The sequence below is a fragment of the Kordia sp. genome (assembly GCF_050633145.1).
Classification (GTDB): domain Bacteria; phylum Bacteroidota; class Bacteroidia; order Flavobacteriales; family Flavobacteriaceae; genus Kordia.
In genome coordinates this window covers 1-40,795 of the sequence record NZ_JBOEFY010000069.1, presented here as the reverse complement: position 1 = coordinate 40,795, position 40,795 = coordinate 1, and the positions used below count along the sequence as shown (strand labels likewise).

General features: G+C 33.1%; 20 protein-coding genes. 16 read left to right on the top strand and 4 right to left on the bottom strand.

Annotated features, from left to right (window positions below):
* From ACRBBL_RS24185 to ACRBBL_RS24125, 13 genes are all read left to right on the top strand, one after another.
* The coding region (locus tag ACRBBL_RS24185) for a helix-turn-helix transcriptional regulator (RefSeq protein WP_431371671.1) at positions 1-442 on the top strand (442 nt) is incomplete at its 5' end.
* 96 nt (positions 443-538) lie between these two features.
* The gene (locus ACRBBL_RS24180; RefSeq protein WP_431371670.1) at positions 539-4,936 is read left to right on the top strand and encodes a matrixin family metalloprotease; all 4,398 of its coding nucleotides are present in this window, start codon (positions 539-541) and stop codon (positions 4,934-4,936) included.
* Positions 4,937-5,122: 186 nt separating this feature from the next.
* Complete coding sequence (locus ACRBBL_RS24175; protein ID WP_431371673.1) at positions 5,123-11,683, top strand: hypothetical protein; 6,561 nt, start codon at positions 5,123-5,125, stop codon at positions 11,681-11,683.
* Positions 11,684-11,869: 186 nt separating this feature from the next.
* Positions 11,870-19,609 (top strand): hypothetical protein, encoded by a 7,740-nt coding sequence (locus tag ACRBBL_RS24170; RefSeq protein WP_431371672.1) that lies wholly within the window; start codon positions 11,870-11,872, stop codon positions 19,607-19,609.
* Positions 19,610-19,620: 11 nt separating this feature from the next.
* Entirely contained in the window at positions 19,621-20,433 is an 813-nt protein-coding gene (locus ACRBBL_RS24165; RefSeq protein WP_431371669.1) for a T9SS type A sorting domain-containing protein, read from the top strand.
* Positions 20,434-20,683: 250 nt separating this feature from the next.
* Complete coding sequence (locus ACRBBL_RS24160) at positions 20,684-21,526, top strand: YybH family protein (protein WP_431371668.1); 843 nt, start codon at positions 20,684-20,686, stop codon at positions 21,524-21,526.
* Between the two features lie 156 nt (positions 21,527-21,682).
* Complete coding sequence (locus tag ACRBBL_RS24155; protein ID WP_431371667.1) at positions 21,683-23,005, top strand: hypothetical protein; 1,323 nt, start codon at positions 21,683-21,685, stop codon at positions 23,003-23,005.
* Positions 22,975-24,426: a hypothetical protein gene (locus ACRBBL_RS24150; protein ID WP_431371666.1), complete on the top strand. Its 1,452-nt coding sequence runs from the start codon at positions 22,975-22,977 to the stop codon at positions 24,424-24,426. The genes ACRBBL_RS24155 and ACRBBL_RS24150 overlap by 31 nt, the downstream gene beginning before the upstream one ends.
* A gap of 167 nt (positions 24,427-24,593) precedes the next feature.
* Positions 24,594-26,234: a tetratricopeptide repeat protein gene (locus ACRBBL_RS24145; protein WP_431371665.1), complete on the top strand. Its 1,641-nt coding sequence runs from the start codon at positions 24,594-24,596 to the stop codon at positions 26,232-26,234.
* Positions 26,235-26,337: 103 nt separating this feature from the next.
* Positions 26,338-30,897 carry a LamG-like jellyroll fold domain-containing protein gene (locus ACRBBL_RS24140; RefSeq protein WP_431371664.1) on the top strand — a complete coding sequence of 1,520 codons (4,560 nt, stop codon included), beginning with the start codon at positions 26,338-26,340 and terminating at the stop codon, positions 30,895-30,897.
* 326 nt (positions 30,898-31,223) lie between these two features.
* Positions 31,224-31,637, top strand: a complete 414-nt coding sequence (locus ACRBBL_RS24135) for an HYC_CC_PP family protein (protein WP_431371663.1) — start codon at positions 31,224-31,226, stop codon at positions 31,635-31,637.
* 86 nt (positions 31,638-31,723) lie between these two features.
* Complete coding sequence (locus ACRBBL_RS24130) at positions 31,724-33,976, top strand: TonB-dependent receptor (RefSeq protein WP_431371662.1); 2,253 nt, start codon at positions 31,724-31,726, stop codon at positions 33,974-33,976.
* A gap of 19 nt (positions 33,977-33,995) precedes the next feature.
* Positions 33,996-34,361, top strand: a complete 366-nt coding sequence (locus ACRBBL_RS24125; protein ID WP_431371661.1) for a heavy-metal-associated domain-containing protein — start codon at positions 33,996-33,998, stop codon at positions 34,359-34,361.
* Positions 34,362-34,573: 212 nt separating this feature from the next.
* On the opposite strand, the gene ACRBBL_RS24120 is transcribed toward ACRBBL_RS24125, so the two are convergent.
* On the bottom strand, positions 34,574-35,194 hold the full coding sequence (locus ACRBBL_RS24120; protein WP_431371660.1) for a hypothetical protein: 621 nt from the start codon (positions 35,192-35,194) through the stop codon (positions 34,574-34,576).
* A 296-nt stretch (positions 35,195-35,490) separates the two neighbouring features.
* On the opposite strand from ACRBBL_RS24120, the gene mnmE reads away from it, so the two are divergent.
* Positions 35,491-36,885, top strand: coding sequence for a tRNA uridine-5-carboxymethylaminomethyl(34) synthesis GTPase MnmE (gene mnmE, locus ACRBBL_RS24115; protein WP_431371659.1), 1,395 nt, complete (start codon positions 35,491-35,493; stop codon positions 36,883-36,885).
* A gap of 59 nt (positions 36,886-36,944) precedes the next feature.
* Here the strand turns inward: mnmE and ACRBBL_RS24110 are convergent, their stop codons facing one another.
* Both ACRBBL_RS24110 and ACRBBL_RS24105 read right to left on the bottom strand, forming a co-directional pair.
* Positions 36,945-38,090, bottom strand: coding sequence for a sensor histidine kinase (locus ACRBBL_RS24110; protein ID WP_431371658.1), 1,146 nt, complete (start codon positions 38,088-38,090; stop codon positions 36,945-36,947).
* 1 nt (position 38,091) lies between these two features.
* Entirely contained in the window at positions 38,092-38,868 is a 777-nt protein-coding gene (locus tag ACRBBL_RS24105) for a LytR/AlgR family response regulator transcription factor (RefSeq protein WP_431371657.1), read from the bottom strand.
* A 380-nt stretch (positions 38,869-39,248) separates the two neighbouring features.
* Between ACRBBL_RS24105 and ACRBBL_RS24100 the strand changes: the two genes are divergently transcribed.
* Complete coding sequence (locus ACRBBL_RS24100) at positions 39,249-39,422, top strand: hypothetical protein (protein WP_431371656.1); 174 nt, start codon at positions 39,249-39,251, stop codon at positions 39,420-39,422.
* A gap of 94 nt (positions 39,423-39,516) precedes the next feature.
* A complete protein-coding gene (locus tag ACRBBL_RS24095; protein ID WP_431371655.1) occupies positions 39,517-39,699 on the top strand; it encodes a hypothetical protein in 183 nt (60 codons plus the stop codon).
* A 268-nt stretch (positions 39,700-39,967) separates the two neighbouring features.
* Here ACRBBL_RS24095 and ACRBBL_RS24090 read toward each other — a convergent pair.
* Positions 39,968-40,795: T9SS type B sorting domain-containing protein (locus ACRBBL_RS24090; RefSeq protein ID WP_431371654.1), on the bottom strand; the 828-nt coding region annotated here is incomplete at its 5' end.

The window sequence follows — 40,795 nt, the reverse complement described above, 5'->3', positions numbered from 1 at the left end:
TTTGGTGAAAAGAGATTTTAAATACAAAAAACGTGTCCTAGAATTAGAGAATAAAGCATTAGTGCGAGAAAAAGAACAAATTACAAATGCTTTTAATAAACTTAAAAATAGTACCAATGCTGAAGAACGTATCAAAGCAAAGCAAGAGATCTTAAAACTAAAAATTCTGACCGATGATGATTGGGTACATTTTAGGGACAAGTTTGAATTACTTTTTCCTGATTTTCTAACGAGTTTAAAAGATGCTAATTTTCAATTCACAAAATCTGAAATTCGTTTTCTAATTCTAAAAAAACTAAGTTTAGAAACCAAAGAAATTGCAAATATGACAGGAGTTTCCAATGATAGTGTATTAAAAACACAATACAGACTTCGAAAAAAATTATCACTCGATAAAAATGTTGACGTAATTCACTTCTTAGAGCAATCCGCTGAAAACTAAATATTTATTAAAAACTGTCCAGTTTTTGTCTAGCAACACGTAACTGTAATCACTTGTTTTACCCGTAGGTTTATACTGTTTTAATCTAAACTTACTATGAAACAAAAATACCTACTACTATTTACCTTATTCATCTCGTTGCATTTTCAAGCCCAAGAATGTAATTCATTAATGAAACCTGTTTCGATGCAGGAAAGAACAAACGAAGCTACGTTGATTGTGGAAGGAAAAGTGATCAGCAGTGAAAGCTATTGGGATACGCCGCATCAAAATATATATACCATTCATGAAATTTCGGTATATAAAAATGCAAAAGGAACCACCGCAAGGACAATTTTTATTGAAACACAAGGCGGACAGGTTGACAATCAACTTCAAGAAGTTTCTAGTACAGCAAACTTAAAGAATGGATATGAAGGTGTATTTTTTCTTAAAAACTCCAATCATACATTTAATATTCAGCAGACTACCTATACAATGGTTGCTGCTGCACAAGGATATATTAAATATGATCGTGCAACCAACAAAGCATTTGGTGTATTTGATAGGTATCAATCTATTGCAGACGATTTATATCCTACACTAGAACAAGCTACCAACAAACGAATGGCAATCATTCAAGAAAGACCAACAACTCCAATCATGAATGTATTGATGGTAGCGCCTACAATATCAAGTTTTGCGCCTACAACGATAACGGCAGGAACAAAATCTACGCTTACCATAAGCGGAACAGATTTCGGAACCACTACAGGACAGGTATTATTTTCGAGAGCCAATGACGGAGGTGCTACACATGTTGCCGCGCTGGATTCTCAGATAATTATGTGGAGTAATGAATCAATCGTAGTGGAAGTTCCACATACTGCAGGAACAGGGACGATTCAGGTCATGAATGCTGATGGAACAACAACAAGTACGGACACACTTACCATACCGTACAGTCATACCAATGCGATTTCAACTTCAAACGTAGCATATCCAACTACGATAGAAACGACTAACGGAAGCTTTGCTTTTACGTATCATGATGACTTTAATACAAGTGACGCAAAACCATACTTTGAAGAAGCTTTTGATTTATGGAATTGTGAAAGTGGAATCAATTTTGAATTTGGAGACACGACAGCAGTGGACGTTGTAGCTGATGACGGAATTAATATTGTACGTTTTGACAATGGAAGTGAATTGCCAACAGGCGTCCTTGGACAAGTCGTAACAAGATCCACAAATATATGTTCGGGCACCGGAAATGCGTTTGCCAGAGAAATGGACATTACTTGGAATGACGATATTTATTTTTACTACGGAGATGGAATCCCAAATCCGTCGCAATACGATTTTAAATCGGTGGCTTTACACGAATTAGGACATACACATCAACTAGCTCACGTGATCAATACTGATAATATTATGCATTATAATTTAGGACCTGGCGTATCTAAATTTGTACTATTTGCAGATGATATAGATGCTGCTAACTATACAATGAGTGTCTTTTCGGCGCCACAACAATGCAGTCGTATGACAGATAATAACAAATGTATTTATGTGCCAGATGATAATTTTGAAGCCTATTTAGAAAGCAATGGCATGGGAAATGGAGTTGCCAATGATGATATTGTAACCAAAACGAACATTTCCGGAGTCACAACTTTAGACGTGTCCAACTTAAATATTTCAGACTTAACAGGTATTCAAAGTTTTACAAGTCTACAATCTTTAAACTGTAGTAACAATCTATTTATGAGTGTTGATCTCAGTAAAAACAGTCTCTTAGAAACACTACACATTGAAGATGGCGCGCTTACTGACTTAGATATTTCTCAGAATAATGCTTTGATCAATCTGTATTGTCAGAATAACAATTTGACAGCTATAGATCTTATTCATAACGGAGTGCTCGTAAATTTAGATTGTTTTGGAAATAATTTAACGCTGCTAAATGTTACTCAAAATGTAAATCTACTTGCATTAAATTGTAGTAATAACGGCATAAGTTCTATAAATCTTACCCAAAATACAGTCTTAGAAAATCTAAACTTCTCTCAAAACAATTTGCCAAATTTAGATGTAACCCAATGTCCAAATTTAGCATATTTAATTGCCGACAATAACAATCTCACCAGTGTAAATATCACTATAAACACTGCTTTAAAAGAACTTTCTATTCCAGATAATCAAATAACAACATTAGATTTAGTTCCGAATACAATATTAGAAAAAGTAAATGCTAACAATAATAATTTAGACTTTCTAAATATTGCAAATGGGAATAATGCGATTATTGAGTTTACGGCTACTGGAAATCCAGCTTTGACCTGTATCAATGTAGACAATGAAACAGAAGATTATATGGCTACTTGGCTAAAAGACACGGAGGCAACTTTTAGCGCACATTGCTATGAAACCTATGTTCCCGATGCTAATTTTGAAAACTATCTAGAAAACAATGGCATGGGAAATGGCATTGCAAATGATATGTACGTGACCACTGCGAACATAGACATAATCATAGATTTAGATGTGAAAAACTTAAGCATTTCCGATTTAACAGGTATTGAAGGATTTAAAGCATTAAGAATTTTAAATGCAAAAACAAATACACTGTCCGCTATCAATCTTTCAAGCAATCTCAACTTAACATCTGTAGACGTTTCTAGTAATAACTTGGTAAGTTTAGATCTGACAGCAAATACAAACCTCACAAATATTGATGCTGAGTTTAATGACTTAACCAGCATAGACATCACTGGTTTGACAGCATTGTTGACCTTAGATTATGAAGGAAATAACATTACAAATATTGATGTGACAACAAATATCGCATTGACAGAAATACGAGGAGATGACAACACAATTGGCACCATTGATCTTTCCAATAATCCAGCATTAAAAACACTGCGGTTAGAAAATGCAGGTTTAAACAGTATCGATCTCAGCAATAATCTTGTAATTAGAACGATTAGAATTGGAAATAATAACCTTACTAGTATTGATGTCTCTGGAAACCCAGAAATCTATTCATTTCATGTGAGCAACAATCAACTAACGTTTTTAGATATCAAAAACGGAAACAACACCAACATTCCTCCAATCTTTTTTAATGCAACTGGAAATCCAAATTTGGAATGTATCAATGTAGATAATGTTGCTTTTTCACAAGGAAATTGGCCTTTTAAAGACAATGCATCTTCTTATGGAGAAAACTGTTATGAGACTACATACGTGCCAGATGATAATTTTGAAGACTATTTAGAAAGTAATAATATGGGGAATGGAATTTCGAATGATGATTTAGTGCTCACTTCAAAAATAGAAACAGTAACAACACTAAACATTCCGTATCAAAACATTGCCGATCTCACAGGAATAGAAGACTTTACAGCACTGCAATCATTATATTGCTACAACAACAATCTTACAAGTTTAGATGTATCACAAAATCTTTTATTAGAAGAATTAGACTGTGTAGAAAATCAAATAACGAGTTTAGATTTAAGTCAAAATACAGCCTTAGAATATGTGTTTTGTCAAACGAATGCCTTGACAAGTTTAAATGCTGCAAACGGCACGAATATGAATATTGTAAATTTTGAGATTTATGAAAATCCAAATCTAACCTGTGTCGTCGTCGATGATGCTACCTATTCCACAAGTTTTTGGACGAATAAAGATGATCAAACCGTTTACAATGATGTCAGTTGTGATGTTCAAATTTCATCAAAAGTATTTTTGCAAGGCGCTGCTTTAAATCCAAATACAGGAGAAGAAACGTTGATGCGCGATGATTTAAGAGTTGCAGGAATGTTGCCTACCACAAGTCCGTATAGTGATAACGCAACCTGTGATGCTATTGTTTTCAATAGTACAGGAGCTGATGCAATTGTCGATTGGGTTTTTGTAGAACTCAGAGATGCAACCATCAATACAGCAATCAAAGCACGTCAATCTGCATTACTACAACGTGATGGTGATGTCGTAGCTGTAGACGGAATTTCGAATCTGAATTTCAACGTTCCATCTGGAAATTACTATATCACCATAAAACATCGCAATCACTTGGGAATCATGACGGCGAATACGATTACGTTAACTTCTGTGACCACTTCCGTAGATTTTACAAACACTAGCAATCCAATTACATTCGGAAGTAATTCACAAACGACCTTTGGAATGCCAAGCGGAATCGTTGCCATGTGGACAGGAAACACAAATGAAGATATTGCAATTCAATACGTAGGAGGAATTGCTGATGCGCCAACTATTTTGGCAACAGTATTGAATGATGCTGGAAACTTTCTAAACTTACCAACCTATAGTGTTGTTGGATATAAAATAGACGATGCCAATATGGACGGAAATAGTCAATACTCAGGAACAAATCCTGATACGCCTTTCATCCTTCAAAATGTATTGGCACATCCAGGAAACTTCCTAAACTTTAGTACCTATCAAATCATAGAACAATTGCCAGAAAACTTTAATAACTAAATAATCCCAATTATAAATTCCGAAAAAACGGAATCTATCTATGATTATTGACAAGACGAGCTTTATTATGTTAATTCACTGAAAATTAAATAGATGCTAAAAACTGTCCAGTTTTTGTCCAGTATTATTTATGTATTATTTATGGTTTTACCTGTAGGTTTGTCTTGTTCAAAAAACAAATCTGCAATGAAACAAAAATTCCTTCTTATTCTCTTAGTTACTTTTATTAGTCATACTGCTATTGCACAAACAACCACGATTCCCGATGCTAATTTTGAAGCTTTTTTGGAAGCCAACGGTATGGGGAATGGAATTGCAAACGATCAGTTAGTAACGACTGCCAATATCGAAAACGTAACCGTTCTAAGTTTTAATGTACAGAATAGACCTGCTGGTGAAAACACTTCAAACACTTCTAACATCAGCGATTTAACAGGAATTGAAGATTTTACCGCATTAGAAGAACTCAATTGCAATGCATTACAATTGGTACATTTAGATTTAACGAGCAATCTAAATTTAAGAACACTATATGCCAACGACAATGTATTACAAACCATTGATGTTACCGGACTTGCCGCACTAGAAATACTAGAATGCGAACGCAATGTGCTTGAAATCCTTTCGTTAAATACAAATCCGGCATTAACTACTGTGTTGGCAAATAACAATTCATTTCGAGGAATACATATAAAAAACGGAAACAATAGTGGAATCAATATTTTTAGAGCACAAAACAATCATAATCCAGTATGTATCAATGTAGATGATACAGCAGCAAGTTTTCTTGCAGATTGGGATGTAGATACATTGTCTGGCTTTGGAAATCATTGTGGGGAAACAAATATTCCTGATCCTGATTTCGAAACTGCGCTAGAATCTAATGGTATGGGAAATGGGATTGCCAATGATAACTATGTAATTACAGCAAATATTGAAAACGTAACTACATTAGATCTTATTGGAGATATTCTAGATCTCACAGGAATTGAAGATTTTACTTCATTAATAAATTTGAATTGTGCAGGTACAGACATTACTACCGTAAATCTAAGTGCGCTTACACAGTTAGAAACATTGAATTGTGAAAATACCAATTTAGTGAGCTTAGATCTCACAGCAAATACCAACCTAACAACGTTAAATGCTTCTGGTACCAATATTTCCGAACTAGACCTTTCTCAAAATTCAGCATTAACCATACTAAGAGTAAGTTCAAATCCTAACTTAACAGCGCTAAATATAAAAAACGGAAACAACACCAATATTACCAACATTTTTATTGGCACTTCAGAGTCCAACTTATCTTGTATTTTAGTAGACGATACTGCATATTCACGAGCAAACTGGAGTTCTTTAAATACTATTTTGTTTAGCGATGTAGATTGCGCAACAACAGAAGTTCCTAGTGAAGGTTTACGAGATAGATTATCTATAATTCCAGAACTAAACGGAGCAATCGCTGGTTCATACATATTAAATCATAAAGCAGCGATACTAACTACTCTAAGTATTACTGGTAGTAGTGTTAATGATTTTACAGGTATTGAAGCTTTTACAGGATTACAAGAATTAAGTTGTATTAACACAAATATCACAAGTTTAGATTTAAGTCAAAATACGGCCTTAACCAAATTATATTGTAATGACAATGCATTGACTAGCTTAAATGTAAGTCAAAATGTGTTGCTAACAGAGTTACATTGTTTCAATAATAATATCGCAAGCTTAGATGTAAGTCAAAATGTATTATTAACGGAGTTATACTGTTCAAACACCAATTTAACTAGCTTAGATCTTACAGCAAATACCAACCTAACAACGTTATATGCTTCTGGAATCAATGTTGCCGCACTAGACCTTTCTCAAAATTCAGCATTAACCATCCTAAGAGTAGATACGAACCCTAATTTAGTGTCTCTCAATATAAAAAACGGAAACAACGTCAATATTACCGACATTATTATCGGTGATGCATCATCCAATTTGGATTGTATATTAGTGGATGATCCTGTATACTCACAGGAGAACTGGAGTTTTGTAAACCCAATGTTGCTTAGCGATGTAGATTGTGCACTAACAGAAATTCTCGACATTAATTTTGTAGAAAGATTACAACTAATTCCAGAATTAGACGGAGCAATTGCTGGTTCAAACATATTAAATCATAGAGCAGCAACTATTACGGTTATAGATGTAAGTAATACTAATAGTGTTGATGATTTAACAGGTATTGAAGCCTTCACTGGATTGCAAGAATTAGATTGCGCTAACACAAGTATCACAAGTTTAGATCTAAGTCAAAATACAGCTTTAACTAAACTATATTGCCATGACAATGCACTAACAAGTTTGGATGTAAGTCAGAATGTATTACTAACGGAATTATATTGTTTCGACAGTGACATCGAAAACTTAGATCTAAGTCAAAATGCAGTATTAACAAAGTTACATTGTTACAATAATGACATCGTCAACTTAAATGTAAGTCAAAATCCAGTATTAACAGAGTTGCATTGTTACAGCAATGACATTGCTACCTTAGATCTAAGTCAAAGTGTATTGCTAACGGAATTGCATTGTAGCATTAATAATATGGTAAATTTAGATGTGAGCCAAAACGTATTACTAACGGAGTTATATTGCAATGACAATGTATTAACAGAGTTAGATGTGCGCTCAAATACGCAATTGATAGAATTTGATTGTTCGTCCAATCAATTAACACGTTTAAACATAAAAAACGGAAACAATGGAGCGTTGACCACTAGTAAATTAGATGTAAATCCAAACTTAACTTGCATCAAAGTAGATGCCCCTACAGCGTCTTATTTAGCTGATATTTGGGTAAAAGATGCGCAAAGTAGTTATGATCTTACTTGTGGCGAAACGTACATTCCTGATGACAATTTTGAAAACTATTTGGAAACCCATGATGCTTCCGGAAATGAAGTTCTTGCAGGCGATCCTACAAGTATGGGAAATGGTGTTGAAAATGATAATTATGTAACGACAACAGCGATCAATACGGTAACTCAATTATATGTTGGCGGAAGAGGAATTGCAGATTTTACTGGAATTCAAGATTTTGTGGGATTAACGCAATTACGTATTGAAAGTAATACAAATACTACGATTGATATTTCAAACCTTATTAATTTAGAACGTTTTACAGCACATAGTAATGGAAACCTTAGTTCTGTGAATCTAACAGGATTGACGAATTTAGATTATATCAGAATTAATAATACAAGTTTGACCAGTCTGGATGTAAGTACCAATACCGCTTTAGAAGTATTATGGGCATTCACAATACCAACGCTAACAGATGTTATTGATCTTTCTAACAATACATTGCTTCGTCAAGTATTGGTGCATAATTCAGGAACTACTGGAGAACTCGATCTAAGTAATCTTACGAACCTAACGTATTTAGATTGTAGAAATAATGATTTCTCAACAGTAAATGTGAAAAATGGAAATAATGCGAATGTCACCTTTTTTAATGCGACCAATAACCCAAACTTAAGTTGTATTCAAGTAGATGATAGAGTCTATTCCACAAATCAATGGAGTGATATTGATGCACAATCATTTTTTACTACAGATTGTCGCCAGACAAATATCCCTGACGCAAATTTTGAAAACTATTTAGAAACTCATGATGCAGCTGGAAATACAGTTCTTGTAGGTGATCCAACAAGTATGGGAAATGGCATTGCAAATGATAATTCTGTAGCTACTATTCATATAGAAAACGTAACGAATCTAAATGTTCCTAATGAAGGAATTGTAAGTCTCGTTGGAATTGAAGATTTTGTAGCGCTTACAAACTTAAATTGTTCTCGCAATCAAATTCAGAATTTAGATGTTACCGCAAATACTGCCTTATTTGATCTCAATTGTTTTGATAATCAACTTACAAGTCTAGATGTGACTCAAAATGTACTATTAAATACCTTAGCTGTTAATGATAATCAATTAACAAGTCTCGATCTTACAAATAATACCGCGATAGCTTATTTATACCTTGAAGACAATCAAATTTCAACGATTGATCTATCTCAAAATACGCAATTGAGCTATTTTGTGATAGGAAACAATCAATTGACGAGTCTCGATTTTTCTCAAAATACCTTAATTACAACGATTGGCTGTCAAGACAATATGTTGACGAACATAAACTTGAGTCAGAATACACTATTAACAGATTTAGATTGTAGTAACAATCAATTGGCAAGTTTGGATATAACAACAAATACAGCATTACAGTCATTGAATACAGCTAATAATCAATTGACTTTACTAGATCTTACTCAAAATACCAATTTAGAATATTTTACAGGCAACAACAATCAATTAGAAACACTAGACCTTTCCTTAAATACATTGCTTGAAACTGTAGAAGTTACAGACAATGCTTTAACAACGATCAATCTAAAAAATGGAAATACGACAAGCATAACTAATTTTAAGTCAACAAACAATCCGAATTTAAGTTGTGTTTCAGTAGATGATGTCACGCATGCCAATACCTATTGGGTAGCTAAAGATGTACATACATTTTTTAATGAAGACTGTAGGCAAACCTATGTACCCGACGATAATTTTGAAAACTATTTGGAAACTCATGATGCTAGCGGAAATATAGTAAGCATTGGAGATGAAACGAGTATGGGAAATGGAATTGACAACGACGACTATGTAAATACGGATGATATAGAAAATGTAACGAGCTTACAAATCTACAATCAAAACATAGCAGACCTTACGGGAATTGAAGATTTCATGACTTTAAACAATCTTAATTTTAGTGATAATCAAGTCACAACTGTCGATTTAACGCATAATACAGGATTGATATTTTTAATTTTTAGTAACAATCAGATTACCACAATAGACTTAAGTCAACATACGGCTTTGACAGCAATTATAGCGCAAGGCAATTTACTAGAACATATCGACTTTTCTACGAATACTGCATTGGGAGCAATTGAAGTGCAAAACAATCAATTAACAAGTTTGAATGTTCAAAATGGAAATACTATAAATATCAGCTATTTTGATGCGACCAACAATCCAAATCTAACTTGTATCAATGTCGATGATGAAAACGCTTCATATCTAAGTACTCCAGATTGGCTAAAAGACACAACAGCTTCCTATGGCGAACATTGTGATGAAACATATGTACCCGATGCTAATTTTGAAGCCTATTTAGAAAATCTTAATTATGGTAACGGAATAGACAATGACAATTATGTAACCACAGCCAATATAGTAGACGTAACTTCATTGAACATATTTTTGGGGCCATTTCCTTCCAACGATGATTTGATTGCGGATATGACAGGAATTGAAGATTTTACAGCACTCAAAACACTCATTGTTCGTAAAGGTTTATTTGAAAGTATTGATGTGAGTCAAAATCTACTCTTAGAAACCTTGGTGTTTTTAGATGGAGCATTGACGAGTTTGGATGTCACTCAAAATACTGCGCTGATGACTTTATCATGTAGCAACAATAACTTATCAACATTAGATGTAACTCAAAACATACATCTTATCGAATTAGATTTAGATAGAAACAATTTAACAGCGTTAGATGTAACTCAAAATCCAGACCTTTACTATATAGATTGTTCAAGAAATCAGTTAACGAGTCTGGATATTACTCAAAATCCAATTCTACAAGGCTTAGAATGTTTTGAAAATCAAATCACAAGCTTAGATTTTAGTCAACATCCAGTATTTAACTATTTATTCGCTCATGACAATCAACTTACAAGTTTAAATATTGCAAATGGATACAATACGAGTATGACGCAATTTGAAGTGTATGGGAATCCAAATCTAACTTGTATTAAAGTTGATGATGCCGCAGCTGCTACAGCAGGAATGGGTAATTACAGCAGTTGGCAAAAAGATGCACAAGCTAGTTATAATGATGTAAGTTGTGATATTATTCTAATAGCTCCAAAAGTATATTTGCAAGGTGCCGCTTTAAATCCAATTACAGGAGAAGAAACATTGATGCGTGATGATTTACGAACATTGTCACTCATACCAACAACAAGTCCGTACAGTGATAACGCAACCTGTGATGCTGCTGTTTTCAATACTACAGGAACGGATGCTATTGTCGATTGGATTTGGGTAGAATTGCGCGATGCTACCGATAATACCTTGGTAATAGATGCGCAATCAGCATTGCTACAACGTGACGGTGATGTGGTAACCGTAGATGGAATTTCTGAATTAGGTTTTAATCAAAATGTGGGTGACTATCATATCGTCATTAAACATAGAAATCATTTAGGAGTCATGACCTTCAATACAGTGGCGCTAACGACTGCTATCACTTCCGTAGATTTTACAAACGAGAGCAGCCAAATTACCTATGGAATCAATGCACAAACGACCTTTGGAATGCCAACGAATTTTGTTGGGATGTGGACAGGAAATGCAAATGAAGATACATTTGTTCAATATTCAGGAACAGATCCAGATGTGACTAAAATTTTAGCTTCCGTATTAAATGATGCTGGAAACTTCTTAAACTTTCCAACCTATGCCGTTAGTGGTTACGATACCAACGATGCCAATATGGATGGAAGTACACAATATTCAGGAACCAATCCAGATACACCTTTCATTCTACAAAATGTATTGGCGCATCCTGGAAACTTTCTAAATTTTAGTACCTATCAAATCATAGAACAATTACCAGAAAGCTCTAATAACTAAATATTACCAAGTATAAATTCCTGAAAAACACAACCTACCTACAATTATTGAGAAGACGAACCTTATTGTGTTAATTGCCTGATAATTAAATATTTACTAAAAACTGTCCAGTTTTTGTCCAGTACTATTTACTAATTATTCGTGGTTTTACCTGTAGGTTTGTCTTGTTCAAAAAACAAATCTGCAATGAAACAAAAATTACTTCTTATTCTCTTATTGATCTGTATCAGTCATACCGCTTTTGCGCAAACAACTTCAGTTCCCGATCCTATTTTTGAAAACTTTTTGGAAAGCAATGGCATGGGAAATGGAATTGCAAATGATCAGTTAGTAACGACTGCCAATATTGTAAACAGAACCAACTTAAACGTTGAAGACTTAAATATTAGTGATCTTACAGGAATTGAAGATTTTACAAGTTTAACCGAACTGTTAGCGTCTGGAAATGCGTTGCAAAGCCTAGATTTAAGTAATTTAACCAACTTAAATTTTGTTACGTTACACGATAATCAATTAGCAAGCTTAGATATTTCTAATAATGCTAATCTAGGTTCATTAACCGCTTGGAATAATGGACTTACCACGATAAATATTACAGGTTGTGTTGGACTTGCTGAATTATATCTACAAGATAATATGTTAACAAGCATAGATCTTTCATTATTTCCAAACCTTAACGCTATAAACGTTACCAATAATCAGTTAACAACGCTGAATATTAAAAATGGTACAAATAATAGCAGACTGAACTATTCTTCAGCTGTAAGCACAACAGGGAACCCTAATTTAGAATGTATTACGGTAGATGATCCAGCGTATTCAGCATCCATTTGGATGAATATAGACCCAACAACCTCTTTTAGTACAGATTGCGATGCAACAACCTACGTGCCGAATGATACTTTTGAAGATTATTTAGAAACGCATGACGCCAATGGAAATATAGTTCCGCTAAATGATCCAACGAGTATGGGAAATGGTATTGCAAATGACGATTATGTCAAAACACCAAGAATTGAAAACGTAACAACATTAAATATTTTTTCACTCAATATCAATGATCTTACTGGAATTGATGGTTTTGCGGCATTACAAACCTTAAATTGTTACTTAAATCAACTAACCACATTAGATCTTACTAATAATTTGAATTTAATAGAATTACAGGCAAGTAATAATTCGTTAGCACAATTAAATATAAGTAACAATACCGCCTTACAAACCTTAAATGTAGATAACAACACGATTGATGAATTAGATCTGTCAAACAATACATCGTTAATATCAGTAACTGTTTCTAGTAATGATATGATAGTATTAGATCTGAATAATGGTAATAATGGAGCCATTACTACATTGCTTGCTACAGAAAATCCCAATTTATCATGTATTAATGTAGACAATCCAGCTATTGCAAATACGTATACAGGTTGGAGCAAAGATGCCACCACTAGTTATGAAGAAGACTGTAATAAAACCTACGTTCCTGATGCTAACTTTGAAAACTACTTAGAAACACACGATGCAGCCGGAAACACAGTTGCTGTAGGAGCTTCTACAAGCATGGGAAATGGTACTGCCAATGATGGAATTGTATATACTACAAGAATCGAAAATGTAACCGAATTATCTATGGCTTTTAAAGGGATTAATGATCTCACAGGAATTGAAGATTTTACAGCATTACAAATTTTAGATTGTCCATTAAATAACATCACAAGCCTTGATCTTTCAAACAATCTATTATTACTTTCATTAAATGCAGTAAGCAATAATCTTCAATCTTTAGATGTATCTAACAATACATTACTAGGAAGTCTAGTGGTAAGTAATAATAATATTCAATCTTTAGACCTATCTAACAATAGTGGACTGGTGTCTATAGTAGTATCAAATAATGCGCTTACGTTTTTGAATATTCAAAATGGAAGCAACATAAACTTCACTGAGTTTATCGCAACTCAAAATCCAGATTTAACCTGTATCAATGTAGATGATGAAAACGCTTTTTATTTAACTGATTTTCACTGGACTAAAGATAGTACAGCAAGTTATAGTATTCATTGTGATGAAACCTATATTCCTGATGCTATTTTTGAAAACTACCTAGAAACGCATGATGCCAATGGAAATATAGTTGCACTCAATGACCCAACAAGTATGGGAAATGGTATTGCCAATGATAACTATGTGTTGACGAACCGTATTTCAGAGGTAACTAGTTTAACTGTAAAAGAAATAAGTATTGCTGATCTCACAGGAATAGAAGACTTCACTGCGTTAGAATTTTTAGACTGTAGCACTAATAATTTAACTGCGCTAGATATTAGTCAAAATATAGCCTTGACGAATTTAAAATGTGAGAATAATACTTTAACCACTATAGATCTTAGTGCGAATGTAAATTTAAAATATTTGAGAATTTACTTCAATGACTTAACCGCTTTAGAGGTACAATCGAATACAGATCTAATAGAAATTTATGCCAATGCGAATGATTTAACAGCACTAAATGTGGATACTTGTGTGCTCCTAGAAGTGTTAGATATAAACAATAACGATTTAGAAGAACTAAGCATCGTAAATGGCAATAATATAGCGATTACCCAATTTGATGCTAGAACCAATCCAAACTTAACCTGTATCAATGTAGATGATGAAACGGCTTCCTATTTATCAAACACTAGCATTTGGAACAAAGATACTACTGCTATTTATGGTATTCATTGTGATGAAACTTTCATTGCTGATGCCAATTTTGAAAACTACCTAGAAACGCATGATGCCAATGGAAATATGGTTCCACTCGATGATCCAACAAGTATGGGGAACGGAATTGCCAATGATAACTATGTAACCACAGCAAACATAAATACGGTAACGTCTTTAGATATAAATAGCCAGAATATTTCAGATGCAACAGGAATTGAAGGCTTTTCTGCCTTGGAAACGTTTGCCTGCTACTCTAACAACCTAAGTGCATTAGATGTGAGTGCAAATACAGCTTTAAAAGATTTAGTATGTCACTCGAATAACTTAACCGCACTAGATGTTAGTATAAATGTGAATTTAGAAACCTTAATTGCTTATGGCAATGCGATTACTTCACTACACCTAGAAACCTGTGTCGTATTACAACAATGCACAGTATCAAATAACAACTTAGATACACTAAATGTAGCCAACGGAAACAATGATCACATGGCTTTTGACGCTACAGGAAATCCAAACCTTAGCTGTATCAATGTTGATAATGCTGCTGCAGATTACTTAATGTATTGGTTGAAAGATGCAATAGCTTCCTTTGACGAACATTGCTATGAAACCTACATTCCCGATGCTAATTTTGAAAACTATTTGGAAACAAACAACCTAGGAAATGGTATTGCAAATGATAATTACGTATTCACCAGCAACATTTCTGGAATACAAGTATTAAGTATAGGTAATTTAAACATTGCTGATCTTACAGGGATTGAAGCATTTGTAGCTTTACAAAGCTTGTCTTGTTATCGAAATGACTTAACTGCATTAGACCTTAGTGCAAATACCGCATTGACAAGTTTACGATGTTACAACAATCAACTCACTACGTTAGATTTAAGTAATAATACAGCTTTAGAAATCTTAGATTCGAATACGAATAACATTTCAAGTATAAATATCGAATTAAATACTGCTTTAAAAAATGTAAACTTAGATGGCAATGATTTAACGACACTAAATTTAAACAATAGTGTCGTATTAGAACAATTAACCGTAGATCGTAACCATTTAGAAGAGTTGAATGTCCAAAATGGAAATAATGGCAATATCATGTCCTTTTCGGCTTCTGGAAATCCAAATTTAACCTGTATCAATGTAGACAATCCAGCAGAACCGTATTTATCTTCTTGGGATATTAACGTAGATGGTTCCACGTCTTTTGGGCAATATTGTTATGACACGTATGTGCCTGATAATAATTTTGAAAACTACTTAGAAACGCATGATGCTGATGGAAACACAGTAGCACTTGGCGATCCTTCAAGTATGGGAAATGGTATTGCAAATGATGATCATGTAACTACGGCAAAAATAAACACCGTAACTTCTTTAAATGTTGCTAGTAAAAGTATCTCCAATCTAACAGGAATAGAAGATTTTATTGCTTTAGAAGAATTGTATTGTAACAGTAACAACATAATGGCATTAGACCTAAGTGCAAATACAGCCTTAAAAAGATTGGAATGTAAAATCAATAGTTTAACTGCATTAGATTTGAGCGCAAATACGAATTTAGAACATATAAACACTGATACAAACCCAATTTCAACTTTAGATATCAGTACGAATGTAGCACTCACATTTTTAACATGTCAAAACAATCAACTAACGAGTTTAGACCTTAGTAACAATCCATTATTAACGAGTGTTTTTGCGGGAAATAACACGCTTTCAACAGCCACTTTTGGTTCGAATACTGTTTTAGAAACGCTAAGTTTAAATGATAACAATTTAACAACAATAAGCGTATCTCAACTCACAGGGTTAGAAAGTTTATTTCTGGCAAATAATGGTATCACTAGCGTAAACCTAATCAGCAATCCAAATCTATTAAGTGTTTCGGTAGAAAGTAATGCACTAACGGAATTAGATATAAGAAATGGCGCAAATGGGCAAATAACAATCGTAACAGCGCAAAACAATCCAAATCTAACCTGTATCAATGTCGATGACATTTCTGAACCAAGATTAAATGACTGGATTATAGATACAAGCGTTGCTTCGTTTACCGAACATTGTAACGAAACATACATTCCGGGTATTAATTTTGAAGTCTATTTAGAAACACATGACGCTGACGGAAATATAGTACCAGTAAACGATCCTTCAAGTATGGGGAATGGAATCCAATTGGATGGTTATGTAAAAACCGATCGTATTATAAATGTGACAAGCCTAGATGTAAGCCTTTTTAATATTGTTGATGTTACAGGTATCGAATATTTCACAGCTTTAGAATCATTTAGCTGTAACCTTAATTCGATCACTACATTAAATTTGAGTGCAAATACCGCATTGACAAATTTAAATTGTAGCAGCAATCAATTAACTGCATTAGATTTGAGCGCAAATGTAAATTTAGAAGTATTACAAGCATCTCAAAACAATATAGGATCTATAGATTTACAAAATAATACAGCGCTAAAAGAAATCTATCTACAAGGTGCAAGTCTAACATCGCTAAACTTAGATTCGTGTGTGGCATTAGAAATTGTAGACGTAACCTTTAATGGCTTAACGGAGTTGAGCATACAAAATGGAAACAATGGAAACATTACAGACTTCAATGCAAATGCAAATCCACCATTGAGTTGTATTAGTGTAGATGATGAAACTGCTGACTATTTAACCTTACTTCCTTGGAGAAAAGACAATACCGTAATTTTTAGCGAACATTGTGGAGAAACCTACATTCCTGATGCTAATTTTGAAAACTACCTAGAAACGCATGATGCTTCTGGAAATGTGGTTTCTCTAGGTGATCCGATGAGTCTTGGGAACGGAATTGCCAATGATCAATATGTAGTAACGGATCGTATTTCGGAAGTGACCACATTAAATATAAGTCAACAAAATATAGCTGATGTCACAGGAATCGAACGTTTTGCACAATTGGAATCCCTTATGTGTTACAATAATGATATCATAACACTAGATGTAAGTGCAAACACTGCTTTGGAAACATTAATATGTTTTAGAAATAACATAACGACCTTAAATGTAAGTGGAAACACGGCATTAATCACATTAGTCTGTTACTTTAATGAACTAACAACAATAGATATAAGCGCCAATATAAACTTAGAAATTATTGAAGCTGGAAACAATCAACTAACGACCGTAGATGTAAGCGCAAATACCGCTTTAAAACAAATTGCAATATATGATAACAACCTAACAACATTAAATGTTGATAGCTGTATCGTACTAGAAAGATTAGATCTAGAAAATAATGACTTAACCGAAGTAAGAGTTGTAAATGGTAATAATGTAGCTATTACTGATTTTGATACTAGAGGAAATCCAAATTTAACCTGTATCACTGTAGATGATGTAACAGATCCAGCTTTAAATGATTGGTTGACAAACCTAGATGGTTCCACGTCTTTTGGCGAACATTGTAATGAAACACAAATACCGGATGCCATTTTTGAAAACTATCTAGAAACGCACGATGCAGATGGAAATACCGTGGCTATTGGCGATCCAACAAGTATGGGGAACGGAATTGTAAATGATGGATATGTACGTACAGCAAGCATTCAATCGGTGACGAATTTAAGAGTTTCCAATCTCGATATAGTAGACTTAACAGGAATTGAAGATTTCACAGGATTAGTAGATCTAAACTGTAGTAGAAACCTATTAACAAGCATAGATGTAAGTCAAAACGTATTACTAACGGATCTAATTTGTAGCAGAAACCAGTTAACAAGCTTAGATGTTTCTCAAAACATATTACTAACAGACCTATTTATTGCAGACAATCAAATTACAAGCATAGATTTATCTCAAAATACACTACTAGACTTTTTATCTGCATCAGAGAATCAACTAACGAGTTTAGATCTTTCTAACAATACACTGATGGAGGAACTAGAGTGTTCAGAAAATCTATTAACGACCCTAAATATAAATCAATGTACTGTTTTAGGAGACTTGATCTGTAATGATAACAATCTGCAAACAATAGATTTAACAACGAATACAGGATTGGTATATTTTGAAGCAAATAATAATGATTTGACAAGTTTAGATTTTTCTCAAAATACAAACTTGGATTATTTCTCCGTGAATGATAATCTACTCACAAGTCTAAATCTATCCGAAAACACAAATTTGCAGGCGTTCTCAGTAGAAGATAATCAAATAACAAGCTTGGATTTATCTTTAAATGTCAACTTAGAAGAAGTCATCTGTCGTAGCAACGCGCTTACCAGTTTAAATCTTAAAAATGGAAACAATACAAACATCGATTTGGTTTTTATCAATAACAATCCAAACTTAACCTGTGTACTCGTAGATGATGCTTCGTACACATTCCCTTTTCAAATTAAAGATTTCCAAACGATGTATAATGAAGTAACCTGTGGAATTCAGGTATCACCAAAAGTAATCTTGCAAGGTGCTGCTTTAAATCCAATTACAGGAGAAGAAACCTTGATGCGCGACGATTTACGAACAACTTCAATGCTACCAACTACAAGTCCTTATGGAGATAACAGAACCTGTAATAGTGCTGTTTTTAATGTGACAGGAGCTGATGCCATTGTCGATTGGATTTGGGTAGAATTACGCGATGCAACTAACAATATACTTGTACTAGAAGCAAAATCGGCTTTGCTACAACGCGATGGAGATGTTGTGAGTGTAGACGGCGTTTCTGCGGTAGATTTTAATAACGCTTCCGATGGAAATTACTATGTAGCACTAAAACATCGCAATCACTTAGGAATCATGACATCAACTACGATTGCATTGGCAAAAACGGAAACTATAGTAGACTTTACTGATGCTAATGACCAAATTACCTATGGAAGCAACGCACAAACGACCTTTGGAATGCCAATAGACACAGTTGCCATGTGGACAGGAAATGCAAATGAAGATACTGTCGTTCAATATTCTGGAACAAACCCTGATACACCAAATATTCTATCAGAAGTATTAAATGATGCTGGAAACTTCCTGAATTTTCCAACGTATGCCGTTAGTGGTTACAATACAAACGATATCAACATGGACGGAAATACACAATACTCAGGAACAAATCCTGATACGCCTTTCATTCTTCAGAATGTATTAGCCCATCCCGGAAATTTCCTTAACTTTAGTACCTATCAAATTGAAGAGCAATTACCAGAAAACATTCAATTATAAATTTCATTTCTATGAACAAAATTACTTTACATATAGTACTTATCTTAACCCTTTGCTTTTTCTCAGGACACGTAAAGGCACAAGATGGTTATACCTATACGCTTGTCAATAACGGAAGTTATAACTTTACCATTTCGGCAGTACCAAATACCAGTGCTTCAAATTTTGCAACTTCAGTACAGAGTTACGGATTTTCGATTCTTATACCTGATGGCATTACAGCTACAATTACTTCTTCACTTGGAAGTAGTGCAGCAGCGACTTTCTTTAATGGAACTGATGTTGGACAACCAACTATTGATGGATACCTTATCACAGAAACATTAGGAAGCCCTATGGCACTGCCTGCACCATCAAGTGGAACAACAACGCCAATGGTAACCATTCAGTTAACTGGATCGCCAACAACTGGAGTTATTACCATCTTAGCAAATAATACTGCTCTAACAAATTCAGTTCCACCTTTACAGAGTTTTATGCAGGCAGATATGATTGATGATGCAATGGCATCGTTTACGAATGTTGTAGCTACTACTTCTTCAGGATTATCAGGAGTTACTTCTTTTGATTTTGCAACACTAAGTACATCCAGTGAAGAATTAATAGGTGTTTCAGTATATCCAAATCCAACAACAGATAAAATACACATTACAGGAGTTACAGATATTACAGCTGTTGAAGTAAGCAATATCAATGGGCAATTGGTAGCAAAACCAATATTAAATCTAGAAACTATAGATATGAGCAATTTACAAACAGGTGTATATTTTGTAAAAGTTCAAACTAAAGATGCTCAGAAAACAATAAAAGTGTTAAAAAAATAAAGTTGTTAGTTGAACTTTATATGGTCGTAATTAGATAACCTTGGCAACTAATTGCACAAACGCCATCTGTTTCCAGATGGCGTTTTTTGTTTTAAACGAAAGCTTCCATGAGCATTCTGTTTACTCTCTAAATCTACAAACACATTAAATGTATAATTAATTGTTGGGTTTGTAAGTACTCGGAAAACACTACGGATTTCCCTTTGGTTCATTTTCTTTTACTAACTTAGTTCTATACAACCAACCATATATGAGCACATTAGTCTTCATTAAGAAAAATGAAAAAATGAAATTAAAAACGCTACTACTAACTTGTATCATCTTACTTAGTATAGGGTGTAAGCAACAGGCTAATAAAGAAAAAAATGTAACTAATTCTAAAACAAAAAAAGTTCAATCTGAAAAGATTTCTGATTATAGTATTAATTGGGTTGAAGCCATAAATAATAATAACATTCCTGCTATAGAAAAGATGTATGCTTCCAATGCCGTAAAAGTAATTTCTGCAGACAACATACTTGAAACTTCATCACAAATAGCTAACTATTATGGAATTAAAAAAAATACAATCACGGAAATTGAATCATTATTTAAAATAGAAGCTAGCAAAAACAAGCATATCAATTATGAATTAATCAAATATAAAACCGAAGATCAAAAAGAATATATTCAAATTGTAATTTGGAAATTAGAAAATAGACAGGTAATCAGAGAATTTGAATTTACAGAAAAAAGGAGTCTAGAAGCAAAAAAGGTTGACATTAATGAGATCGCAGATAGAAGAAAATTATGGATTAAACTTTGCAATGCTAATAATGCTGAAAACCTAGTCAAACAACTCTATAGCGACAGTACTATCTATTTCAATCACAAGCCAATAGTAAAAGGAATAAAGGATTTAATTAAGGAATATAATTACATGAACAATGATAAGTACAGCCTACACCTGCAACCAATTAAGTTGGAAGTAGTAAATGCAAATTTCGCCTATGAAATTGGACAATGTAGTGGTAGTTATAAAGGAAAATATATTCTTGTCTGGAAAAAACAATCTGACGGAAATTGGAAAATCTATATTGATTCTAATATTTGAAATACGAAACGAGATTCTCAACTTTTTTTAAACCAAAAATAAGAACGCCAAATATATACGATGATAAGTAGCTACCTTATAGATATAATCTAAATATTATATCTATATTGCACATGCAGAATATTGCAACTAATTAATTGTAAATCATATTATTACATGAAAAAAAATACGATTTCACGCACTGTATTTTTAGTATTAATACTATTTTGTTATGCATGCATTTGTTCTGCCCAATGCGGAACAGGTCAAACATCAAATACCTATTGTCTGTCTCAATCTGATAGCAATGTTGTTGGTTTTGAATTCTGCCCAAATTCTGGTGAAATAGCACAATCGACCATCACTTCTGGAACCATAGGTTCAGTATTTGCAGGAATTCCAACAAATCTCATCAATCTAACAGTATATGAAGGTGCTTCGGGTTCAGGAACTAGTGGTAATATAGTCTTTGGACCTATCAATGGAGACATTAGTGGTAATGTGATTACAGCAACTAATCCAGATTTATGTCTAATCTTTGTTTTTACAAGTACGCCAGGTATTTTTAGTTGTGTCGAAGGTTTTGATACAGAAACACAAGTATGCAGTGAAAGCATTCCAGGAACAACAGTTTCGTTTACAGCACCTAATGATTTGTGTGTCACTTCTAGTATACAAACTGGATTAAGTGGCGGTTCACCTTCTGGCGGAGTATACTCTGGTGCAGGTATAACAGATGATGGAAACGGAACTACCTATTCTTTTGATCCTTCCATAGCTGGAGCAGGAACAATTACGATTACGTACACTAATGGCGGTAGTGCATCTGATACTGTAGATGTAATTGCCATTCCTACTATTAATTTTACAGCTCCATCCGATCTTTGTATTGATGCCGGAACTGTGGCGCTTAATTCAGCCACGCCATCTGGAGGCACATATTCTGGTACAGGAGTAACCAATACTGGACCCAACTACTTTTTCAATCCTGCATTTGCCGGAGTAGGAACACATACAATTACCTATACAGAACCCGGAGTTTGTGGAGCAACTGCAACAGATACCGTACAAGTTTTGGAAGCATGCGGATGTAGTGTGGGAGAATCATCCTATTTTTTCTGTGGCGGCGAAAATATAGAAACCGATTTGGTTGTTTTTGAAGTATGTCCGTCTCCTAATATGGCAGCTCAAGCTACTATAAATACAGGAACTTTTAGTAGTGGATTTGGAAATACCTTAACGGTATACGAAGGAGATGCTGGTTCAGGAACATCAGGAACAATCCTTTTTGGACCTGCGTCTGGAGATTTGACAAATACAGTAATCTCAGGAATAGGAGCCAACAAATGCCTCATATTTGTAAGCAATTCACTAAGTGGTTTTGGATGCCAAGATGGTTTTGAAACTTCTTTATCTGTATGTAGTATAGATATAGCACCTACAATTAGTTTTTCTGCTTTAAATGATATTTGCATAGACCAAGAGTCCAAAATAATTTAAATGGCGGATTTCCTATTGGAGGAGTATATTCAGGTACAGGAGTTACTGATAATGCAGATGGAATGACTTATAATTTCGATCCAAGTATTGCTAGCGCAGGAATTACAACAATTACATATACACAAAATGGAAACTCAACAACAGATAATGTAGAAGTCTTTGCACTACCAATAGTAACGCTTACCCTTCCTTCTAACCTTTGTGCAGAAGGAAATGGAGGCTTGCCAATTGGAGGTGTCTATAGCGGTCCAGGTGTAACAGACGATGGAAACGGAACTACATTTAGTTTTGATGCTAATACTGCAGGATCGGGAATGCATACCATTACCTATTCTTTTACTGATACCAATGGTTGTACCTCAGAAGCAACTGATGTGTATGAAGATACTGAAAAACCTGTAGTAACCTGTGTTGCTCCATTTACAATACAACTAGATGCTATGAGTAACGCCTCCATAACGGTTAACGATGTTCTTGTTAGTGCAACAGACAATTGTGGTGTGGAAACTATGAGTATTGATATAGATACTTTCGATTGTTCTCATATTGGCGATAATACAATTACCTTAACAGTTACGGATATCTCCGGAAATCAAGAAACGTGTACAACAATATTAACAGTAGAAGATCCGTTACAAAACTGCTCCATACGTATCAACCCTAAAATATATTTGCAAGGCGCAGCTTTAAACCCAAACACAGGAGAAGAAATGCTAATGCGTGATGATTTAAGAGTTGCAGGAATACTACCAACTACAAGTCCATATAGTGATAATGCAACCTGCAATGCCACAGTTTTCAATACTACTGGAACTGATGCTATTGTTGATTGGATTTGGGTAGAATTGCGCGATGCAACGGATAACACAATGATAATAGACTCAAAATCTGCGTTATTACAACGAGATGGAGATATTGTTGCCACAGATGGTATTTCTTCTATTGAATTCAATCAAACACCAGACAATTACCATATCGCTATCAAACACCGAAATCACATGGGAATCATGACTGTAAATACTGTCTCTTTGTCTGCTGTTACTACTTCCGTAGATTTTACCGATGCCAATAACCAAATTACCTATGGAACTAATGCACAAACGACCTCTGGAATGCCAACAGATACAGTTGCAATGTGGTCTGGAAATGCAAATAATGATACTGTTGTGCAATATTCAGGTACAACACCTGATACGCCAGACATACTATCAACAGTGCTTAATGATGCTGGAAACTTCTTAAATTTCCCAACCTATGCCATTAGTAATTATAATGTAAATGATGTGAATTTGGACGGAAATACACAATATTCAGGAACAAACCCTGATACACCTTTCATCTTACAAAACGTGTTGGCGCATCCTGGCAACTTTTTAAACTTTAGTACGTATCAAATTACGGAGCAATTGCCTGAGAATTAAAAAAGGTTTTTACTTAATAAACACTTATAAAGTCACTTAAGAAATTGAGTGACTTTATTTTTTAGAAATAGAAATTATCATTATTTATCATCAGTATCAATAGTATCTAATAGTAATTCAATAGAATCTTAGAAAGAATTATTCTCTAATTACTAACTTTGTTGATGATGAGATACTTTCCAATTCTTTTATTCCTGTTAATTGCTACACTTTCTTTTTCGCAAGAATCTGTAAATAAACTAATTGATCTTGAAGAAAAACTAAAAAAAGCGGTTTCTAATACAGAAAAAATCAATGCCTTACTAGCTTTGGCTGAGTATGAATTAGATCATAATTTTGGAAGAGTTGAGTATATACTACAAGAAGCTTCTTTACTTACTAAAAATGATATTAGCTTAGATAAGCGTTATACAGCATTAACGGAAGTACAATTAGGTGTTCTCAAACGTAAAAAAGCACAGTATACAGATGCAGCCCTTCATTACTTCAGTGCACTCTCCTATTTTGAAAAAATAAAAGATACCGCTAACATTGCTGATATTTATCACAACATTGGAATGATTCATAAGTTTCAAAGAGACTATAAAACCTCAAATGAATATTTTAATAAAGCCATACAGCTCAATAATGCAATAAAAAACAAATTAGGAGTTGGCTTGGCATTGACTGCGAAAGGAAGTAGTTATAGAGCTTTAAAAAAGTATAAAGAAGCTGAATCATATTACACAAAAGCTAAAAATATATTTACTGAAATCAATAATATGAAAAGGCTGGAACAAGTCAATAATTTCTTGGTGTTGCTATACACAAAAACAGGCAGAATTGAAGAAGCACTGCAACTTGCCAAACACAATATTGCGCGTTCTAAAAAAAATAATGAAGTAATCAATCTTACAAGTAACTATCTAAATATATCAAATGTTTATTACAAGAAAAAAGAATACAGACTTGCAGGTAAATTTGTGGATTCAGCATTAAAACTTTCTAAAAAAGAAGGTTTAAAACAAAAAATAGTAGCTGCATATTCAAAAAAAAGTAGGCTGTGGTATCAGTTAGAAAACTATAAAGCGGCGTATATTACACATAGAAAATTTAAAAAACATTCGGACTCTCTTTTTAATATAGAAACCACTAAAAAACTGAAAGAGTTAGAGTTACAATACAAGTTTGAACAAGAACGCAAAGAAATTGAACTGATTACAAAGTCTGAAGCTACTCAAAAAAAATTGTATTTTTTTTTATTCCTGCTCACACTCATAAGTGCAGTTTTAGCAGGATTATTAATCAAACGAAATTATAAAAATCGTTCAAAAATCGCAGCAGAAAAATTAGCAAAAGAACAGGTTCAAAAAAAACTATTGGGCGAAAAAGTGAAAGTTAACGAAGAAGAAACGAAACGCTTAGTCGCTGATAATTCCATGCGCTTAGAATTTAAACAAGAGTTATTGAATCATTTAAAAACCGAAACGTTAAACGTAAGCACTTTTGAAGAAATGAGAAATACAGTGAACTCAATAATTTCAAAGTTGCAATTACAAATTACTACTGAAAAAAAATTCTCTTCCATTCAAGATAAAATAGAAGATGTCAATAAAGGCTTCGATACGAAACTCCGAGAACTATATCCAAAACTAACAAAAACCGATCGTGAAATTTGTGCACTCATGCGTTTAAATCTCTCTATAAAAGAGATCGCTACCATTAGAAATTCGTCAATTGATGCTGTAAAAGCGGCACGATATCGAATTCGAAAAAAGATGAATCTGATTGCAGGACAAGAATTAGAATATATCATTCAGAGCTTATAAAATAAGGGCTGTCACTTTTTGTTACTTATAAAAAACAGCGATATCCTTCTCTCATTTTTTGCATTAGTTATTTTTGCTTCAAAATTGCTAATGCTATCATTCCATGAAAAAAAATACACTCTTATTTTTCCTGCTACTAACTTCATATTCATTTTCTCAAACTACGTATATTCCCGATGATAATTTTGAAAACTATCTAGAAACACATGATGCCTCAGGCATCATTGTTCCCTTAGGAGATGCTGCTAGTATGGGAAATGGGATTGCGAATGATGATTATGTGTATACAAGTAGAATTGAAAATGTCACGTTTTTATCTGTTTCTTTTATTGGAATTCAAGATTTTACAGGTATTGAAGGCTTTACAGCCTTGGAAAGTCTTTACTGTTCTAATAATGCAGTAACAAGCCTAGACCTTACTAATAATTTAAACCTAAAAATACTTCAATGTTCAGATGTAGGACTAACAAGCCTAAACCTAAATGGTTTGATCGCATTGGAAGAGGTTCAAGCTCCTAGAAATAATTTAACTACTATAGATGTTTCTACAAATATAGCCTTAACCGATCTTACGCTTTCCACAAACAACTTGTCTTCACTCAATGTAAGCGCAAATACTTTATTAGAAGACTTACAAGTACATGAAACGACTTTAACTAGTATAGATTTAAGTACAAATATAAATCTAACAAGAATCATTATTTCATTAAATCAACTTACTGAATTAGACCTCACAAACAACCCATTGATTGACTATTTAAATTGTGGGAGAAACCCGATTACAAATTTAAATGTAAATCACTTAACTAATTTGGATCGTTTAATTGTTGATGAAACTTCTATTACTTCTTTAGATTTAAGCAATAATAGTATCTTAGAAATACTTTCTGCTGCTGATCTTCCAAATTTTGAATCTCTAAATTTAAAAAACGGGAATAACAGTATCATTACTAATTTTGAAGTAGTAAACAATCCAAATTTAACCTGTATTGAGGTTGATAACCCAACTGCTGCTTACTTAAATACTTGGCAAAAAGATGCTGGTACAGTTTTTAGTTTAGATTGTCGAGAAACCTTTGTCCCTGACGATAATTTTGAAAACTACCTAGAAACACACAATGCCTCAGGCGCACTTGTTCCCTTTGGTGATGCTACAAGTATGGGAAATGGTATTGCAAACGATAATTATGTATATACAAGTCGAACTGAAAATGTTACTTTATTACTTCTTACCTTTTTAGGAATTCAAGATTTTACAGGTATTGAAGACTTTACAGCCTTGGAAAGTCTTTACTGTTCTAATAATGCAGCAACAAGCCTAGATCTTACTAATAATTTAAACCTAAAAATACTTCAATGTTCCGATGCAGGACTCACAAACCTTAATATAAATGGTTTGATCGCATTGGAAGAGGTTCAAGCTGCTAGAAATAATTTAACTACTGTAGATGTTTCTACAAATATAGCCTTAACCGATCTTGTGCTTTCCTCAAACAACTTGTCTTCACTCAATATAAGCGCAAATACTTTATTAGAAGATTTACAAGTACATGAAACCACGTTAACTAGTATAGATTTAAGTACAAATGTAAATCTAACAAGAATCATTATTTCATTAAATCAACTTACTGAATTAGATCTCACAAACAATCCTTTGATTGACTATTTAAATTGTGATAGAAACCCGATTACAAATTTAAATGTAAATCACCTAACGAATCTAGATCGTTTAATTGTTGATGAAACTGCTATTACTTCTTTAGATTTAAGCAATAATAGCAACTTACGAATACTCTCTGCAAATGATCTTCCAAACTTTGAATACCTAAACTTAAAAAACGGAAATAACGGCATCATTAATGATTTTGAAGTAGTCAACAATCCAAATTTAACCTGTATTGAGGTAGATGATCCTACTGCGACATACTTAACAACTTGGGTAAAAGATGCTACAGCTAGTTTTGCACAATATTGTAGATTTACTTATGTACCTGATGATAATTTTGAAAATTATTTAGAAACTCATAATATCAATACTGGAGTAGTTTCTATAGGAAATCCAGCAAGTTTGGGAAATGGTATTATGGATGATATGGTTCCTACAGAAAAAATAGAAAGTGTTACATTCTTGAATATACCTAACCAAAACATTGCCGATTTAACAGGTATTGAAGATTTTTCAGGCTTAACTAGACTATGGCTTCAAAATAATCTATTAACAACATTAGATGTTAGTCAGAACCTAGTATTAGAAGAATTATTCGCTACTAATATGTCTTTAAACAGTATCAATCTTACTGGAGTAACAACCTTAGAAGAATTAAATGTAGCAAATAGTAATTTAACAACTATTGACCTTTCAACAAATATAAACCTAGCGTATTTAGATGTAGAATCTAACAACTTAACGACATTAAATATTAACAATCAGAACTTAACAAGCTTAACTTTTTCTGATAATGCAATTGCTGTTATAGACTTAAGCAATCAAACCAATTTAACATCATTATGGTGCGAAAACACCAGTGTTTCAACATTGGATTTCCAAAACAACACACTATTAGAAGTCTTAAAATGTGGAAATACTTCCCTCAATGCTTTAGATGTTTCAATGCTTACGGCATTACTCGATTTGTCTTTTGAAAACACGAATGTATCGACTATCGATTTAAGTAATAATGTAATTTTAAAAGATGTAACTTGTGATGAAACGCCACTTATAGCATTAGATCTAAGTACATTGATTGCGTTGGATGATTTTTCTTGTAAAAATAGTCAGCTAGAAAGCCTAAATCTACAAAATGGATTCAATACAAATATCAATACAATAGACATTACTGGGAATCCAAACCTAACTTGTGTATTAGTTGATAACCAAACGTATGCAAATACGTATTGGACAAATAAAGATACGCAAACTGTTTATAGTGAAACCTCGTGTGATCAATCGATGGAATGCCCTGCTGATATTACTCAGGATGCAGACTCAATGGAATGTTTAACAGAAGTAGAAGTCACAACTCCTACGGTATATGCTACCACAGAAACTGTTGGACAAGCATTAAATTTTGACGGAAGTAACGATCGAATCACAGTTGCAAATGGTTTTGCAAATGATTTAAGCGAAGTGACAATAGAAGTCAAAGTGAACTTTGAAACAATAAGCAATTGGGATACCTTATTAAATTATGCTGGTTGGAGTACTGGATATTTACATTTTCAATTAAATTCTGGAGGACAATTAGGTTGGTCTGTAAATGGAAACTCTCCAACGGATCAATATATTAGTTTAGGTTTACAAACCAATACATGGTATAATTTGGCTGTTACGTATTCTGCTACGGATAAAAAAACACACTTTTATTTAAATGGTGTATTGCAAAGTGAACGCACCTACTCGACTGCAATTCCATTAATTGCCAATAGAGCGTTCTCTATAGGAGCTTGGAATTCTAGAATGCTCGATGGTAGTATTGACGATTTTCGTATATGGAATACGGTACGTACACAAACTGAAATTCAATCAGCTTTAGACATTCCGCTATCTGGAAATGAAGTTGGATTGATTGCCTATTACAATTTCAATGAAGGCGATGCCTGTGTTGACAACTCAAGCATTACAACAATTACAGATCAAGTAAATGGTACCTACAATGCAACTCTACATAATTTTAATCTTACAGACACAGCTACAAATTGTAGTTCAAACTTTGTAAACGGGACCATTCAAGACTATTTACTTGTGAATGACTATAACAATTCTACATTACTTACAGAAGATTTTCCTGCTGGAACTACCAATGTAACATGGACGCTAACTAATAGCGAAAATCAAGTAAGTACTTGTAATCAAGTCATCACAGTAAATAATTTTAATTCGGCTTGTTATGAAGTATCAATTAGTCCAAAAGCATATTTACAAGGAGCCTTACTCAATCCAAATACAGGTGAAGAAAACTGGATGCGTGACGATTTACGTGTCGCGGGTATAATTCCAACAACATCTCCATATGAAATGTCTGTAATAGATGCATCTGTATTAAATATAGCTGGTCAAGATGCTATTGTAGATTGGGTACAAATTGAATTGAGAGATGCTACAGATAATACCTTGGTGATAGCTGAAAAAAGTGCCCTACTCCAACGAGATGGTGATATTGTAGATTTAGATGGAAGCTCTCCAGTTGTATTTTCTGTAAGTCATAAAAATTACTATATCGTTATCAAGCACAGCAATCATTTAGGAATTATGTCTGCAAATACAATGTCCTTATCTGATACTACAACTATTGTCGATTTTACAAACGGAAACAATCAAATTACGTATGGAAGCAATGCACAAACTACGTTTGGAATGCCAACAGACGTTCTAGCAATGTGGTGTGGAAATGCAAATGCAGATACAGTTGTTCAATATTCAGGAACAACTCCTGATACGCCAAACATACTATCTAAGGTCCTTAATGACCCAGGAAACTTTTTAAACTTTCCAACTTATGCAGTTTCTGGTTATAGTACCGATGACATAAATATGAATGGAAACACACAATACTCTGGAACAAACCCAGATACACCTTTCATTCTTCAAAATATATTGGCACATCCTGGAAACTTTCTAAATTTTAGTACGTATCAAATTATAGAACAATTGCCAGAAAATTAAAATTTATAAACAGGGTTAAAAGTTAATCTTAGTCCTAAGTACATAAACGTCATCTGTAAAAAGATGGCATTTTTTTTATTTTACTACCCAATAAAACTAGACTCTTATAGGTTTTCAAACTACATTCGAAAAAAATATAAAATAACTACAATAATAGTGCTATTCTATTGAATATATTGTTTTCACAAATTATATAAATAAGTGATAAACTTTGTTTTTGACGATTTATTTTAAAGGCCTAAAAAAAACTCATAAAGAGGCAATCGCTAATTGTTAATTCCTCTCAAAAAAAGAAAACATATGAATCTTTTACTTAGTTTTGTACTGTGATACTACAATTAGCACATAGAATTTTTGCGAGCTGTATGGCCGTTTTAATACTGTTATCTACAGTAACATTTGCTGTTACTAAAAGATACTGCAATAATGATTTAGTAGATATTACTGTATTCTCAAAGTTTGAAGACTGTTGCGATGAAGAAACTAAAAATACAACTATAGAAGCTAGCAATAAAAAATGTTGCATAGATAAAATCGAAATTATAGAAGGGCAACAATTAGTTAAAAATTCTTTTTTTGATAATCTTGATTCTCATGAACAATTAGCGCTTTTTACGTTTGTTTATAGCTATACAAACCTTTTCGAAGGATTGCCGCAACATATCATTCCACATAAAGAATATGCTCCTCCCAAATTAATCGTTGACAAACAAACCTTAGAACAAGTTTTTCTTATTTGATTTTAAAGTAATATAATTTAGCGCGTTTTGTATATCAGTAGCATACAAAACATGATTTACGAATATATTAATTTTAAAATATTACTTTGAAACATTTATTATATCTATTAATACTATTTCCCTGTATCCTTTTCTCTCAAGAAAACATTAGCGGAGTTGTATATGAAGCCAATGAGAAAAAAGAAGTTACACCAATTTTAGGCGCCAATGTCTACTGGATGGGAACTTCTGTAGGTACAACAACTAATATAGACGGAGAATTTACGCTTACGTATAAAAAAGACTATAAAAAACTTATTATTAGCTATGTAGGATATAAAACAGATACAATTACTGTCAATACGCCTACATATATTAAACATTGGTTGCAACCAAAAAGCAACTTAGATGAAGTACATCTATCCGCAAAGAAGCAAACTACTTTAAAATCATATTTACGCTCAGAAAATATTGCGACTATGAGTAGCGATGAACTTCTTAAGTCTGCTTGTTGTAATCTTTGTGAAAGCTTTGAAACAAATCCTTCTATCGATGTCAATTTTGCGGATGCACTTACAGGTACGCGCCAAATAAAAATGTTAGGTTTAACGAGTCCATATATATTAACATCCATTGAGACAGTTCCATCAGTAAGAGGTGCCGCACAAACTTTCGGATTGAGTTTCATTCCAGGAACTTGGGTAGAAAGTATCCAAATAACCAAAGGCACAGGAAGTGTTACAAATGGTTTTGAAAGCATTGCAGGAGAAATAAATGCAAAGCTTATGAAGCCAGTTAAAGACAATAAATTCTTTGTAAATGCATACGCTTCAGGAAATGGACGTTTAGAATTAAATACACATCTAAACACTAAAATCAGTGATAAGATTTATACAGGTTTGTATCTTCATGGAGATACCAGAAATAGTACGTTTGACAGAAACAATGATACGTTTTTAGATGTTCCTTTAACAAAACAAATCAATGTGATGAATCGCTGGCAATACATCAATTTAGATAAAGGTATTGTGGGCTTGTTCAATGTTAGATTTCTGAATGACGAAAAACAAATGGGACAAACTAATTTTGATCCTGATGCGCATAAATTTACAACTGACTTTTGGGGAAGTGAGATTGACACAAGGCGTATAGACATTGCAGGGAAGTTCAGTTATTCAAATCCCGAAATATCGTATCAAAAATTTGATTTACAAATACATTTTAGCAGTCATCATCAAGCGTCTTATTTTGGGCAAAAAATTTATAACATCAATCATAACAGCTTATATTCTAGAGTTGTATATGCTTCTATTATTGGAGATACACGACATAAATTTAAAACAGGTCTAAGTTTTTCTTCAGATCATTATAATGAAGATGTAGGACTGTATACAAATGTGATGCAATATAGACGTGATGAAAATGGAATAGGTGCATTTTTTGAGTATAATTTTGACGATTTAGAAGATTTCAATATTACAACTGGTGTACGTATAGATCATAACAATCTTTTAGGCACTTTTATAACTCCTCGTCTAAATTTACGCTATACGCCATGGGAAAAAGCTGCACTTAAAGTTTCTATCGGAAGAGGTAAACGCAGTGCTGCTATTTTTGCTGAAAATCAAAATATGTTTGCAAGTTCAAGAAATATAAACATTATAAATTCTGGTGGAAATATCTACGGCCTAGACCCTGAAATTGCTTGGAACTATGGAATCTCTTATATGCAAGGATTTAATTTATTTGAACGAAAAGCAGATATAACGTTCGATTTTTACAGAACTGATTTCCAAAATCAAGTAGTTGTAGACTGGGAAAATCCTGAAGCCGTTAGTTTTTATAATTTAAATGGTGATAGTTATGCCAATAGTTTTCAAGCTGAGTTTAATTATAATGTATTTGAAGGGTTTGACTTGCGTTTAGCGTATAAGTATTTTGATGTTAAAACACAGTATCTATCAGGAAAACTGACAAAACCACTAACACCAAAGCACCGCTTATTCGCAAATGCTGCCTATGAGACCAAAAAGAATGAACATACGAAAGGGCAATGGAAATTTGACCTTACTTTTAATTGGCTAGATGCACAACGATTTGCATCAACAGTAACGAATCCTATACAGTACCAATTGCCTGAATATTCAGATAATGTAGGAACATTGAATGTACAAGTAACAAAAGTATTTTCATCGAAGTTTGAAATCTATATTGGAGGCGAAAATATTACCAATGTTAAACAGAATAATCCTATTTTAGAAGCCAATAACCCTTTTGGAAATAATTTTGATACTACCTTTGTGTATGGACCAATTTTTGGAAGTACCTATTACGGAGGTTTAAGATATAAACTGAATTAAAAATTAAAACACAACGAAAATGAAAAAAATACTAATCTTATTATTTGTCTTTACGAGCACTTTAGCCTTTTCACAAAACAAGAATGCCAAAGCTACCATTGAAGTTGATGGCGTTTGTGGAATGTGTAAAGAACGTATTGAGAAAGCAAGTATAAAAACTAAAGGTGTAAAATCTGCAGTTTGGAATGTGAAAACGCATAAGTTAAAATTAATTTATAACGAAGCAAAGACAGATTTAGCAACTATTAAGAAAAACATTGCAGCTGTCGGACACGACTCTAAGGATGTAAAAGCTTCTAAAGAGGCGTATGCAACTGTACATGGATGTTGTAAATATAGAGATGAAGATGTTAGAAAAGCACATAAAAATGACAATGATAAGTAAATGAATTCTGGATTCAATTAACAACTTATACACTATGAAGGACTTTTTAGAGAGTCCTTCATAGTGATCTACAAAAGAGTATACCGTAAAAATTTAGAACTAAAATCAAAGTACATTCTTTTGAAGCTTACATGTGTTTTTTTAATAGCATTAGAAGTAATTATAGCTACTCATTCGGAAATTCTTCTTAATGCGAGTAAAATAAATAGGTTTTATTTTTGACTTTCTATTTTAAACATATATCCATCTTCGGCATTTCCATTCAAAGAAACTACTGCTTCCGAGACACCTTCTAAATTCATCTCAAAGAAATGGTCAGTATTCAATACGGCAGAATTTAGCAACTCACCTTCTTGAATTTCAGAAGCGATTCCCCAATATAATTTTGGTTTCAATACAAACGTAGCTTTTTGCCCGTATCCTACAATCTTTTTCGAAAGCATTAATTTCCCATCTTTATATAGAGAAGCGCTAATACCATTTTGAATGTTAATATCGTTATTCACATCAATCGACTTCGTATCAGAAGCATTTCCATTGGCTTGAAGCACAACTCCTGTTTCATCCTTACTTACTGTGTAGCGTCGTCCAATATTAGCTGGTAATACTTGTGTTCTGTTTATTCCGTCATTCCATGTGGCATCTACTTCTGTATCTAAAGGAAATACAAAACTACTTGCAGAACCTCTTCCTATATCAGGAATCGTGCGCCAAGCTATACCTTCTTTCAATGTATCAAAAGTTGGTGTTTCATTTTTAGTAAATACAAAAACCGTTGGAAGGTCTTTGTTCATTGATTTGTTTATGTAGGTAATTTGAATGTCTCTTGCCATAATTATGTTTGGGCTTTTAAATGATTAATTAATATATAAAAATTCGGTAGTGTTTTATTTTCCCTAATAAGGAAGTGTAATTTAAGCTCAAAAGTTATAAAAAAAATACTGATATAAAATAGTCAATAATGAACGTATTTTTTCTTATGGCAAAACCAACTGAAGAATATTTTTTATAGATACAATCTATAGATGGCATAAAACTATATCCAAATTTTAATAGCAATATCTCAAAACCGAACACCTAATACCCAAAACCCAAACATATTCCCTACTTTTGCACAAATTATATAAATATGATTCCAAATGATACAATTGTGGCTTTGGCAACGCCTTCTGGCGCTGGTGCTATTTCTGTAATTCGAGTTTCTGGAAAAGATGCCATTACTATTTGTGAGCCACTTTTTAAGTCAATTCGTAATAAGAAATTGAGCAAGCAAAAATCGCACACCATTCATTTAGGTCATATTATTGATGAAGATCGTTATTTAGATGAAGTTTTAGTGTCTTTGTTTAAAGGACCAAACTCGTATACAGGTGAAAATACCATTGAAATCTCTTGTCATGGTTCTGTGTACATTCAGCAGCAAATCATTCAATTACTATTGCGTAATGGCTGTAGAAATGCCAATGCAGGAGAATTTACCTTGCGATCATTCTTAAACGGAAAACTCGATTTATCGCAAGCAGAAGCTGTGGCTGATTTAATTGCGAGCGATTCGGAAGCTTCACATCAATTAGCGATGCAGCAAATGCGTGGCGGATTTAGTAATGAAATCAAAAACTTGCGTGAAGAACTCTTAAACTTTGCTTCTTTAATAGAATTAGAACTCGATTTTGCAGAAGAAGATGTCGAATTTGCCGATCGTACACAATTCAAAACCTTAGTAAAACGCATTCAATTTGTCTTAAAACGATTGATTGATTCTTTTGCGGTTGGAAACGTCATTAAAAACGGAATTCCTGTGGCGATAGTTGGTGAACCAAACGTGGGGAAATCTACCTTACTAAATGCTTTATTAAATGAAGAACGCGCTATTGTTTCCGACATTGCAGGTACTACTCGTGATACCATTGAAGATGAATTAATTATTGACGGAATCTCGTTTCGATTCATTGATACGGCTGGAATTAGAGAAACCAAAGATGTAGTTGAAAGCATCGGAATTCAAAAAACATTCGAAAAAATAGAACAAGCACAAGTCGTTATTTACTTGTTTGATGCTTCGCTCCTATCCAACGATCAAGAGAAATCAAAATTGATGTTGCAGGAAATTCACAAGCTTCAAAATAAATTTCCACTCAAGCCAATCGTAATCGTTTCCAACAAAATTGACAAAGGAGATGAAACATTTATCAAAAATACATTTGAATTTGACAACTTATTACTGCTTTCTGCCAAAGAAAATATTGGCGTTGACGACTTAAAAAACAAACTCGTTTCCTTTGTAAATACAGGTGCTTTACGTAATAATGAAACCATTATTACAAACACACGTCATTACGATGCCTTACTAAAAGCATTGGAAGAAATTGACAAAGTACATTACGGTTTAGAATCTGGATTATCGGGTGATTTAATGGCTATTGACATTCGACAAGCTTTATATCATTTCGGAGAAATCACAGGAGAAATTACAAGTGATGATTTGCTAGGAAACATCTTTGCTAATTTTTGTATTGGGAAGTAGTCCTCCAGCAATTCCATTTATCACAGCTAAAAAACAATTCGTCTATTTTATTTTTAAAATTACAATGTTCCTTTAATAATTGATTTCTGATATCGTGGAATTTTAATACTAACTATAACCCAATTATCTACATTTTCGACTTGAAACGTATAGTTGTTTTTATATAAAGTGTCTAGGCGATTCATAATATTACTGATTCCTGTCCCTTTGCTCGTTAATTCCTTTAAGGTAGCTGCTATTGGAGTCCCATTATTTTTAATTTCAATACATAAATACTCCTCTTTTTCAGTAATAGAAACAACTATTTGTAAAGCATCCGTATTTCTACTAAAACCATGTTTTATCGCATTTTCTACAATAGGTTGAATCATCATCAACGGAACAGGTGTACTTTCAATATTTGGAGCAATGTGTGTCGTAATGGTTAAATGATCGGAATAACGAATTGAAATAATGTCAATATACTTTTGTAATATATAAAGTTCCTGTGCCAAAGTATTGAAATGATCTTCTTTTAAAACAATTACTTCTCTTAAAAGATCGCTCAAATCGTTCAGCATATTCTGAGCTTGTTTTGTATTAGTCTCAATTAAAGAAGAAATATTATGAAGCGTATTGAACAAAAAATGAGGTTGTAATTGTGATTTTAATACGCGCATTCTGGTATCTGTCAATTGTTCGGCAAGCAATGCTCTTTGCAATTTTTCTGTTTTCAATCTACTACTATAATAATAGGTATAAATAATACTAGTAATTCCAAAATATGTTAAAAAAGTGTAATTCAAATACGCAATAGTCATACTAAAAGAGGTGTAATATTGGAACTCTTCATAGGTTATTTGCCCAATTAATAATAAAGCACCTGAATGCGCTACTGAAAAGAACCATCCAATGCAGAGTGATACAATTACATGAAAAAGAATAATATAGAAATAGCCAATATTTTTATCAAAAAATTTTCGAGTAACAATTGCTACGATTGACATAAAGAAGAAAACTACAATCCAATCGATGATAAAATGCTTTAAGAAAACCTCTAAAACGGTATATGCTTTTTCATCAATGATTCGAAAATATAGAACTCTAAAAAAAGTAACAGCGGCAGTAATTAAGCTGAATATAGCAACAATTTGCAGCAATCGTATATCAAGGTTTCTTTTCGCCCAATTTAAATTTGTCTTAGTGTTTGAAAAATGTGTGTCCATTTTACATTCCGATTTTATTTAGAAACTCTTTTTTATAGGTTTTACTAACTCTAAACATTTTATGATCTTTCATCTTTACATCTAATTCTCCAAAATTAGAATGAATTAATTCGCTCATGCAAACGGTATTAATTATTGTAGATCGATGTATTCTAACAAATGTATTTGGATTCAGTTTTTGAATCAGTTTTGTAAGTGATGCTCTCAGCACGTATTTTTTATGTTCTGTATGAATTTCAGCATAATAACTAGAAGCGGTAATGTAAATGATATCTGAAGTAGCCACAAAATGCACTTTATTTCCTGTCCGAATAGGGAGATTGAAACTGAAATCTTGTTGCACATCGTTTTGAGGAGTTTTAATCATTGTTAAAAGTTGATCTAAGCGTTCATTGAATGCTTTATGACTTCCTTGTGCATGATGATCAATAATATGATCTACAGTTTTATAAAAGCGTTCATCTTTAAATGGTTTTAATAAATAATCGAAAGCTAAATAATCAAAAGCTTTTAGGGCAAACTCGTCATAGGCAGTGACAAAAACGATCAATGTTTTTTTTGAAATTTTCAGTTTTTCTAACACTTCAAAACCCGTCATATCCTTCATTTGAATATCCAAAAAAATCAAATCGGGTGTATATGCTTCTATTTTAGAAATAGCTTCGCTTCCTGTTCTACATTCATCAAGTATTTGAATTTGACTACGATCTGTTAACAGGTTTCTAATCCGTTGTCTCGCTAACGGTTCATCATCTATAATAAGTGTAGTGATTTGCATAAAAAATAGTTCTGTCAGAAAAAATACATAATTATTTTTTTCTCAACTGTCTATTTAGCAACATTAACATCAATAAAAGCAGGCTTTGCATAGCAAATCGAATACATTCACATCAAAAAAAAGTCACTTTACTTCATCAAGTAGCTTGCTAAATCCTACACAATAAGGAATATTATGTTAAGATTTTTAACACATTTCAGTAAGAATAATATTATATCAAAAAATAGTTGTTTCAAATCCTTTTAAATCCATTTCACTTCCTTCTAACATCTTGACAACAAGAGTATTTATACATTTGAGTATATCAAGATTGCAATCAAAGTTGGAAATCCTGACCGACTATTAACATTCAGGAAATAACAATTTTAAATTTTAAAACGATGAAAAAAAGGAATTCAAAAAAGCTATTGGAGATAAAGAAATCTAACATTGCTCAACTTAATGAAAATCAAAAATCATCACTACAAGGAGGATATACTTTTACAACGGTTTACTACACGCTCATTACCATTCAAACCTTTACAGAATTTTGCAATCCACCAGAAGGAAATTAGATATCGTTTTTAAAACATAATAACAGGCCATAGAAGTCAGAAATCCTGACTGACTTAAAATATTCAGGAAGTATCAATTTTAAATTTTTAACCGATGAAGAAAAGGAAATCAAAACAGATGCTAACTTTCAAAAAGGCTAACATCGCTCAATTAAACGAAAAAGAAATAGGAACGCTCAATGGTGGATCTAGTGGTCCATATACAGTTATTACCCTAACAATGATTAGTGAATGTACAAGTATATTATGTACTATTCCGCCAGATACAGAAGTATAACTTTTAAAGTTACTTAAAATTTTTTGTGCAGACTTCCTCTTAAAAATATAAGAGGAAGTTCTGTTATATTTTTTTTATAAAGAAACCAGCAAACTAAAAATTAATCTCGCCAAAATCTTTTAGATACAGAATGAAAAGAAACACAATTTGCGGCTGAATCTCGTTTACAAAACGAATCGCAATCCGTAGAAGAAATTCATTTCACGCCTGGAACGTCATTTTTTATGAAAGCGAGTATTACATATCGGTTTTAGAAAATACATAGCAATCATCGCTTTAAAGTAATATGCGTACTATACTTAAACTGCTGTCCATTTTCAGTATATTCAATAGAAATCCAGTAATCGCTTGATGGTAGCTTATTTCCATTATATGTTCCATCCCATGTTGGGTAGTTAGGCGTTAAAATAGTGATCATTTTTCCGTATCTATCATAAATGTACACGAGATAATCACAGTTAAATATGTTTTCTAAGTGCCAAACATCATTATAACCATCTGCATTTGGTGTAAAAAATCTTCGAACTCTAAAACAAGATTCTATTCGTTCTTCACAGGTAAGTTCAATTACCGAAAACAACATTGAACAATCATTTCCGCTTCCCGTAATTGTGACGTCACTATAGATACCAGCACCCAGACTTTCTATTCGTATAACTCCTTGCGCGTCCGAAGCTAAATTTAAAATAATTAATTCATCATTTAATATATATGAAACATTATAAACTGTATTAGGTGTTGCTCCTTCAAATAAAATAACTCCATCATTTTCTTCACAATCTGTAGGGTTTTCAAAACTAAATGTGATCGTAAATGTGGGATTTTCCAAAAGAATATTGACAACATTAGCAATACAATTTGTAGATATTTCTTCCACAACAATCGATTCGTACAATCCGCTTCCCAAATTATTCAAAACAATAGTTCCTGAAGCATCTGAATTTACTATAACAGTAGTTGTTGTGCCATTTAAACTATAGGAAACACTATAAGCTGTAGTTGCATTTGCATCTTCAAAAATAATAGAACCATCTGCAATGCCACAAGCACTTGGATTTGTAAAACTAGAGTTTACCGAGAATGCTGAGTCTTCTAA

Bases quoted from the DNA above. Each gene is read 5' to 3' on its own strand.
- ACRBBL_RS24165 (WP_431371669.1), top strand. From the start codon at position 19,621: ATGAACAAAATTACTTTACATATAGTACTTATCTTAACCCTTTGCTTT.
- mnmE (WP_431371659.1), top strand. From the start codon at position 35,491: ATGATTCCAAATGATACAATTGTGGCTTTGGCAACGCCTTCTGGCGCT.
- ACRBBL_RS24105 (WP_431371657.1), bottom strand. From the start codon at position 38,868: ATGCAAATCACTACACTTATTATAGATGATGAACCGTTAGCGAGACAA.
- ACRBBL_RS24125 (WP_431371661.1), top strand. From the start codon at position 33,996: ATGAAAAAAATACTAATCTTATTATTTGTCTTTACGAGCACTTTAGCC.
- ACRBBL_RS24180 (WP_431371670.1), top strand. From the start codon at position 539: ATGAAACAAAAATACCTACTACTATTTACCTTATTCATCTCGTTGCAT.
- ACRBBL_RS24145 (WP_431371665.1), top strand. From the start codon at position 24,594: ATGAGATACTTTCCAATTCTTTTATTCCTGTTAATTGCTACACTTTCT.
- ACRBBL_RS24140 (WP_431371664.1), top strand. From the start codon at position 26,338: ATGAAAAAAAATACACTCTTATTTTTCCTGCTACTAACTTCATATTCA.
- ACRBBL_RS24095 (WP_431371655.1), top strand. From the start codon at position 39,517: ATGAAGAAAAGGAAATCAAAACAGATGCTAACTTTCAAAAAGGCTAAC.
- ACRBBL_RS24100 (WP_431371656.1), top strand. From the start codon at position 39,249: ATGAAAAAAAGGAATTCAAAAAAGCTATTGGAGATAAAGAAATCTAAC.
- ACRBBL_RS24175 (WP_431371673.1), top strand. From the start codon at position 5,123: ATGAAACAAAAATTCCTTCTTATTCTCTTAGTTACTTTTATTAGTCAT.
- ACRBBL_RS24155 (WP_431371667.1), top strand. From the start codon at position 21,683: ATGAAAAAAAATACGATTTCACGCACTGTATTTTTAGTATTAATACTA.
- ACRBBL_RS24170 (WP_431371672.1), top strand. From the start codon at position 11,870: ATGAAACAAAAATTACTTCTTATTCTCTTATTGATCTGTATCAGTCAT.
- ACRBBL_RS24160 (WP_431371668.1), top strand. From the start codon at position 20,684: ATGAGCACATTAGTCTTCATTAAGAAAAATGAAAAAATGAAATTAAAA.
- ACRBBL_RS24120 (WP_431371660.1), bottom strand. From the start codon at position 35,194: ATGGCAAGAGACATTCAAATTACCTACATAAACAAATCAATGAACAAA.
- ACRBBL_RS24110 (WP_431371658.1), bottom strand. From the start codon at position 38,090: ATGGACACACATTTTTCAAACACTAAGACAAATTTAAATTGGGCGAAA.